Genomic DNA, 57671 nt, shown 5'->3' with positions numbered 1-57671 from the left:
TTCCGCCTGTGCCCTGCACCCGACCATGGATGTGGCAAGCGAGATGAAGCGCGGTCGGTTTTCCAGATAGGCTTCCAGAAGGTGATCGGTCGACGCCACGGCCTTAAGGTTCCTTGACACAGCATACGCCAGCGCCCCCGTGGCGGGGGTACGTGGTTTCCTGTAGACCGATTTAAGAATGATTATCAATAAAAGAACCGCGCCGTGATGTTTCGATACGTAACATGGAATTGCAGGATATATATGCGAACGCGTCTTATTTTCTCCTATTGCCCGTTGGCAACCGGCGTGCCAAGCCGGGGCACATGGCTGTTCCGACCCTGAAAACCCTGCGCCCGGTCCTTGTGTGCCTGCATCGGTATGTGGGGCTGCTGCTGTCCGGTGTGCTGTTCATCGCGGGGTTGAGCGGCAGTATCAGCGTGTTCCGGGGGGAAATTGACGCGGCCCTCAACCCCGACCTGTTCCGCGCGACCACAACTGACCGGCCCCTGCCGCTTTCCGCCGTCCTGTCGCGCGTGCAGGCGCAGCGGCCTGCGGCGCGGGTGACCGCCGTGCTGTATCGTCCCCCGGCGGGACGCGCGGTCGAGGTCTATGCGGCCGAGGCGGCGCCGGGAGCTGCGGAACCGGTTGAAAACCAGATGTTCCTTGATCCCGCTACAGGGCGGATACAGGGCATGCGCCCGTCGGAGGGATGTTGCATCAACCGCCGTGCGCTCATGTCCTTTATCTACCGCATCCACTATTCCCTTGATCTGGGCCGGATCGGCCTGTGGATCATGGGGCTGTCGGCTGTCTTGTGGTCGATTGACTGCGTGGTGGGCCTGATCCTGACATTTCCGCTGCACCAGCCTGTCTGGCGGGCCGGCTTCTGGCGGCGATGGGGTAAAACGTGGACCATTTCCCCTGCCCGTTCATCCATACGCATCGTGTTCGACCTGCACCGCGCCGTCTCGCTATGGCTGTGGGTCGTGCTGCTGGGCATTGCCATAAGTGGGGTAGCGCTGGCGCTGGAAGATCAGGTGTTCAACCCCGTGGTGCGGGCCATCCTGCCAGTGGCCCCGCCGGTGACGGATGGGCCGTCCCCGCCCCGTCCGGTCACGGTTGCGCAGGCCGAACGTCTGGCGGCGGATTTTGTACACGCCCATGGCCGGGCTGAAAAACCGGCCGCCGTGCTGCTGGATCCCGATGGGGGGACTGCCCTGTTCTATCTGTTCAGCAATGATGGGACGGAGCCTGCGGGCCTTGGTAGCCCGATGGTGACCATCGACCTCGCAACCGGGCAGGTCACTGATGGCACTATCCCCGGTCAGGGCAGGCTGGGCAATCTGGTGATGCAGGTGCAGCCGCAATGGCATAGTGGTGAAATTGCCGGGCTGGCCGGTCGTATCGTCATCTGCCTGTCAGGCATTGTGGTCTGCATGCTGACGGTGACGGGTGTCATGATCTGGTGGCGCAAGCGGCGCGCGCACGGTGCGCGCCCCGCCCGCGGGCAGTCATGATTTTTTGCCTTCGTCGGTTTTCCTGACCATCGCGGGCATAAGCAGGCGGGGCTGGCGCGCCCATGCCGCAAGGTCGGTGGCCGACATGGGACGGGCGAACAGGTAGCCCTGCAGCACATCGCAATGCAGGCTTTCCAGCAGGTCGTACTGGGCTTCCGTTTCCACCCCTTCGGTCACGACCGTCATGCCCAGCCGGTTGCCAATGCCAATCACGGCGGTGGTGACGGCCTGCGCATTCGGGTCGGTTTCAAGGTTCATGATGAAGCTGCGGTCGATCTTGATTTCCGTCAGCGGCAGGCGTGTCAGCCGTGACAGGCTGGAAAAGCCGGTGCCAAAGTCGTCCATGGACAGGCCGACCCCCAGTTTGCGAATGGAGGACAGCACGTTCATCGTCTCCTCGCTTTCCTCCATCATCACGCTTTCGGTTATTTCCACCGTCAGGCGTTCAGGCGCCAGCCCGTATTTTTCCAGCAGTCCCGCGATCATCGGCACAAGGCCACGGTTGTGGAAATGGGCTGCCGACAGGTTGACCGACACGACGGGTATATGCACGCCCTCGCGTTCCCACAGGGTAAGCTGGCGGCAGGCTTCTTCCAGTGACCAGCGGCCGATCGCCTCGATCTGTCCCGTTTCCTCCGCCACGGCAATGAAGCGGGAAGGAAAGATGTTGCCAAGGGTGGGATGGTTCCACCGCGCCAGCGCTTCCACGCCATAGATCTCACCCGTGCGGGCCTCGACCTGTGGCTGGTAATGCAGGTTGAGCAGGCCCTTGGACAGGGAATCACGCAGCGCGCTGCCCAGTACCAGCCGGTCCTGCGCATCCTTGCTGTCAATCGTGTTGACCAGGCGGTAGCCGCCGCGCGCTTCCTTCTTGGCCTGCCGCATGGCCACTTCGGCATGGCTGATAAGGGACTCCCCATCCGGCCCGTTTTCGGGGAAGGTCGCGATGCCGGTGCTGAAGGACGCGGAAATCTGGTTTCCCGCCACATCCAGCGGGCGTTCCATGGCCTTGATGATGGTCTTGGTAAAATCGACCGCCATGTCCGGTGTCGCGTTGGGTATGACGATGACAAAATCATCCCCGCCTGCGCGTGAGAGGACGTAATTGCTGCGACACAGCGTTTTCAGCCGTTCGGCAATGACCTTCAGGAACGTATCCCCCTGCACATGGCCCAGCGCGTCATTGATGTCACGGAAGCGGTCAAGGTCCAGCAGCAGTACGGCGAAGCGGTTGTCGCCCGGCTGGCTTATCATGGACTTCAGCACCTTGTGCAGCGACGTGCGGTTGAGGAAGCCGGTCAGCGGGTCATAATTCGCCAGCTGGGAGATATGCTGCCGTGCCTCATACTGCTCGATCACGACGCCGCAGAACGGCACGGCCCCCGACACGATACGTTTGGGCCATTCCGCGACCTTGTGCTGGTTGCGCGAATACAGCGCCAGGATACCGGCGATTTTTCCGTTGGACGCCTTGATGGCCGAAGCCCAGCAGTCATGCAGCCCAAGCGAGATACCGACCGAGCGATAGCTTTCCCACACCACGGAACTGGCTTCATCCAGGTCATTGGCCAGCGCCGCGATATCGGCTTCCGTCAGCGTCATGTGTTCCAGCGCCGTGGCGAAACGGCGCGGCAGGCCCGACCCGGACAGGATCTGCAGGGTATTGTCCGCGGTCAGCAGCATCAGCACGGCGACGGAATTGGGCACGAAATCCTCCACGCCCTGACACACCAGGTCGGCCACATCCTGGATCATCATGTCGCCCGACAGGGAACGGAAGACCGTATTCTGCAGGTCCAGCAGTTTCTTGCGGTGGCTTTCTTCGGTCACACCCTTCATGAAAGCCATGTAATACCGTTTCTTGTCCGCACCGATCAGCGCGGTGGAAATTGACATCTCGGCCGAGACGTAGTCCCCGTTCTTGCTTTCAAACGTGATCTCGCGCGATGTGCCGACAATGCGGTTCATGCCCGTTTCACGGTTATGCGCGATGAAGCCGTCGTGTCTGTCGCGGTATTCCATGGGCACAAGGCATTTGACATTGCGCCCCATGACTTCAGCCGCAGTATAGTCCCACAGTTTTTCCGCTGCCTGGTTGAAAAAGACGATGCAGTTCCTGTCATCAATGATAATGACGCCATCACGCGCCTGCTGCAGCATGTCCATGCAGATATCGGAATTGACGTTTTCGTCCGTCACCGGAAAAACTTCCTTGCCCATATTTTCTTCCCTTTTTATTTTAAATCTGTATAATGTGGTGATATTATATTTCTGTTTTACTTATTCGCCTGTCCTGTACCCATTGCCCCAGTTCGGTGGCGGTCAGGGGGTGGGAAAAAAGAAGGCCCTGCATCACGTCGCAATGCAGCTGTTCAAGCAGGGTCTTCTGGGCTTCGGTTTCGACGCCCGCGCTTATCACCGTCATGCCCAGCATGTTGCCCATGCCGACCACAGCCGTTGTCAGGGCCTGCGCGTTGGCGTTGTGTTCAAGGTCCGTGATGAAACTGTGGTCGATCCTGATTTCGCTCAGCGGCAGGCGTGCAAGGCGCGACAGGCTGGAAAACCCCGTGCAAAAATCATCCATGGACAGGCCGACGCCAAGCGTGCGGATGGCGCGCAGGGCCGCCATCGTATCCCCATTTTCATCCATCGCGACATTTTCGGTCATTTCCACCGTCAGGCGCTGCGGCGCAAGCTGGTAGGTTTCCAGCATGCGGACAATCATTTCCGGCAGCTGGCGCTTGCGCAGCAGTCCGGCGGACAGGCTGACCGCCACAGTAGGCACATGGATGGCGTCATGGTCCCATGCAACGATCTGCCGACACGCTTTCTCCAGCGCCCAGATGCCGATGGTGTCGATCTGGCCGGTATCTTCCGCAACCGCCATGAAACGGGCGGGAAAGATGTCACCCAGATGTGGATGGTGCCATCGCGCCAGTGCCTCCACACCATAAAGCTGCCCTGAGCGCGCCATGACCTGCGGCTGGTAACGCAGGTGCAGCAGGCCGCGGTCCAGCGTTTCACGCAGGGGGACGCCCGGTAGCAGCCGGTCGCGGGCGGTACCCTGCAGCACCGGTGTCGCGATACGGTACGTGCCGCGTGCGTCTTTCTTGACCCGCCGCATGGCGGTTTCCGCCAGCCCGATCAGGGATTCACTGTCTGGTCCCATATCGGGAAACATGCTGATGCCCACGCTGAAGGAGGGCACGATATAATTGTCATTTATTTCAACAGGCTGCGTCAGCCCCTGCAACATGTTTGCCGCGAATGCGACAGCGGTGTCGTGCTGCGTGTCGGGCAGTACGATGATGAATTCATCAGCACTGGACCGGCTGAGGATATAGCCGACGGGGCTGAGCGCGCGCATGCGGGCGGCCAGTGCCTGCAGGAACAGGTCGCCGTTGGCATGCCCCAGGGCTTCATTGATGTCGCGGAACCGGTCGATATTGAGCAGCAGTACAGCAAACTGGTTATCCCCCGGTTGTCCCACCAGTTTTTCAAGGACACCCTGCACGGCCGAGCGGTTGAGGAAGCCGGTCAGCGGATCATAGCTGGCCAGTCGCGCGATATGCTGGCGGGCCTCATGCTGTTCGATCACCACACCGCAGAATGGCAGGCAGCCGTTTACGATCCTGTCCGGCCCATCGGTCCCCTGACGGGGGTTGCGTGAAAACAGGGCGAAAATACCCTTTACCGTCCCCTCTGGCGATATGATGGCCGAGGCACGGCAGTGATGCAGCCCAAGCGAGCGACCCAGCGAGGAATAGCTTTTCCATACCATAGTCCCCGCCTGTGCCGGGTCGTGGGCCAGGGTCGCGATATCGCTGTCCGACAGAGTGATGTTTTCCAGTGCCGCGGCATACCGCCGGGGGAAACTGGCGCCCGACAGGATACGCAGGCGGTGGCCCTTTTCCACCAGCATCAGCACGGCGACGGTGTCGGGTACGAAAGTCTCCGTTTCGCGGCAGATCAGGTCGGCAATGTCATGCACCGTCATATCGGTAGAAAGGGCGCGGAAGACCGTGTTCTGCAGGGCCTGCAGGTTTCTGCGATGGCTTTCTTCGGGCATGCCCTTGATGGTGGCCAGGTAGTATTTGCGCCCATCGGGCTGCAGTGTGATCATGGACAGGGCCAGCTCGCCCGCCACGTAATCCCCTGCCCGGTTTTCAAACCTGATCTCACGCGATGTGCCGATAATGGTATTGATGCCGGTGCGGCGATTGCGGTCGACAAAGGCGTCGTGTTCGTCACGCATGCCAGCGGGCAGGAGCATGCTGACATTATGCCCGATTACCTCGGGCTGGCTGTAGCCCCACAGCTTTTCGGCCGCCGCGTTGAAAAAGACGATCCGGTTATGTTCATCGATCACCACAACGCCATCACTGGCACCATGCATGACCTGTAACGCACCCGTTCCGGAAAGGGAATGATTGCGGTGGGAGAAGTACGATGTGTTCTGCTTCATGTCCATGACTGTCTGCTGACGATACCGGGACGTCTTATTTTTTTATGGTAATACAGATTTCTTTTTTGTCCCTGGATTGGTAATGGCGGATGTACAGGTTGGTAAAATCGTTATCGCCTGCAATATATTGGCTGTTGTCTTCAGTCAGGCCACAGACATTGCCCCGCAGCCTGACCACCGCCCATGCATTGCAGTCCAGCGTGGTCGGTGCGCCGCTCAGCAGGCCGATCAGGGTAATGTCCGTGCCGACATCGTACGTGACGGTCAGGCGGGTGACATCCCTGAACACGATGGATACGGCAGTGCTGTCGGCTTCGTCATTCAGGGTAAGGTCAACCAGAAGCAGTCCGGGATCGGCTGATTTCGGGCCGAAGACCAGCCTGCCCCCACCTGTTGCCGCCGTGATGCGCACCCACAGGACATGGAGCGCGCCTGTGCTTTCGAATTCCATCGTGCCGCCGCGCAGGACGTAGTCACGCTGGCAGGTCCGGGCAATATCAATCAGCGATTTACGCAGTAATGCGCCGGTGCTTATGACAGGTCGTTCCGAAATACCTGGATTACCGCCAAACATGGAGGCGTCGCGCGCGACTTCCATGAGGGTGTGCCGCAGGACAAAAAAACCACCACGAATTTCCTGATCCAACTGCGTGCCGGGCAGGTCATGCAGTCTGTCTGTTCGGCGGCCCATAAAACCTGAATCCCACTTCGCAAAAGTCTGAGTGTTTTGATAAGTGGTATTCCAAATACTATTTACTACTCATTAACGCAACATATTTCGACACATATGAATAAACGCGTTTTTAATTGAATGCTGGGAATATATTCCTTAACACTGCACTATGTTGTATAAAAAGAAAGCGGACTTATGCCGTGTCGCCATATAGTACCTGTTCAGTCTGCCTCTTTTTTGACTACATAGCCGATTGAAATTTAATTCTGATTTGATGATAGAATGCTGATCGGTTATGCGCGTGTTAGTACGGATGAATGTACCCTTGACGTTCAAGTGTGGCATTTACATGACACGGGCTGTGAAGTGATCTACGAAGATTCCCTTCTGGAGGATGAGAAGGTGCGGCCAGCGCTGCGCCGTCTCCTGCAGGAAGTGGAAAAAGGCGATATCGTAACCGTGTATCGGCTCGACCGCCTTGCGCGTTCGACACAGCACCTGCTGGAAATCGCGGAATGCCTGCGGCAGAAGGATGTCGGCCTTCGGTCCATCAGTGAACCGTGGCTGGATACAACGTTACCCGAAGGCCGCATTGTCATGACGGTATTCGCGGGGATCGCTGATTTTGAACGGGCCCTGATCCGTGAACGCACGGCGATCGGCCGTCAGAATGCCCGTCAGCGCGGCATACATATGGGACGCCCCGCCAAGCTGGGACCGGCGGAAAATGTACGGATATATGAAATGGTCACGCGGGATGGCCTGTCCGTTGCGGAGGTTGCCGAGCGGTTCAACGTACACAAGGCGACCATTTACCGCATAATTTCCAAATGCCGAAGCAAGAAAAGATGAATTTTATATTCATGTTTTATTGAGCGGATGGCATGCGCAGTAGATCAATTGCCATCAAAAATCTGCGCATGATCGCAATGGGGCTGGTTGTCCTGCCCGACGCCGACTGGAATCCGGTCCACATGCAAGCAGGCGGCCTGGTCGCACGGGCAAATAGCCCTTTGCAAAAATTCATCCGTTGAGGTCTCGTGGAAACTATAAAGTGTTTTTGGTGCAGCTTTTTTCCAGAAAGCTTCAGGTAATGCCGCCTTTTTGAAAAAAGACGACACCCGGAAACTTTTATTTTCATTGCTCTGCCCTCTCGGTCTGCCGTGTGCCTGCAGGCCCGGTCCGTAAGGTCAGGGAATATAACGCTCGGCCCGTAGGCGTTCGAACAGGTCGAAGAAGGAATCTGGTGTGTACTGATAACCGGTGAAGCCCAGCCTGCGGCTCAGGCTCATATCGGTCACGCATTCGACGGGGCGGCCGAGGTCGGCATCAGTATGCCATGGCGACGCAAGCTGGCCCAGTGCAGCCTCCCGCAGGCCATGGCGCTGCGCGATATCGGCCCACTGCGCGCCCCGGTTCGCCAGCATGTGTTCCAGCGACGTAGCATGGCCGGGATAGGGGGCTGCATCGATACCGAACCAGGCGGCCAGTTCCCCCCACAGCCATTTCCAGCGGAATACGTCGCCATTGACGACATTGAACGCCCTGTTGCGCCCGGCGGGGCTGGTGGCCGCCCACACGATCTGGCTTGCAAGCTGGCGGGCGTCGGTTACGTCCGTCAGGCTTTCCCACTGCACGGGCGACCCGGGAAAGACGAAGGGCAGCCCCGTCTCGCGGCACAGCGTGGCATAGGCCGCCAGCGTCGTGCCCATGTTCATGAGATTGCCGATCGCATACCCGATGACCGTATGCGGACGGTGGACCGTCCATGCAATGCCCAGCCGGTCCGCGGCTTCGAACAGGACATCTTCCTGACTGTAGTAGAAATTCTCCGCCGCCAGCCGTGGCATGGTTTCTCGGAATGGGGTCTGTGGCGGATTGCCCTGTGCATAGGCCTCGAACGGGCCCAGGTAGTGTTTCAGTCCTGTAACAAGGCTGGCATGGGCCAGCGCGTGTGGTCGTGGCAGGGCGGCAAACACGTTGTGCAGCATCGCGCTGTTGGCGACACAGTTTTCACGCTCGCTTTCACGGCGGGTCCATGTGGTGAAAAACACATGCGTCGGCACAATCCCCGCCAGCGCCGCGCGCAGGCTGTCGGGGTCCAGCGCGTCGGCCGCGACGGGAATGATGGTACCGGGCAGGTTTGCCGTCCGCCGCGCAAGACCGTAGACACTCCAGCCCTCCGCGATCAGGCGGTTGGCAAGGTTCTGGCCGACGATACCGGTCGCGCCGATGATAAGCGCCCTGTGGGACATTATGTTCCTCCATGGATGGGGTTGTGGGCTTCACACGGTGTTGGGAAACACCATAAAAGACAATCCGGCACCTTTCTGTGCCCTGGTTACCTGAACGTTCCCGTGAGCCTGCCCATGGATATCGCCCCCCTGCCCGACGTCTACCGCCATGCGCCCTTTGCACAGGACTGCGCACCGCGTCGTCTGCTGCGCCTGTTTTCGGGCAAATGGACCACCATGATCGTGCATACGCTGCACCTTACGGGCGGCACGTCGCGGCCGGGGCAGTTGCAACGCGCCCTGCCCGGCCTGTCGAAAAAGATGATGACCCAGACCCTGCGTGACCTTGAACGGATGGGGCTGGTGGAACGCGAGATCATGCAGGTCATGCCGCCGGTGGTCGAATACCGGCTGACACAACTGGGGCAGCGGTTTGTCGAACCACTGGAGATGCTCTACCGCTGGGGGGCGCAGCACGCGGCGCTGCTGGATCAGGTGGACCGCAACATGGCAACGGCGGATGACGTGCGCAACGCATCCTGACGGGGCATTCACGCCGCCAGCAGGCCGTGGGGGTCAAGGACGAATTTTTTCGCAGCCCCCTGGTCGAAATCACGGTATCCCTGCGGCGCGTCCTCCAGCGGGATGACCGTTGCATTGACAATATCCGCAATGGGCAGCCGCCCGTGCAGGATGGCGTTCATAAGACGTGCGTTGTAGCGCAGCACCGGCGTCTGGCCGGTATGGAATTCAAGGCTTTTGGCCCATCCCTGGCCGAAGCGCAGGATCAGGTTGCCCGTCTTTGCCGCTTCATCCGCCCCGCCAGGGTCTTCGGTGACATACAGCCCCGGTATCCCGACCGATCCTGCCGGCCGGGTTACCTCCATGGCCTGATTCAGCACGATGGCGGGTTTGGCCCCGCCGCCATATCCCTTTGCCTCGAAGCCGACCGCGTCAATGAAGCTGTCGACCTCCGGCGTGCCGGCAATCTGGGCCACCATTTCCCCCAGCCGGTCATGCTGGCGCAGGTCGACCGGTTCGAACCCCACCTTGCGGGCATGGGTCAGACGTTCTTCATTCAGGTCGCCCACCATGACTACCGCAGCCCCCAGAATGCGTGCGGATGCCGCCGCTGCCATGCCAACCGGCCCCGCGCCCGCGACATACACGACCGACCCCACGCCCACCCGCGCCGTCACGGCCCCATGGAAGCCGGTGGGCAGGATATCGGTCAGCATGGTCAGGTCGCGGATACGCTCCATCGCCATTGACCGGTCCGCAAAGCGCAGCAGGTTGAAATCGGCATAGGGCACCATGACATATTTCGCCTGCCCCCCGATCCAGCCACCCATGTCAACATAACCATACGCGCCGCCCGCCCGGCCGGGATTGACCGTCAGGCACACCCCAGTGTCCCCTTCACGGCAGCACCGGCACCGTCCGCAGGCGACGTTGAAGGGGACCGAGACCAGATCTCCCTTGCGGACCATTTCGACATCGCTGCCGCATTCAATGACCTCACCGGTAATCTCATGACCCAGCACCATGCCCCTGGGTGCCGTGGTGCGGCCGCGCACCATATGCTGGTCCGATCCGCATATGTTGGTTGAAACCACCTTCAGGATGACGCCATGTGTGATCCGGCGGCCCGCTGGCGTTTCCATTTTCGGGTCGGCGATATCCTGCACTTCCACATGTTCTGGCCCAAGATAGACCACACCGCGATTTGTGCTCATTGTTCTGCTCCCTGTCTGCGGGATATGACGCGTAATGTTGCGACTATTTATGGATGTGCAAATAATCGCGTGTCCTGCGTTCATATATGTCCGGGTTCAGGTAACGCTGGTCCTGCTGGCGGGTTTTGTATCTTTACAGGTTCCATATTTACGGATCGGTATAATCCGCTGGCCGCAGCATGGCAGCCGATGACAAATAAAGAATTTTTTGGTGAATATTTTTTTAAAAGCTTCAGGGAACGCCGCCTTTTTTCAAAAAGGCGGTGCCCAGAAACTTTGATCTGTTTTTATTATTGGCCCATGCCGGGCGATAGCAGCGGTCGGATCAGGTTGTCATCCGGGTCGGGGCCGTGGCTGTGCGGCGCCGGCACGTCGCCTACGGGGGGCGCATTATGCAGGCCCGAATACTGCAACGGATCAACCCCGAACAGTTTATTGGACGCAGGCAGGCTGGCCGCATCCCATCCCCCGCCACAGGCACGGATCATGCCAACCTGCGCCTGCAGGTAACGGGTCTGGACTTCCGCCTGCTGTATGCGCGCATCCAGTGTGCTGACTTGTGCGATCAGCACGTCCAGATAGGTGGCAAGGCCGCCCTTGTACAGGTTCATGGTAATATCCTGTGTCTGGCTGGCGGCGCCGACGGCTGCGCGCAGGCGGCCGTTTTCCCCATCCAGCCGGTTGGTGCGCGACAGCCCGTCCTCCACATCGCGAAACGCGTTGAGGATGGTGACACGGTAATGGTCGCGTGTTTCACGGTAGGCGGACCAGCTCTGCTGCAGCTGCGCGCGGCGCAGGCCCCCTTCGAATACCGGCATGGTCACGGTCGCGCCATAGGACCACATGGAGTTGGCAAGGTTGGCGAGGTTGAAGCCGTTATCATCAAACCCCCCGTTCATCTGGAACGATACATGCGGATAGAATGCGGCGCGTGCGATGCCGATGGCGCGGTTGGCCTGCGCCATCTGGCGTTCGGCAATGGCCACGTCGGGCCTGCGCTGCAACAGGTCCGACGGCATGGGGGCGCGCAGCCCGAAACGCGTGGCATTCAGGTGTGCATCCGCTGTGATATGGAATGAAGACGGGGCGACGTTGACCAGAACGGCCACCGCATGTTCCATCACCTCGCGCTGGGCCTGAATGTCCAGCAGGCGGGCCTGTGTGGTGTAAAGCTGGTTCTGCGCGCGCGCCACATCCAGTTGTGACGCCGCCTGGTCCACCAGCCGTGTCTGGGTCACGCGCAGGGATTCCTGATAATACCGGATCGACTGGGTATAGATCGCCGCCTGCGCATCCAGCCCGCGCAGGGTGAAATAATCGCTGGCCAGTTCGGCCTGCAGACTCAGTCGGGCTGCGGCATACTGTGCGGCCTGTTCCTGCGCATAGTCTTTCTGCAGGCGTACCCGGTTGCGGATGGAGGACCAGAAATCCGGCTCCCACGATGCCATGCCGCCATAGAATTCATCTGAATCCGTAATCGGCCCCTTGTAGCGGAACAGCCGTTCGGCCGAGCTTTTGTTGTTGCTGCCGCCAAAGGCCACGCCAAAATGCGGCAGCAGGTCGGCCCGGGCCTCGCTTACGATCGCACGTGCCTGCAGAAAACGCTCGCTGGCCGCCTGCAGGTCTCCGTTATGGGCCATGGCGGTGGTTTCAAGGTCATCAAGCTGCGGGTCGGCAAAGCTTTCCCACCACTGCGCGGGAATGGTGTCGTCCATGGGGTGGGCCACGCCAAACGGGGCCTGTCCCTGCCATGTGGCGGGAATGACGTAATGCGGCGCATGGTAGGTGGGGGCAAGGTCGCATCCCGCCAGCGACAGCAGCGATATGGCGCATGCGCCCCCCATGCATGCCGAACGGTGGATGGTGCGGGCCATCATTCATCGTCCTTTTCATCGATGTCGTTGCTGTACCCGGTCACGGGCCGGACCACGTGCACGCTCTCGCCTTCCAGCAGGTCGGCGGGCGGGTTGTCGATAATCCGGTCATCGGGCGCGACACCCGACAGCACCTGCGTCGCCCCATCGCCCATGCGCCCTACGGTTATGGTGTGGAAATGCGCGTGGTTCTGCGCGTCCACCACGGCCACCTGCATGCCGTGTTCCTGAAACACCAGCGCGCCGGTGGGGATGGTCTGGTGGGCGGTCTGTTCAGGTGCCGTCAGGGTGACGGCGGCGAAGGTTCCGGGCCACAGGGCGTGATCGGTGTTGTCGATGATGAACTCACTCACGCTGGTGCGGGTGTCAGGGTCGTAGCCACCCGATACGGTCAGGAATTTCGCCTCGAACCGGCGATCGGGAAACTGTGGCACCTGCACGCTGGCCTGCAGGCCGGGCTGCAGGATGTAGGACATGTTTTCGGGGATCGAGACAAACAGCCGCATCTGGTGCGTATCCGCCACGCTGAACAGTTCGCTGGCCGCACCCGACGCGTTCAGGTTTCCGCCGCCTTCATGCACGTAGTCGCCCACGTTGATGTCACGCTCCGTCACCACGCCGTCAAACGGGGCGACAATGACCTTGAAGCGTTCAAGGGCTGCGTAGCGGTCAAGGTTGTGGCGCGCGGCCTCCAGATCGGCTGCGGCCGATTTCTCGTTCGCGTCCTGCACGGATACCGACTGGCCCGATACCGCCTGTGACTTGCCCATCAGGCGCCACCGCTGGGCAGTGACCACCGCAAGGTCGTATTTCGCCTGCGAGGATTGCAGGTCCGCCTGTGCCTGCGCAAACTGGGCATCAAGGCCCGGGGTGTTGATTTCCGCCAGCACGTCGCCTGTGGCCACCCGTGCGCCGTAGTCTTTGTACCACATGCGCACGTAGCCCGATGCCTGTGGGTAGATGGGGGCCTGGTACCAGGCCTCGATCGTGCCGGGCAGGTCCAGGCTGACATGGCGGGCCTCCTTGCGTGGCGAGATGACCATGACATCAGGCACGGAAGCGATGGCGGCTTCCCGCCGCAGGGCCGCCGCATGCTGCACGCGCCCGACCAGCAGGTACCCGCACCACCCCACGACGACGGCGGCACCGGCCAGCATGATGATTTTTCTGTTGTTCTGGGTGGACATCAGTTCATTTCCCCCCGGACGCGGGACGGACGGTTATGCAGGATTGCGTAAACACACGGCACGAACAGCAGCGTGGACACGGTGGCCACCAGCAGCCCGCCAATGACGGCGCGGCCCAGCGGCGCATTCTGGGAATTGCTCATGGCCATGGGCACCATGCCGATCACCATGGCCAGCGCGGTCATCAGCACCGGGCGGATACGGCCATAACCGGCCTCCAGTGCCGCCCGTAGCGCATCGCCATGCTCCTCGATCCGTTCACGGGCGAAGGACACCACAAGGATGGAATTGGCAGTCGCCGTGCCCATGCACATGATGGCCCCCGTCAGTGCCGGGACCGACAGCCGCGTATGCGTCAGGAACAGCGCCCACGCGATACCGGCCAGCGCACCCGGAAGGGCCGTGATGATGATGAAAGGGTCCAGCCATGACTGGAAATTGACCACGATCAGCAGGTAGATCAGCAGCACCGACACCACCAGCCCGAACACCAGTTCGACATAGGCATGGCGCATGGTCTCGGTCTGGCCACGCACCACGACGGCTGCGGTGGAAGGCACCTTGCCCCGCGTCTGGTCCAGCACGTGCTGCACGCCGGTCGTGACTTGCCCCAGATCCGCGCCCTCGGCAGAGACATAGATGTCAACTTCAGGCATGGAGTTGAAGTGCGAGACCTGCCCCGGCGTGCCCGTGGCGCTGACATTGCTGATACCGCCCAGCAACTGCATGTGTCGCCCCTGCGGGTCGCCATCGCCCTTGTCCACCGGAATGGTCATGAGGTTGTTGAAATGCGTCAGCTGGTCCTGTGACACATAGACATTCAACGGAAACGTGATGCCCGTGGCCGGGTCCAGCCAGTATTGCGGGTCCACCGTCTGGCTGCCCGAAAGCGTCATGAGTTCGTTGTTGGCAAGGTCGGCTTCGGTCATGCCGGTGGCCTGACCGAAGGTGCGGTTGCCCTGCACGAACAGGGTCGGCGTCTTCATGGTCTGCTGGATCACCACGTCAGCTGCACCGGGAACTGCGCGCAGGCGGTTCACCAGCAGGCGGGCATAGTCATAGTTGTCGCGCAGGTCCGGCCCCGAAATCTGGATGTCGATGGGCGCGGGTGATCCGAAATTCAGGATCTTGGCCGTAAGGTCGGCAGGCTGGAAAGTGAACACCGTGCCAGGGAAACGGGCCGACAGGTCATGGCGCAGGATGGTGCGGTCATCCCAGACGGGTGTTTCCTCATCCTTCAGCGCAATGGTGATGTCGCAGTCCTGCGTGCCGATGGTTGGCGTGGGAATGAAGGCCTGGTTATGGGCGCCTTCGGGCAGGCCGCAGTTTTCGATCATGCTGTCCACCTTGCCGGGGAACAGGGCGTTGATCCGGTCTTCCACCAGCGATGCTTCGCGCCCCGCCACCTCGATACGGGTGCCCAGTGGTGCGCGCATGTGCATCTGGATCGTGCCCGATTTTGTTTCGGGGAAGAAATCCCGCCCCGCGATCAGGTACAGCCCCAGCGAACAGACCGAAATGCCAAGAAACACGCCCACGAACCGCTTGCGCCCCGCGATCGCGCGCTTCAGCACACCCGCATAGCTTTCGCGGAAAGTGTTGAACCCGCGTTCAAACGCCTGCTGGAAGCGTTCGGGCAGCCGCCTGGGGTATTGCAGGTTGTGGACCTGTGGCTCGCAATGGTGGGAATCCCCGTGTCCTGCCACGCTGTGACCGGCCAGCAGGTATTTGGCCATGGTCGGCACCAGCGTGCGCGACAGGATGAAGGATGCGATCATGGCGAAGATGATGGCTTCCGCCATGGGCATGAACAGCCAGCCCGCAACCCCGCTCAGCCCGAACAGCGGCAGCCATACAATGCAGATGCAGGTGGTGGCGACAAAGGTGGGAATGACGATCTGGTTGGCCGCGTCGATGATCGCGGGTTCCAGCGTCTTGCCCATTTCCAGATGCGCGTCGATGTTCTCGATCATCACCGTAGCGTCATCCACCAGAATGCCCACCGCCAGCGCCAGACCGCCCAGCGTCATGACATTGATTGTCTGCCCCGCCCAGTGCAGGCCGATGATGGCGCACAGGATGGCCAGCGGGATGGAGGTGGCGATGATGACCGTGGGCCGCCACGACCCCAGGAACAGGAGCACCACCATGCCGGTCAGGGCGGCGGCCGTCAGCATTTCGCGCACGACGTCGAAAATGGAATCCTTCACGAAGATCGAGGCATCCCCCAGTATGCTGACCTTCACATCCGGCGGCAGGAGCTTCTGGATACGCGGCAGCAGCGCCTTGGCCCCTGCCACGACATCCAGCGTCGAGGCATCGCCGCTTTTCATCACGACGATTTCCACCCCCTGCTTGCCCTTCACCAGCACAAGGTTGGTCTGCGGGTGGCCGCCACGATAGACCTCCGCCACGTCATGGACATAGATTACGGCATTGCCCACGCGCTTGACCGGGATATCGCCCAGTTCCTTCATGGATCGCGGGGTGGCGTTGGTCTGCACCATCCAGTCGGTGGCCGAGATTTTCTGGTCACCTGCCGGCAGCACGATATTCTGTCCGCGCAGGGCGTTCTGCACGTCCATGGCCGACAGGTGATGCGCCTGCAATTGCTGCTGGTTCAGCGCTACCATGACAAAGCTGTCCATCCCGCCATAGGCCTGTGGCACCACGGCACCGGGCACGGTCACCAGCAGCGGGCGCACGCGGATCATGGCCAGTTTGAACAGGTCGGATGGTGTCTGTTTGTCGGACGTGACCTGAAGGGTCAGCACCGGCACGGATGATGCGTCAAGGCTCATTACCATCGGCGAGGGAATGTTTTCGGGCAGCTGCTTTATGACCGTCTGGGATATGGCGGTCACCTCGGCTTCCGCCTTGCCGATATCGGTGCCGGGCTGGAAGTATATGTTGACGATACCGCGCCCGTAATACGAACTGCTTTCCATATGTTCGATGCCCTCGACAGTCGAGGTCACCATCAGTTCGTAATTATAGATGATACGGCCCGCAAATTCCTCCGGCAGCATGCCGCCATAGGTCCAGACAACGGATACGACCGGTATTTTTATATTTGGGAACACATCGGTCGGCGTACGCAATACCGACATGATGCCAAAGACCACGATAAGGATCGATAGCACCACAAAGGTATAGGGCCGACGTAGTGCCGTCACTACGATGGCGTTCATGGAATGGATAATTCCCTGTAGCACGAAGAACCGTGCCGGTATCGTGGGTATGCGCCACGGTACCGGCATGCGGTTTTATTGTATGAATGGGCTGGCCGCCTTCCGCGCGGTGGCGTGCAGGCCCCTAGGGTTTACAGGTCATGGTGGTGGACATGGGACGATGCTCCGGCATGATCGGTAACAGGCGGGGCTGCATGGGGGCATGCGGCATCTGGCTGAAATGACAGATACAGCGTTTTTTTACAAAGTATGAACAGATAAGATTTAAAATAATCTTCATTACCGAAAATATACATTATTATTTACAATAATTTATGAAGTATAATTTATAACTTCTGAAAATGAATGAATAAAAAATACGTCATCAGGGAACTATTGGCCGATGCAGTAAATTTCCCGCATGCATGCATTTTAAAATAAAAATTATGGCATTCATGCCCCGTGTCATGTAACGGGGCGAACAGGACAGAAACCGGCCTGAAAAACATCAGGAAATTTCTGGTGAAGTGTTTTTTCTGGAAAAATTAGAAAGAATGCTGCCTTTTCAGGAGAAGGCGACACCCGAAAATTCCTATCCTTATTTATCAGTTGGTTATTTTGAAAAAGGCTGAAAGGGTCTGTCCGGTCCCTGCAACCTGACCGGCCCGCGCGGCGTTTACCATTTTCCCTTCCAACAGGTGACCCATGCCGCCTGCCCACCCCACTATCGTGGCGATTCCGGTACGTAACGAGGCTGCGCGTATCGGTCCCTGCCTGCGCGCCCTTGCGGCACAGCAGGGGGGCTGCCTGTCCCATGTTGTCCTGCTGCTTAACAACTGCACGGATGATACGCGCGGCGTGGTGCGTGCGCTGGTCCCGTCCCTGCCCTTTGGCGTGATTGTGGCGCAGCGGACCTATCCCCCGCCGGTGGCGCATGCGGGCACGGCCCGGCGTGCGGCCATGCAGGTTGCCGCGGGCCTTGCGGGGCCGGATGGTATTGTGTTGACCACCGATGCGGATGGCCGTGTCGCGCCCGACTGGCTGGCCAATACCCTGCGCGCCCTTGATACGGGCGTTGATGCGGTTTGTGGCCGTGCCCTGATCGACCCGGAGGAGTCACGCCTTATCCCCGTGCACCTGCATGAAGATGACCGGGCAGAAACCGATTATGCCACCATGCTGGACCGCATCCATGATCTGGTTGATCCTGACCCGCATGATCCATGGCCGCGCCATACGGAACATTCCGGTGCCAGCATTGCGGTAACGGTGGCGGCCTGGCGGCGCGCGGGAGGCGTCCCTGCCATACCGTTGGGCGAGGACCGGGGTTTCCTGCGTGCCCTGCGACGTGTGGATGCCACCATCCGCCACGCGCCTGATGTTACGGTCTGTGTTTCGGGCCGCATTGCCGGGCGGGCGCGTGGAGGCATGGCTGATACCATGGCGCGGCGCATGGTGCGGCAGGATGACATGCTGGATGACAGCCTTGAGCCGCCACGGGCCTGCCTGCGCCGTGCTCGGGCGCGTGCAGTACTGCGCCGCCTGCGTGCCCTGCCCCCGGCAACCGGCCCGTGGCATGGCGCGGTGGCTGATCTTGCGGCCCTGCTGTGCCTGCCTGCCGCGACCGTGGCCCATATGGCCCGGGCACGGTTTGGCGGCATGGCGTGGGACAGGCTGGAGGCATCAAGCCCGGCACTCGTGCGCGTACCCGTCCGCCGTGCCGACCTGCTCATGCATATGGACGCGGCGCGGCGAATCGTGCACGACCTTCTGGTAGCGTCCGGTATCATGCCCGCCCCTGTACCGGCAGTGACATCCGTGGTGCACTGAATGGGGCGTATCGCCAGATGGAACGGATAGAAGGTTCGGGGATCTTTTTTCAAAAAGACAGTGTTCTTCGAAGCTTTTGAAAAAAGCTTCACCAAAAACTTTTCCAAAATCAGTCCGGTGTGTGGTTTGCAGGTTCCGGCGTCTCCGGTCCGTTAATTACGTCCAGCCGGTAATGCGCGTACCGCCGGGCATGGGTCACGTGCAGGTCGGCGGCGCGGCAGGTATTGATGAACAGGCGGGCGGCCTCGTTACCCGTGCATGGTGTATCGGTCGGTCCCGTCCAGTTGACCAGCACGACGGGCGCGCCCGCCTGCCGTACGCGCAGGCAGTGCGCGGCAAGGCTGCGGATATCGCGGCGGGAGAGGAAATACAGTAGCTCCGAAATCACGATCAGGTCACATGCATGGGCGGGCAGTGGCGGGAATGCATCCGGCAACTGCCCGCGATGAAATGACACCCCCGGCAGCCCGGCACAACGGTGGCGCGCGCGGATCAGGGCGGCTTCGGCCACGTCCACCGCCAGCAGCCGGTCGCATTGCCGCGCCAGCCGCGCCGTCATCATGCCGATGGAACAGCCCAGTTCCAGCGCATGATGGAAACGCTGGCCTGACAGCACCGCCAGCGTCCGGCGGTACTTATCATGTTCATAGGTCCGCGTCGCCACACCCCATGGGTCGGGGCGACGTTTGTGCAGACGTTCGAATACGGTCCGGGACCAGCTTGTGGCATTCATGAATGGATAAAAACCTCAAAATCCGTTACCAGCGCCGCAAGCAGGGTGTCCGGCAGACGGAAACCATCGGGGTCGTCGGTAATCAGGCCGCCGTACTGGCTTTCATGCCTGCTGATCGCGCGGGCCTTGGCGGCGAGATGGGCGGTAATGTCCAGCCGCATGCCACGCGGTGGGGCGTGATCCAGATCCCTGTCGGGCGGTAGCAGCCAGCCCCATACGGGATAGGCCAACAGCGTCAGCCCGCACAGCCGCCGCACGGCCACGCCCATTTTCCACGCCGCTTCATGATCGCAATGCGGGTCTGCGCGCCATGGGGCGAAAACCGTGGTGCAGCCATGCGTGGCGGCCAGATGGGCCAGACGTGCCGCCATCTGGTCAAACACTGCCCCCTCATGCGGGGCGGCGGCATCGGGCAGGCCAAGGAAGACAAGCCGATCGGGCGCAAGGCCCAGGCACGCAACGGCGTTGCGTGCTTCGCACTGGCGTTTTGCTCGCAGGCGCACAGCAGGCCACTGGCGCGAATGCGGGTGAGACGCCGCGCCGTCGGTCATGATGACGACAAGGGGCGGCTGCCCCGCTGCACAGCACGCGGCGATCAGCCCGCCACAGCCCAGGCTTTCATCATCGGGATGGGGGGCAAGGATCAGGGCCGTGCCGGGCGCAATGGCCGCAAGGGGGGTAACGGGCAGGTCGCGCAGGGCCGCGTGCAGGTCGGCCGCCTTCATGCATGGACGTCCGGCTGCGGCAGGTTGCGCCGGGTGAACCACGCTGCTGCCTCGCACAATGTCTCGTCCGGGGCTGGCTGGCGCAGGTAGGTGGACAGATCGCGGATGATTCGTTCCACCACGTTATCACGCACGAAGGCTGACAGCCCCAGCCCGCGTTCGACCAGTTCGATCACCTCCAGTCCCGCGCGTTCCACCGCAAGCCGGGCCAGGTTGACGGTGCCGGAAATATCGCCTGAATCAAAACGGTCCTGACTGCTGGCCACCAGGGCCGCGCGGCGTGTCCATAACAGCGCGGTTTCTCCCGCGATCAGCGCCAGGCCGATACGCGCCTGCTGTGCCGGGCTGCCCGCCCGGTCGCGGGCGGCAAGCTGGCTGCGCAGCAGGGCGGTCAGGCGTTCGATCCCGCCCAGTGCCACGGCCATGCCGCGCCATGCCCCGGCTGAAAATTCAGGCTGGCGCAGGTAATCCCCCGCCTGCCCCACCAGGCCCGCGGGTAGCACGGTCATGCCGGTAAAGTCGCATTGTCCCGTGCCCGCCCCGCGCATGCCGGTCAGTCCACCACTGGCATTATGGATGGCGCGGTCTTTCCCCAGCGCCACCAGCAGCATGCGCGTGGTATCCTGCCCCGTTCCGTCCTGCCCTGCCCGTGCCGTGACCAGGGCACGGGTGACCTGCCGCGCGCCGGACGCAAAGGCCTTGCCCCCATGCAGCGTAATGCCACGCGGCGTCTGTTCCATGCGCAGCGGTGTCACGTCATCGGTGACCCACAGGCCATACAGCGCGCCTTCATGCACCTCCGCCCCGACATGGGCCAGTTGTTCGGGTGTGCCGTACAGCGCGATCAGGCGGATGGCATTGACATGGCCTTCCACCACGCGGCCAAGCGCAAGGCTGCCCTGCCCCACCAGCCGCAGCATGTGCAGCAGGCCCGCTGCACCATGCGGTTCGGTGCCAAAGCCCCGGCCGCCCAGCGTCTGTGGCAGGGGGGCGGCCAGTACGCCCAGCTGGCGCAGGCGGTCGAGCCCGCCAGTGGGAAATGCGGCCTGTGCGTCGTTGACCGTTGCTTCCTCCTCCAGTTCCGCGCGACAGGCGGTCAGGGCATCGAAGGGAAAGGTCATGGCGGCAATGCCTTTATGTATCAGGAGACAATTCGAAACCAACCTGTTGATAAAAAAAGATAAAAACTTTTTGGTGCTGCCTTTTGTCAAAAAAGGCAGGGTCTTTTCGAAACTTTATGGAAAAGCTTCACCAAAAACTTCTTTTAGCTTTCAGGTGTAGTCATGCGCTGACTTTTCAAACAGTCTCCAGGCGGAAAAGGAACAGGCCGGACAGAACCCATGTGCTGTCCACCTGCAGGCACAAACAGTGCCGATGGGCTGTTGGTTCCCTGTGTAATGTTACAATCGGGCCGGTCCGTCTGTCCTGCGTGTGGCGCATGGGCCTGCGCTTTTCACGGTCTGTTTCATGTGTCAGTGTTTTCAGGACGTAGGGCGCAGGATGCTACCGTCCTGTCCCCAGCCAGATCCAGACGGAGGGCCGTTTCAATGAAGCTGTATTACACGCCCGGCGCGTGCTCGCTTGCCGCGCATATCATCCTTAATGAAACCGGGCTGCCCCACAGTCTTGAGCAGGTGGACCTGAAGACCAAGCAGACCGCCAGTGGTCAGGATTATCTGAAAATCAACCCGCGCGGGGCCGTGCCCGCGCTGGAAATCGCACCGGGCACGGTGCTGACGCAGAATGTGGCGGTGCTGACCTATATCGGCCAGCAGTCGGATCATGCTGCCTTTCACCCTGCCCCTGATTCGATCGAATTCTTCCGCCTGCTGGAAGCCATCGGGTTCTGCGAGGACGTGCATGGCGCATTTGGTGCGCTGTTTGCTCCTGAATTGCCCGATGTCATGCGCGAGCGGCTGCTGGCGAATGTTACGCGTCGCCTGAAGCAGGTCGAAGCACTGCTGGAAGCCGGTGGCAACGGGCACCTGCTGCCCGCAGGCTTCACGCAGGCGGATGCGTTGATGGCCGTGATCCTGAGCTGGGCTGGACCACTGGGGATCGACCTTTCGGCCTATCCCCGTGCCAGTGCCCTGCGCGATGCGGTGTTGGCCCATCCTGCGGCACAGAAGGCCCGGCGGGAGGAAGGGCTGGACTGAACCATACACGCGGATGGCCCGGACACCATCGGTACCCGGGCCATGTGGTATTGGAAACAGGTCGTTGCGGTCAGCCGGGCTGGATTTCGATCTTGCGTTCGCTCGGCTTGGCCGGTTCACGGCGCGGCAGGGTGACCTGCAACACCCCGTCCTTGATGCGGGCGCTGATCCGGTCTTCATCCACGCCTTCGGGCAGGCTGAAATGTTCGGAAAAAGCACCAAAGCTGCGGGTGGCGACGTGCTGTTTCTGCTCAGACGTTACAGGACTTTTCTTCTCGCCCGAGATGCTCAGTACGCCGTTACTGGCATTCAGCGTGATATCCTTTTCCGAACAGCCGGGTACTTCGATATAGATATGGTAGCCGGTTGCGTCTTCGGTAATGTCCGTGGACCCGATCCGGCCCGAGCCGAAGGTGTCGGGTGCGCGGTAGTCATCGATCAGCCGACCCACCTGACGCTGCAGCACGGCGAACGGATCGGTTGCCCGCGTCGTGGCCGTACGAACCGGGGTTGCGACAAATGTCGGTCGTGCAATCATGGTCATTGCTCCTCAATACATACTATTGAGCGGTCTGTTCTGGGTCATTCCCGCCCTGCACCATGAATGCTGGGGCCAATATCCGGACCTTACAGTGATACAGATCAATCCTGCCATGCGGTCCATTCCATGCAGGGCTGCTCTTTACTTTATCGAAACAAAACGATTCTGGATTTATGCCAGTACGCGGCAGAATTTTCGCAATGCAGGGCAGTATTGCAGCAATAAACCACCTCCGCTGCTTCTGCATGCCGCAGAAAGGCTATATCTTGAGTGATCCGTTATAACATGCGGCAACCCGTATCGGGTTTAACCAGAATGGAAAATATGCATGTCAGTTGAAAACACGCTTCGTGATGCCATCCAGAAGAAGTCTGTTGTGGGTTTCACGTTCGATGGCAAGACCTGTACCGGTTCTCCCCATGCGCTGGGTGAGCGCGATGGCATGCCGCATGTCCTGATCTATCGTGGCGAGGACGCACATGAAAAGCGCGTGCCCCCCACGGGTGAATGGAGCGTACTGCCGCTGTCCGACATCACCGGCATCCGCCTGCTGTCCGCTGAACCCTTCCACGTCGGCCATCCCGATGCGAAGACGAAGGCAGACCTGCATAAGGTCAGCGTAAGCGTCGGCTGAACCGGCCGGATACCCCGCCCGTTTGTGGCGGGGTACTGGATAAAAGTTTGGGGCTGGCATAGGTAAGCATTGTTTGCGACGGTTCACGCGGGCAGTTTAACCCATTGAGCGAGGATTTTCAGGAGTTTTGCAGGTGAGCGGATGTTGAAGCGCCACTCGCACTCGGCCAGGAAGAGATGGAAGTCTTTACGTGGTATTCCATTGTATCGCCGCAGATGCCGCTTCGTCTGGCTCCAGAAATTCTCGATGCCGTTGATATGGTTTCTGCCCAGAGCAGGATGCCTGCTGTGATCAATGCGTTCGTGATGGAATTCCGAGACATCCAGCTTGTCGTAAGCGTGCCAGGAATCGCTGTAAACAATTGAATCGGGTTGTACTTTCTTTCGAATGATCGACATCAATGTCTGATGTCCGGCATTGGGGATCATGACGGCATGGACACGGCCATGCCGTTTCAGCAGGCCGAAGACGGCCACGTTCCCGGCAGCGCCCCGACCTCGTTTTCTTTTGCGATGCCCACCGAAATAGCTCTCATCGACTTCGATTTCACCCGAGACCGGCGCCTCATGAGCAATCTGTTCTGCGATAATCTCTCGTAATTTTCGGTAATACAGGGTCGCTGTATTACGATTGACGCCTACAAGTTCGGCGGCGCTCCGGGCGGGCGTGCCCGCAACGAAGTGCTCCAGAAGGCGCTTTTGGATGCTGACAGGCAGCCGACTGCGACGACGTGCTTTCATGTGACATATCAAGCCTTTATTCGCTTACCTATGCCAGCCCCTAATATTATTCGATCGCACAATCTATTAAGCCAGCATACCCGACATTATAAATCATGCTGCGGCACGTATCCGGACTACCGCTCGGCCGCTGCCATGTACGTTCAGGTTACGGTTCTCTCGGTACAATGCACCGTCCTTGCCCATCCGGCAGGGGCCGTTATCATGTGACCCGATACGTCATGCATATTTTATCCCGGGACGGGAATACCGGATGCTCGTTGCATATTTACAACAACAACTGCAGCCTTTATGTATATACAAGTAGATGCAAATTTATTGAAAAAGGCTGTTTCCATGGCTGCTTCTTCCACGCCCACCCGGTCAATACGCGTGTCCTCACGTCCCGAGGTTGCCGCCCTGCCCGTCTATAATGCCGGCCTGTCGGAAGATGAGGTGCGCCAGAAATATAATGCATCACATATTTCAAAACTGGGCAGCAACGAAAATCCTTACGGTCCCTCACCTACGGCCCTGAAACAGTGGGACTGCCTGATACAGCGGATGTTCCGCTACCCCGATGCAACGGCATCCACATTGCGACAGGCGCTGGTGCAGGTAACGGACGTGCCTGCGGACCATATCATGCTGGGCAATGGGTCTGAACAGATCATACGCCTGATCAGCGAGGCCTATCTTTCCCCCCGTGAACGGGTCGTGACCGTCCTGCCTTCCTTCGGGCTGCATGTGATATGGCCTGAAATGATGGGCGCGCGGGTCGACGCGGTTCCCATTACCGCCGAAGGCCAGTTTGACCTGCCCGCCATGAAGCAGGCGGTTCAGGCCGCTCCGCTGAAAATCCTCATGTTTTCCAATCCATCCAATCCGGTCGGCTGCATGATGGAGGCACAGGACATGCTGGAACTGGTGGAATGCTGCCCACCGGACACGCTGATCGTGATTGACGAGGCCTATTATGAATACGCCCTGGGCAGCAAGAACTATCCCGACGCCACGAAAATCCTGCCCCGGCAGGCACGGCCATGGCTGGTGTTGCGCACGTTTTCAAAGGCCTATGCCCTGGCCGGGCTGCGGATCGGCTATGCGCTCGCATCCGATACCGGTGTCATCACCACCCTGAACAGGGTGCGTGACCCGTTCAACACCAACATGGCGGCACAGGACATGGCGCTGGCGTCCCTGCAGGACAGGACGCATATGCAGACCAGTGTCGCAACAACCGTGGCTGAACGCGAACGCTTCATGCACGAACTGACGCAACTGGGCTATACTCCCGTGCCATCCCATACCAACTTCATATTCCTTGATGTCGGGCGGAACGCCTCGGTCCTGGCGGAAAGCCTGCTGCGGCATGGTGTCATCATCAAGCCCTGGCGTGAAAAGGGGTTTGAGACACATTTACGCGTCAGCGTCGGCCTGCCCACGGACAATGACCGCTTCCTCCGCGCCCTCGCCCTTGAAACCGGACAGACCGATGACAGCCATTGAAACCTTTATCACGCGGCTCCGCCCCCGGCTGGACAACAGGATTTCAACCAACGCGACGGTCCGGCAACATCACGCCCATGGTGAAGGCTGGCAGTCTCCCGATCCGGCCACCCAGCCCGATGTGGTTGTGTTCGCCCGGACAACGGAAGAGGTCGCGGCCATCGTCTCCGTCTGTCATGACCTGTACCTGCCGGTCATTCCCTTCGGCGGCGGGACATCACTGGAAGGACAGCTGACCGCGACGAAAGGTGGTGTCAGCCTTGACCTGTCGCAGATGAACGCTGTCCTCGACATCCGCCCGCAGGATCTGAGCTGCCGGGTACAGGCAGGGGTGACACGCCAGCGGCTGAATGGGCTGCTGCGCAGTGACGGGCTGTTTTTTGCCGTGGATCCCGGTGGGGAAGCAACATTGGGTGGCATGTGCGCCACCCGCGCATCCGGCACCGGTGCCGTTCGCTATGGCACGATGCGCGAAAACGTGCTGGGGCTGACCGCCGTCATGGCAGATGGCAAAATCATCCAGACGGGGGGAAATGTCCGCAAATCCGCGACCGGGTATGACCTGACCGGCCTGCTGATCGGATCGGAAGGAACGTTGGGCATCATTACGGAAATTCAGGCCCGCCTGCATGCGCTGCCCGAAACCGTTCTGGGCGCGACCTGTCAGTTCGGCACGCTGGCGGATGCGGTGAATACCGCCACGTCCATCATTCAGGCCGGCCTGCCCATCGGGCGGCTGGAACTGCTGGATGACGTGCAGATGGATGCCTGTATCAGGTATTCGTCACTGGAGGGATACGAACCCCTGCCGACCCTGTTCTTTGAACTGCATGCATCCCCCGCATCGGTAACGGAACAGGCGGACCTGCTACGCGAAATCACCGAATACCATCATGGCCTGTCATTCCGTGCGTCCGCCAGCTCCGAGGAGCGCACGCAGTTGTGGAAAGCGCGCCATGACGCCTTCTGGGCCTGCCTGGCCTACCGACAGGGGCACAAGGGCATGACCACCGACGCGGTCGTGCCGATTTCCGCCATGACGGACATGATCACGCTGGCCAAACAGGACATTGAGGAATCCGGGCTGGTTGCCCCCATTGTCGGCCACGTGGGGGACGGCAATTTCCATACCGTCATCCTGATCCCGCCCGAACAGGACGGATGGGCGCGCGCGCAGGCGCTGGATCATAAGATCATCCAGCGCGCCCTTGACCTTGGAGGGGCCATAAGCGGGGAACATGGCGTTGGCCTTGCCAAGCAGATGTTCATGCATAACCAGCATGGTGATGACGCCATTACAGTCATGCGCACCATCAAGCAGGCGCTGGACCCGCGCAATATTCTTAACCCCGGCATACTGCTACCTGCCCCCACCATCCCATGACACCCCGCGTATTTTCCATCCAGACGCTGCCCGTCAGCGCCTGGAAAAATGGACAGGGCATAACACGTACCCTCATGGACGCACCCGGCTGGCGGGTCAGTATCGCAACCATTGACCGGTCATGCCCTTTTTCCACCTATTCCGGCATGCAGCGTCAGCAGGCATTGCTGTCCGGTGACGGGCTGGAACAGATCACACCCACGCATGAAAGCCTGCAACTGGAACGCGCGGGGCCCGTGCTATCGTTTTCCGGCGCTGTCCCCCTTACCTGCCGGTTGAAGGGCGGTGCGGTGACCGTGCTGAACGTCATGTTTGTACCCGACAGGTTTCCCCATGCCGGAATCCGGTCAGTCACGACGGCATTTATTCCGGATTCGATACAGGATACGATTATTGTTCCCGTACGTGGTTCGTGGCGCGTAACATGCATCAATAATGTCGTCCGCCACGTGACGACAGGCAACATCATGCGCGGCAGAATACAGTATATCGCGCCAATAGCCGACCACGACACGTTGTGTTACGTTGCTTCATCATGTATGTAAGACCATGTTATGATGACGCCTGATCATTCCTTCTTCCATCCGGCATCCCCGCAGGCTGCCATAGACCATGAATTGAGTGCTGTAATATGGCTATAGGTATTGCTGAAACTCAGGCAATCACACGCTATGAACAGGTCAAGCAGTATATCACGGCACGCATAAGAAGGGGAGAATGGAAAGTCGGTCAGCGCCTGCCGTCGGAAAGTGAACTGGTGGAGATCACTGGCGTATCGCGCATGACGGTACACCGTGCCCTGCGTGAACTGATGACGGAAGGACTGGTCACGCGCGCACAAGGTGTTGGCACGTTTGTCGCCCGCCCAGCCCCGCGCGCCGAACTGCTGCAGTTACATGATATTGCCGATGACATTATTGCCAGCGGCCATACCCACCGCTCCCGCGTCATCACGCTGGACACAGCGCGGGCCGATGTTGACCTGGCCATGTCATTCGACCAGCGTCCGGGCAGCAAGCTGTTCCATTCCGTGATCGTGCATTACGAGGATGATACGCCACTGCAGGTGGAGGAACGTTATGTCTCTCCGCATTTCGCGCCGGATTACCTGAATCAGGACTTTTCCGTCGCGCATCCGCACCGGCACCTGTACCATATTGCCGGTCCGGACGAGATCGAACACGTCATTTTCGCCATCACGCCGTCACAGGAACTCCAGCACCTGCTGGAACTGGAAACGCCGGAAGCCTGCCTGCAACTGGTCCGGCGCACATGGGTGCAGGACAGGATCGTGATGAAAGGCATCTTTACCTATCCCGGCAGCCGATACAGCCTGGGTGGCCGCCAGTATATGTAAGGATCATCAGGCCCGGCGCAGCAACTGCTTCCGCTGGGTCGCCAGTTCCTGCATATTACGAATTCCGGCCAGTCCCATGATATCACGCACTTCGCCCGACAGGCCGGTTGTCAGGGCGTCCATGCCCCTGCGTCCCCCTGCCGCCAGCGCCCATGCCCATGGACGACCCAGTGCCACACCGGATGCGCCCAATGCCAGCGCGATAACAATATCGCCCCCCTGCCGCACGCCGCTATCCAGCACGACCTCACATCGATCCCCGACAGCTTGCACAATTTCCGGCAATACGGACAGTGTTGCGGGCGACGGGTCCATCTGCCGCCCACCGTGATTGGAGACAATCAATGCGTCCGCCCCGTTTTCCACGCACTGACGGGCATCGGTCGCATCCATCACCCCCTTGACGATCAGCCTGCCACCCCATTCCTTACGCAGCCATGCCAGATCCTGCCATGTCAGGGAGGGGTCAATTTCAGCGGCGGCGTTGCGTGCTTCCTCCAGCAGGTTCTGGCCCATGCCGTACGGGGCAAGATTGCCGATGCGGGCTTTTCCCGCCATCAGCATGCGCAGGCTCCATCCCGGCCTGCTGGCCATGGAAAGCAGTTGGGCCACCGAAGGCCGCGTCATGCGCCGGAACCCGTTGCGGACATCACGCGCCCGCATGGGCGTAATGGCGGTATCAACCGTCAGGATAATGCCATCAATCCCGCACGCCTGGGCGCGGCGCAACATGTCACGCGTCAGTTCACGGTCCCTGAAGACATAGATCTGCGCCAGAAGATCCACGCCCGGCACGCGGGCAAGTGTTTCCATGGCAGCGATGGAGAAGGTGGAAACGGCAAACGGAATACCCGCCCGCGCTGCCGCCTGCGCCGCCATGACATCCCCGCCTGCATGCATCATGCCTGCGAAACCGACCGGCCCCAGCATGAACGGCGCACCACGGGACTTGCCCAGCCATGTAGACCCGATATCCACCTGCGATACATCACGTAGGCAACGCGGGATAATTTTCCAGTCAAGAAATGCCTGGCGGTTCGCGCGTATGGTGACTTCGCCATGCGCGCCTCCGTTCACATAATCCCGAAACAGGCGCGGCAGGCGACGGTTGGCCATCTGATACAAGTCATCAACGCCTGAAAATTCCATTGCCCGCTTTCTCCACCACCTGTTGCGTCATTACCAAGAATACCCCCCAATCTATTACTTTATAATAATAAAGATACGGAAAGGGGTATATTGTCCCTATCCAACCTGCGGCAGGGCTACATGCTGGCCAATGGTTGTCACCAGACTGCCATCCGCCAGCAGTTCCGCCGCCTTTTCGATATCAGGCGTAAACAGGCGATCCTGTTCAAAGAACGGCACCTTTGCACGCAGGACCTGGGCTGCCGCAACCAGAGGCTTCGACGAAGACAGGGGGGCAAGGAAATCCAGTCCCTGCACCGCCGCCAGATACTCCACCGCCAGGATGACACGGACATTATCGACAATATCCGTCACCCGGCGGGCGGCGAAGGTCGCCATGCTGACGTGATCTTCCTGATTGGCGGAAGTCGGCAGGCTGTCCACGCTGGCGGGATGGGCCAGCGTCTTGTTTTCCGACGCAAGGGCTGCTGCCGTGACCTGTGCAATCATGAAGCCTGAATTCAGGCCACTGTCATTGACCAGGAACGGCGGCAGGCCGCTCATCTGCGCATCGACCAGCAGGGCAAGGCGCCGTTCGGCAATCGCCCCGATTTCCGATACCGCGATCGCCATCAGATCGGATGCGATCGCCACGGGTTCAGCATGGAAATTACCGCCGGAAATCATTTCATCCGTATCGGCAAAATGAATGGGATTATCCGAAACCGCGTTCGCTTCCAGCAGCAGGATACCCGCCGCGTGACGCAGGCTATCCAGACATGCGCCCATGACCTGAGGCTGGCAGCGCAGGCAGTACGGGTCCTGCACGCGCTCATCTTCCTCGACATGGGACGCGCGAATGGCCGATCCCTGCATCAGCGTACGATAGACACTGGCACATTCGATCTGACCACGCTGGCCGCGCAGCTCATGCAAGCGCGGGTCGAATGGCGCGTCCGTTCCACGCGCGGCGTCAAGGGTCAGCCCCCCCGTCGCAAGGGCGCATTGCAGCAGGCGTTCGGCATCGAACAGCGCCGCCAGTGCCAGCGCGGTGGAAACCTGCGTGCCGTTCAGCAGCGCCAGACCTTCTTTCGGGCCCAGTTCCAGTGGCGATAGCCCGGCCAGACGCATCGCCTCGGCCCCGGCGTATCTTTCGCCATTAAAAAAGGCTTCGCCCTCTCCGATCGCCACCGCGCTCATATGCGCAAGCGGTGCCAGATCGCCGGATGCGCCCACCGACCCCTTGTACGGGATAACCGGCACGATACCGCGTTCCAGCATAGTGACCAGCAATTCGACCACTTCCGCCCGGACGCCCGAAAAGCCACGGGCCAGGCCGTTTGCCTTCAGCAGCATGATCAGGCGCACGATACGCGCAGGCATCGGTTCCCCGATCCCCGCCGCATGGCTGAGGACAAGGTTACGCTGCAGGTCACGCAGCTTGTCATCAGGGATACGCGTCTTGGCCAGTTTGCCAAAGCCGGTATTGACACCATAAACCGGTTCACCCCGTTCCACGATCCGGGTCACGGAAGCCGCGGCTTCATGCAAGTGCGCCACAACGCCCGGCGCCAGCGTGACATCCGATCCGTCAAAATAGAACTGACGCATCTGTGCCAGTGTCAGGTGACCGGGCTTAAGCACCAGCTTGTCTGTTACTGTCATAATTTCAGTTCTTTCGCGTAATCATGGGCAGGTCGAGCCCTTTTTCATTGGCACAGGAAACGGCAATGTCGTAGCCCGCATCCGCATGGCGCATCACACCGGTGGCCGGGTCATTCCACAGCACGCGTTCAAGGCGACGGGTCGCGCCCTCGCTCCCGTCCGCCACGATCACCATCCCGGCATGCTGGGAGAAGCCCATGCCCACGCCACCGCCATGGTGCAGGGAAACCCACGTCGCACCTGACGCCGTATTAAGCAGCGCATTCAGCAGCGGCCAGTCCGAAACGGCGTCACTTCCGTCCCGCATGGCTTCGGTTTCACGGTTGGGGCTGGCGACCGAACCGCTGTCCAGATGGTCACGACCGATCACGATCGGTCCCTTCAGTTCACCCTTGGCCACCATTTCATTGAATGCGAGGCCCAGGCGGTGCCGGTCCCCAAGGCCAACCCAGCAGATACGCGACGGCAGACCCTGAAACTGGATTTTCTCACGCGCCATATCCAGCCAGTTATGCAGATGATGGTCGTCAGGCAGCAGTTCCTTCACCTTCTGGTCCGTGCGATAGATATCTTCGGGATCACCGGACAGTGCTGCCCAGCGGAACGGGCCGATCCCACGACAGAACAGCGGGCGGATATAGGCAGGCACGAAACCGGGAAAGGCAAAGGCGTCCGCACAACCGGCCTCATATGCCATCTGGCGGATATTGTTGCCGTAATCGAAGGTCGGGATACCCAGTTTATGGAACGCCACCATGGCTTCGACATGCAGGCGCATTGAGTCCTTTGCCGCCTTTTCCACGGCAGCCGGATCGGTAATGCGCATTTTTTCCGCCTGTTCCAGCGTCCAGCCCGCAGGCAGGTAGCCGTTAAGCGGATCATGCGCCGATGTCTGGTCCGTCACCGCATCGGGATGGATGCCACGGCGCACCAGTTCAGGGAATACTTCAGCCGCGTTCCCCAGCAGGCCAACCGAAACGGGCTTGCCGCTGCGGTTGGCCTCGGCAATCAGTTCCAGCGCCTCGTCAAGGTTGTCCACGCGACGGTCCAGATAGCCGGTCTCCAGCCGTTTCTGGATACGACCGGGCTGGCATTCCACCGCCAGCATGGACGCCCCCGCCATGACCGCGGCCAGTGGCTGCGCCCCGCTCATGCCGCCAAGGCCACCTGTCAGGATCCAGCGGCCCTGCAGGTTGCCGCCGTAGTACTGGCGCCCCATTTCCACAAAGGTTTCGTACGTGCCCTGCACGATCCCCTGCGAGCCGATGTAAATCCATGAGCCGGCCGTCATCTGGCCGTACATCATGAGACCAAGCCGGTCGAGTTCGTTGAATTTATCCCAGTTTGCCCAATGCGGAACGATGTTGGAATTGGCGATCAGCACCCGCGGCGCATCGGCATGGGTACGGAAGATGCCCGCAGGCTTGCCCGATTGCACCAGCAGCGTCTGGTCATCTTCCAGCCCACGCAGACATTCAACGATCCGGTCGTAACAGGACCAGTTGCGGGCAGCCCTGCCGATACCCCCATATACAACCAGTTCGGACGGGTTTTCTGCCACTTCGGGGTCAAGGTTGTTCATCAGCATGCGCAAGGCTCCTTCAGTCTGCCAGCTACGCGCTGTCAACTGGGAACCGTGGGGGGCACGGATAACGCGGTCATTTGCCATGCGATCATTAAAGGGAGGAGAGGTCTCGGTCATAGCGTCGGATCACCTTGCATGCACTTGTATATATCAATAGTTAGCACATATCGATTTTGCCCTGTCAATCCATACCCGAAATGATATGATGGTTTTCTGTGCTGACAGATGCGGTGGTAACCGTGTTCAAGGGCGCGGACTGCCCTTAACTTCAGCATCGCATATATTTTTTTGTTTTGTTGAGACAGAATAAGTTATGCAAGCAAATGCTATGCGTCACTTACGATAGGTACAAAACCCCTGCGCGGCAGGGAACGCCATATCGTTACGGAGTATATTCCCTGATGGCAGAGACGGTTCCGACAAAAATCGAATCCGCGACCATATACCGTATTCCACTGGACCAGCGCCACGGACGGCCCCGCGACCTGTTTACGATATGGTTCGGTTCCAACCTGATGATGCTGACGGTTGTGACCGGGGCGCTTGCGACAGGTGTCTTTGGCCTGCCTTTCCTGCCTGCCCTTGCTGCCATCATCACCGGCAACATGGTCGGCGCCATTTTCATGGCGCTGCATGCCGCGCAGGGTCCGCGACTGGGCGTACCGCAGATGGTTCAGACACGCGGCCAGTTCGGCATTGTCGGCGCCGTGCCGATCACGGCCCTGATCGTCATCATGTATGTAGGTTTTGCCGCATCCAACCTGGTACTGGGTGGCGAAGGGCTGCAATTTATCGTGCCGCATCTCAACCGTCTGGGGGGGATCCTGATCATTCAGGCCCTGTCCGTCATTCCCGCCATTTATGGTTATCACATGATCCATACGGCTGCGCGGATCATGACATGGGTATGCGGGGTCGCCATCCTGCTGTGCCTGTGCCTGGTCGGCTGGGAACATGGCGCCGACCTGCTGCATGCCAGCCACGCCCATATCAGCACGCGTGGCATACTGGGCACGATTTCAACCGCTGCCCTGTGGCAGATTGCCTATGCCCCTTACGTATCCGATTCATCGCGTTACCTGCCCCCCGGTCCCGAGGGGGAACGCAAGGCGTTCCATGCCAGTTTCTGGGGCGCCGTGCTGGGATCCGTACTGCCGATGACACTGGGGGCCATGATCGGCCTGCTGGCCAGCGGCCATAATATTGTCGCGACCCTGGGGCAGATGCTGCATGGTGCGGCCGTGCCGGTACTGTGTGCCCTGTCGCTGAGCATTGCCGTCGCCAACGCGATGAATGTCTATTGCGGCGCCCTGTCCACCCTGACGATCATCCAGACCTTTGTTTCCACGCGCAGGCACCAGAAGGCGCTGCGCCTTGCCATCACATCCGTGCTGCTGACGATCGCACTGCTTATGGCCGTATTCATGGCCCGCAGCTTCATGGCGCTGTACAGCGAATTCCTTGAACTGCTGATGTCGGTCATGATTCCGTGGACTGCAATCAACCTGACGGATTACTACCTGATCCATCGGGGCGAGTATGATGTCGAATCCTTTTTCCACCCCACGGGCGGACGTTATGGCCGCTACAACAAACCGGCCTTCATCTGTTATTTCGTCGGTATCCTGATCCAGATTCCCTTCCTGTCCAATGCCCTGTTCACCGGCCCCATGGCCCGACTGGTACATGGGGTGGACCTGTCATGGATTGTGGGGCTGGTGGTCACCACGCCACTGTACTGGTGGGCCGCCGACCGGCAGGCACGCTCGGCACCAGCTGGCCTGGCCGCCACAGCGGATTGAAGTCGTCCCTCAATCCGCGCCTGTTCCCTGCCTGTCTATCGCTGCCGGTCTGACAAGATCATATCGGCAGCTTTTTCAGCAATCATGATACAGGGCGCATTGGTATTGCCGCTAACCAGTGTCGGCATGATCGAGGCATCGGCAATCCGTAGTCCCGTCATTCCCCTCACCTTCAGGTCCGGGGTCACGACCGCGTCCGCATCCGTTCCCATCCGGCATGTGCCGGCCGGATGGAAAACAGTGCTCGCGCCGCGCCTGATATAGGCCATCAGTTCATCATCGGTTACGATATCCTGGCCAGGCGCCATTTCGCGCCCACGAATGCCATCAAAGATCGGAGCCGCCAGGATCTTGCGCGCCAGACAGATACCTTCCTTCAGAACCTGTCCATCACGGGGATCTTGCAGAAAGCGGAAATCGATCTGGATATCCTGCATGCCATTCTGGCCCAGACGGATCTCGCCCCGGCTACGCGGACGCAGCACGCAGGTATGGATGGCAAAGCCATGTCCCATTTCAAACAGGCGTCCGCGATGACTACGGAATCCTGGCACGAAATGAAACTGGACATCCGGCACGCCATCCGCCAGGGGCGTACGGGCGAAGCCGCCCGCCTCCACGTAATTGGTTGTCAGCCACCCCTTGCGCCACAGGGCATATTTATGTGGGGAAGACAGGACGGCCGGAAGTGATCGCCATGAAAAGCCGAGGCTGCGCGCCTCATCCGAACGCACCGTAACAAGACCGTCCACATGGTCCTGCAGGTTCTGTCCTACCCCCTGCAATTCGTGAATGACGGATATCCCCGCCCCCACCAGGTCATTTCCCCGTCCGATCCCCGACGCCATGAGGATGACAGGGGAGCCGATGGCTCCTGCGGACAGCACCGTTTCCCGTTGGGCAAACAGGCCAAACTGTTGTTCACCATGGACCACATTGACCCCCAGCACCGTGTTTTGCCGGGTAATCAGAGATTTGACCGTCATGCCCGTCAGGATATGCAGGTTGGGCCGATTACGGACCGGATGCACGAACGCGCGGTAGGCGCTCAGCCGTTTTCCATCGCGCTGCGTGACATTGTAAATGCCCACGCCTTCAAATGTATTTCCATTGAAATCGGGATTTTCTTTCTGCCCGACCTGTTCGGCCGCTTTGATAAACATGCGTGACAGGGGATTGGCCTCACGCGGGGTAGTGACATCCAGTTCCCCCCCCGTCCCATGAAAACGGGGATCAAGGCCGAGACAGTCATGTTCTGATTTCATGAAATATTTCAGGACCGAGTCATAGTCCCACCCCGTACATCCCTGTGCCGCCCAGCCATCATAATCTGACCGCTCACCACGGATATAGATCATGCTGTTCATTATGCTGGAACCACCCAGGCCCCGCCCGCGCGGCACGTGGATGCGGCGATTATCCAGATCAGCCTGTGGCACCGAGAAAAACTGGTAGGCCAGTTTACAGCTTTTATACAGGGTCAGGGTACCAGCGGGGATCTGGATACGGGGCGTGTTATCACTGCCCCCCTCTTCAATCAGGCAGACCTGGTTACGCGGATCGGCGCTCAACCGATTGGCCAGCACGCAACCAGAGGAGCCACCCCCGACAATGATATAGTCAAATTCACGAGGAAAGGACGCCTGCCGCATCGATTTACATACCTTGTCACAATCATGATAAGAAGCTGCCTGGAAAAAGCTTCACCAAAACCTTGCTTATGATTGCAGGGCGCTTCCTGACCTGTTTTTTCAAACAGCCTTTGATATCATGTATGTATTTCAGTTCATTGAAATCGTAATGTTTGCCCAATACAGGGCAACAACAAAAAACGTACCGGCTGGATAGTCAAAACCTATCCAGCCCCACAAAAAAGGGGTCATGCCTGCAGGCATGACCCCTTTATGAAATGCAACGGATCAGAAACCGGTGCTGAATGTTCCCAGACACGCAAAGTTCGGCGCCGTGTAGTACTGCGCGGTGCCCGCGACCGGTCCGGTGTTATACACCCCGGACAGGTAGTGATGATCCGCCAGGTTGATGACGTTCAGCCGCAGTGAAGGCGCCTTGAGGAAGCCGATATCCGGCGCACGGGCACCGATCATCATGTCAACCTGCTTATGGCCGGCAATCTGTTCATCGTTCATGAACGTGCCGTATTCCTTGTCCACATATTTCAGTGAAACGCTGCCAAAGAAACGACCATCGTCATATTGCAGGCCAGCCGCCGCCATCCAGCGGGGTGCGGAGGTCGCCATCTTGCCTGCCGTGTGATAGGTCACGCCGTCCATTGTAATGTTGGAATCCTGACGGGCATACAGATATTCAACCGACCCGTAAGGCGTGATGTGATGCCAGGGGTGCAGCGCCAGTTCACCATCGAAACCGCGCGTCGTCATGCTGCCCGCATCCTGATAATACGGCACGTTACCGATGTACTCGTTAATCTGATGGTGCGAGAAGTTGTAATTGAACAGGGTCAGTGACGCCGTGATCCAATTGTCATGGTATCGTGCACCCACTTCTTCCGACACACTGTATTCATCATGCAGGTTCTTGTTCGCAGTCTGATACGTCCCGCCATCCCACGGGCTGTTATACTGGTTGTAGAAAGCGGAACCCAGCGGCAGGCGGTAACTGGTCGTCACGTTGCCGAAGACCATGATCTTCGGATTGAACTTGTAGCTGATGGACATGCGCGGCAGGGGCTGTGCCGAATAATAATTGGCGTTGTATTGCGGGCCGGGCTGGTTCAGCGTGCCGTTTCGTGCCGCCATGACTTCCTTGAAACCAACATCCAGCGTCAGCTTCCTGTTCAGGAAATGCATGGTATCACCAATATACAGCGCATTCGTCTGGGTAATGGTGTGATAGGACCATTCATTCAGCGTGGTGCCATCCTGCTGACGCAGGTAGCCCGTTGAATTGCCGGACGCATCCAGCCCGCTAAGCGGTTCATCAACATGCATGTCGGTATAGCCATACCAGTACCCGAAAACGAGATCATGGTTGGCCACCTTGTAATGCAGGGTGGAGTTGAATCCTGTATAGCCTTCCACGCCAATCCAGTTCTGGATTGCCGCGGTCTGACCATCCTCGGAATAGTTATTCCCGGCCAGCGGTGAAGAATTGGCCGATGTTCCGTTATAATACGGCCCGGTTGTCGGAACTGTTGTCACACCAAAGGGATAGTTTCCGCTGCCGTGGTAATAATAGGGCGTTACGTCCAGTGTCAGATTACGCGCCAGCTTGAAGTGCGAAGGTGCGCTCAGAAAATAATCGGTCCAGCTGGTAGCGTAGGATTTGTAATAATTCGCCTCGCCAAAGCTATACTTGCCCTGCATGTCATTAGGGTTGTTCTTCAGCCCGTATTTGTTCCAGTCGCTCAGGGTCGGGGTGCTGTACCATGCCGTATGTTCATTGTTGTAGGAACCGGACAGGGAAATGTAATTCCCGTCACCCCATTCCTTGATCAGCTTGTAGTCCACATGCCAGCGGTTGTTCCGCCCGGGACCACGCCACGCGCGACTGGTCAGGTCGGAAAAGGACGCAAATGCCCGCAGGCCGGTATTGGCGATATCCCCGCTGTCATACCGGATGAACTGGCGGTTCATCTGGTGCGTGCCGTAACTGACATCGAATTCGCCGCCACGGGTATGCTTGGGGCCACGCATCTTGACGGCCATGGTACCACCAGATGACGTGGTGGTGGGGGTTTCGATGCTGGGGGCGCCCTGCTGCAGCTGGACGTTGTCCATGTTCTCGCTATCGACCCATTCGGACGAATTGGGGGTATAGTCATCCGGATCGTTCATTGGCGCCCCTTCGAAGGTGAAGCCAATTTCCTGCTGGTTCAGACCGCGGACATTGATATCGGATTCATCACTGACACCAAACGGGTCACCCATGGACACGTTTGCACCCGGCGACATGGCCACCAGTGCCAGCGCGTTGGATGCAGGCGCCTGCTTGGCAATATAATCATGGGACACGGTACTGACCGATTTTGCCGCCGTTTCGTTACGGATCAAGCCCCCATATGAACGCGTACGCGTAACATGCAACTGTTCACCCGCACCGGTGGCATTGATGCCCGTATTGACCGTCGAGTCCCCTGCCCTGACCGCCGTCGTCTTGCCACCGGATGCGGCCGTCGACTTTGCATTGACAGAATTTTTTTGCACGGTATCGCCCGCATGGGCCATGTGCAGACGCAGTCCATTAGTCAGGAATGTTGATGACAGTATCATACATACAGTCAAGCCAGTCGAACGTCTGCGCATACTGCCCCCTTTAGAAATCACGACAGGAAAAATATCTGCTTGTACCAGCAACATGCGCCATGCATGTGTCTGCTGACTTTTCCGACCTAGGGCCGGACACATAACCGCATGTATGTACAAGCAGAGATATCATTGGTGCATTATTATGTTTCCGTAATGGTAACGCAACAGAATTCCTGCATCCCAAACGTATCGATATGGGCTGTCCATACATTTATCGGGACACGTTGCATTTTAGCAATTATCCTGACTGTTATATAATCATTCGTTGAAATATTTGCCACAAACGCTCAGGGCTGCTGTCGTACCAACAACAGCAGCCCTGATAAAAAACTCTGATGTATAAATGTTTTACGGAATGACGGCGATAACATCCACCTCGATCAGCCATTCCGGACGAGCCAGCGCCACAACTACCAGCCCCGTGAAAACGGGGAAGACCCCCTTCATACGCCGCCCCAGAACACGATATGTTGCTTCCCGGTAACGGATATCGGTCAGGTACACCGTAACCTTGCAGATATGGGACAGTTCAGAACCGGCTTCCTTCAGCAGCAGTTCGATATTGTCCATTACCTTTTCAGCCTGGCCCACCGGATCGCCGACCGCAACATTTTCACGCGTATCAAGATCCTGCGGCACCTGACCGCGTACATAAACCGTCTGCCCCGCGACGACAGCCTGGCACAGGTCATTGTCCAGGTTCTGTTCGGGATAGGTATCACGCGTGTTGAAACAGCGGATCCGCTTATGTGTTATCTGGCCTGTCATTATTTGTTCCCTCCCTTGCCCTGCTGCAGCACACCTTCGCTCAGCCCGGCTGAACGCTGCACGAATTCCAGTGCGCCGTTCCAGTCAAAGTTACGATAGACCGCAGCCAGATGCGCAAACGGCGGGGCCTGCGCAAACAGCTGGAATGTCAGACGATGGCCGGCATAATCGGAATTGAGCATGTCACGGGCATAGGCCAGCAGCTTGCGCCGGTCCTCGGCCTGCCATGTTTCATTGATGGAATAGAATTTTTCCATCCATGGCGCGGTTTCGGGATCCCGGAATGTCGCGACGTCCGGCGTGACACAGATCTGCCCACCACACAGTTCGCGCGTCAGGTGCATCATTTCATGCAGCTTGGAACATGCAAGCACACGCCCGGCCATAAGCAGCGACTGGTTGGGCATGAGCAGGCCACCGGGGCTTTCTTCCGCCATGGCAATGGACGCCGTCAGGTGGGCATTGATCCCTTCACGGTAACAGGCAAGGGTCGCCAGTTTCTCCTGCACCGCCTGCTGGCGGTCCAGTCCGGTCTGGCGCACGTTGAACATGGCGGCGCCGATCATCATGTCGGCCAGCTTCTGGTTACGCTGCACAAAGGCAAACGCGCTGTAGCGATGCAGTGTCGCGCGGATGAAGGTTGCAGCCTTGGTGTGCCGGTAGAACAGCACGTTTTCCCACGGGATCAGCACGTCATCGAAAATGACAAGGGCTTCGACCTCGTCATACCGGTTGGACAGCGGATAATCCTCGATCGGCGCGCGCCCGGCAAATCCGGTGCGACAGATGAATTTCAGGTTGGGCGAGGAAAAATCACAGATGAACCCGACCGCGTAATCAGACAGTTCGGCATCACCCCAGTTGGCAATGGTGGGCTTGGTGAATGCCTGGTTGGCGTAAGCCGCCGCCGTTTCATACTTGGCGCCACGGACAATGATGCCCGCATCCGTTTCGCGCACGACATGCAGCAGCATGTCCGGATCCTGGTCCTGCGGCCGCTTGGAACGGTCCCCCTTGGGGTCCGTATTGGCCGAGACATGGAACGGGTCCGCATACATCGCCTTATGCACGTGATGACGGATATTTTCCGCGAACTGGGGATTGACCTCGTTCAGGATATCCTGCCCGTCATACAGGGACCACATCTCGCCAATCGTCTCGTCACCGACACGCGTGACGATGCCTCCTACTTCATCCAGCACGGTGTCAGTGGCGATACGCTTCGCCTTCCAGTCTTCCTGCGTATGGGGCAACTGCAGGGCCAGCGGGGCTTCGTTTCCCTTGTCATCCGTATAGACAAGTCGGTCACGGAAAGCCGCTTCATGCTGCATGTCATACATCCGCGCACGGATGGAAACGATGGGCCTGAACATCGGATGCGTCGTGACATCCTTCACCCGTTCGCCATTCATCCATATCCGCCTGCCATCACGGATGGAGTCCAGATACTGCTGTCCTGTACGGATCATGAATTATCTTCCTGCTCAAGAATTATGAAGAACGGGTTCCGGCCGGTGAAATGCCCGACGGAAATGCAGCAGCGTCATTGCGGGCTGCAGATAGGTATGCTGGACGCCACCAATAATCACCCCGTGCGTCCCGACATCGACGGACTGTTCGAGGGTGCAGTCAAAGGATGCCAGCGCCCCGTCAAGCAGCCATCCCCCTGCCTGCCCCGGCTTCCAGGCCGCACAGCCGAAATCGAATGCTGGGAAGACCCCGGCCCGGCCAGCGAAGTTTTCCGCCACCCCGACATGGTCGTGCGACAGCATATTGATGACGAAACAGCCATTTTCGATAATGGCGGCAAAAGCCGGACTGCGCCGGTTGATGCACGCCATCATCATTGGCGGATCAGCGGACGCGGATGTGACGGAACTGACGGTAATGCCCAACCGCCCGGCGGGGCCGTCCGTGGTGATCACGGCCACGGGAGCTGCAACATGCCCCATGGCCGCGACAAACTGTTCACGTTCGGATGATCCCTGCCCATGTTGTGATACCGATGTCTGGGTGGACATGGCACGTCTCCCGAAAACCAGTGCTTATGACCATGGGATATTCGAACGGAGATTCATTCCGCTAAAGAAATATATATCGAAGATGCACCTCAGAAAAACCGAAGCAATAATGATTGATCAAAGGTTATTGCAATGCTCTATTCATCTCCCGGCACACCATATGAAGGGGCCTGGGCGGGATGCAGCGCACGCTGGACATAATCATACATCTGGGGTTTCCATACAGCCCACAGTTCCGTCAGACGCGCGACCGGATTTTCGCCCCAGTCCACCCGCAGATCCGCAAGCGGCCACTGTTCACGGTCAACCACCAGCATGCCAGCGGAATAGACAGGTCCGGCTTCGCCGCCCGCATCCGCACCAGCCTGCAATGCCAGCAGTATCCGCTCCCCCAGTTCAAGGGATGGGTCGCCCTTTTCAAACGCAGCAACAATTGCTGCCGGCACATCCGCATTGGCCAGCAGGTTGCCGGCGGATACGATATTCTTGCCAAAGGCTTCGGCATGGGTGCCCAGCGTGCTGTCGCCAGACCATGCGGCCCCGTGGCCACTGCTGTCGATAAAGGTCATCTGCCGGTATGGTGCATGGGTTGCGACGCGGGCCATGACAACCTGGCATTCAGCGGGTGTCAGTCCGCGTTCCAGCAGGTCGAGAGCCATTGGCCCCAGTCGCGGGTCAGTTACATTCTGCGACGTGACCGCCCCCACGCCCGCGCGGGCATAGGCGCAGCGGGCCGCCACGGCGGGCGACGACGATACGACCGCCACCCCGAACTGCCCGGTGCGCGCGCAATGCGCAACGATGGAAAATGTCATGATCCTGCCTTTCCTGTTTTATCCTGTTTCATCCGATCCGGCGCCACCTGCCGCCATGCGGTCCTTGGTCCCGTCGTGACAGACACAGCAGCCGGAGCCACCCCATGCGTTTCACACTGAAACAGATCGAATATTTTGTCGCGGCTGCCGAAACGGGGTCGATTACTGCAGCATCCAGGCGGGTTCATATCTCCCAGCCATCCATTTCCGCCGCCATCGCCCAGCTTGAGGCCGTGTTCGGGATTACCCTGTTCATCCGCCACCATGCCGCCGGGCTGTCCCTGACACAGGAAGGCCACAGCTTCCTGCGTGAATCCCGTAACCTGCTGCTTCATGCCACCGAACTGGACATGACCGCATCCGGCCTGTCGGGGCAGGTCAGTGGCCTGATTGAAGTGGGCTGCATGGCAACGCTGTATTCCCTGATCGTGCCGGACCTGCTGCAGGAATTCGAAACCCGCCACCCCGATGCCCAACTGCGCATTATCGCCGGCCATCACAGTGAACTGATTGAAAAGCTGCGCAATGGCGAAATCTGCGCCATGCTGGCCTATGACCTGAACATGCCGCAGGATCTTGATTTTTTCCCGCTGGCCGCCCTGCCTCCCTTTGCCTTTGTATCGGCACAGCACCGTCTGGCCCGCAGGCGGCATATCGTCCTGTCGGAACTGGAACACGAACCCTTCCTGTTGCTGGACCTGCCGCTGTCACGGGATTATTTCCTGTCCCTGTTTTCCCATGCGGGCATCGTGCCCAGCATAATGGGACGGTTCCAGAGCATTGATGTCATCCGTTCGCTGGTTGCGCGCGGCGAAGGCTACAGTCTGGCCAATGCGCGCCCGCGCAACAAGGCAGCGCTGGATGGCAGGCCGCTGGCCTATCTTGCGCTCAAGGACACACCCCAGCCGCTGCTGTATGGTACGGCCACGATCGCAAACATACGGCAGACGGCGCGGGCGACGGCCTTCCTGCAGGTGTGCCGTGAACTGCTTGCGGGAAAGCCCCTGCCGGGCAGCGACTAGGGCCAGCCGCCTTACGCCACGCACAACGTATCAACAATACGGGCCAGAAAGGCGTCGCCCGCAGCCAGTTCATCACGGGTAATGTATTCATCCGCCTTATGGGCACGGTCAATTGATCCGGGGCCGCATATCACGGTGGGCAATGTCAGTTCCTGCTGGAACAGTCCCGCTTCCGTCCCGAAGCCGATGGTGGTCACCGCATTATGCTGGCTGGCCTGCAGGGCAATATTACGGATGGCGGTATCCGGTTCGGGCACAAGGCCGGGATATTCATTGATGATTTCGAAATCGATTGTCCCACCGGGATAATCGGCCACCACAACCGCTGCGCGTTCGCGCAACTGCTTCAGCCATATATCAGCCGACTGTCCGGGCAGCAGACGCATTTCGAACTGCAGTTCGCACCGATCGGGGACGATATTCAGTGCAACCCCGCCATTTATCAACCCGACCTGTGCCGTGTTGAATGGCACCTCAAATGACGGGTCCTGTGTCGGGGCATCCATCATCTTCACCTGGATGCGGGCGACTTCCTGTGCCATGCGTGCTGCGATCTGGATGGCGTTGCACCCCAGCATGGGATTGGCGGAATGCGCCGCGCGGCCGTGGCATATGATGCGTGCGGCCACTTTTCCCTTATGGGCTACGGCTACCTGCAGACCGGTTGGCTCTCCCACGATACAGCCCTGCGCCGTGATTGCGTGTTCACGCAGAAACGCCAGAAGGGAACGCACGCCCACGCAGCCGATTTCCTCATCACAGGAAATGGCGAAATGCAGGGGGCGCCGCAATTCTCTGTTAGCCGCATATCGTGCCGCAGTCAGCATACAGGCCAGAAAACCCTTCATGTCACTGCTGCCGCGCGCAAACAGCTTTCCGTCGCGATCCGTCAGGCTGAATGGGTCGCACGTCCATGCCTGCCCCTGCACCGGCACAACATCACTGTGACCGGACAGGACAATACCCTGTCCAGTGTCTGGTCCGATCGTGGCAAACAGGCCATAACGATCCGTCTCCTCATGCCGCACGACCGTAAGGGTGGCGTTCACCGCACGGAACTGCTGCGCATACCATTCGATCAGGTCAAGATTACTTTCCCTGCTCAGGGTTGGCCATGCAACCAGATGCGCAAGGGCTGCAACGGTCGGATTACTGTCATGCAGCAGGGATGTCATGTTCGCTCCATCATCAGGGCCATGCACGTTATCGTAAGACAGTCCGGGGGCATCGCCTGCTCGGAAGTTTCTATGCCAAAGAGAGAAACTTCCGATGGGCTGCATCCATGTAAGGCAACGGGCCTGACAATGGCACCATGCCTCTGCCCGCATTGTTCTCAAACCGGCGGAAGCGGCACAACCAACCAATTGAAAACAATATGCTATTCACTGATTCATTCTGTCAGCAGGTCTGGCTTGCCTGTTGCCGCCGGTTCGTGAACCGACGTGTCGTCAGCGGCCATGGCATACCCTTACATTCAAGAAACAATATGCTCTAATCACACCATATTTCCATCTCAGGAACAGATCCATGCCCCTCGACCTTGCCATCATCAATGCTGACATTCACGGCCATGCCCCACCCGTCAATGCAGTCGGCATCATGGACGGACATATCGTGGCGATCGGCACATCATCCGACATCATGGAGCAATGTGTCCCGACAACCGTCATCCGTGATCTGGGCGGCATGTTCCTGATGCCGGGCTTTATTGATGTCCACATGCATATTGCCATGGCCGCTGACTATCTTTCCGCCATCGGGCTGCGGGATGTACGGACCATGAAGGCCCTGCTGGAAAGGGTGGCGGTATGGGCGGCGGCACATCCCGACACGCCATGGATCCGCGGTCTGGAATGGAGCTATGGCTATCCCGACCTGCCCGATGGCGAATTCGATGCGCGCATGATTGACAGCATCCTGCCAGACCGTCCGGTAATCCTGACATCGGGCATGGCGCATGCAGCATGGGCGAATTCGCGTGCCATGGAAATTGCCGGGATTACCCGCGATACCCCCGACCCGGAAAATGGTGAAATCGTCCGCCGCGCCGATGGCACGCCATCGGGCTGGCTGAAGGAAGACGCTGTCAGCCTTGTCACCAGCCATATCCCGCCCATGACCCGACCGGAAATGGATCACGCGCTGGGTCTGGTGCTGGATACGGCATCCCGGCTGGGCATCACCCGTATGCAGAGTGCCGCGTATGACGAAGCCTACCTGCCGCTGCTGTCGGCGCGGGATGCGGCAGGCACGCTGCCGGTCCGCATCGGGATGATGACGGAAATAGAACCCGATCCCGGCCTGACGCCGCAGCGCCTGCGCGAAGCACTGGACCTGCGTGCACGTTATGACAATGCCATGGTGCGCCTGGACGGCATCAAGTTCTTCCTTGATGGCGTGCTGGAATCCCATACCGGCTACATGCCCGAAGGATATGCGGACCAGCCTGATGCACGCGGTACCCTGCTATGGGACCGCACGGCCTATATTGATGCGGTTCGGACCGGCGTGGAAAACGGGTTGGACATATGGACCCATGCCATCGGGCCGGGCGCGATCCATCTGGCCCTTGATGCGGCAGAAATCGCAGGCAACAGCCCGAACCGTGCGCGTATCCGCGTGGAACATGCCGAACTGCCGTATCCCGATGATATTACCCGCTTTGCCAGCACTTCCACCATTGCCAGCATGCAGCCCGTCATGATTGCGCCAGCCGATGAATGGATGGGCATGGAAGGGGTATGGAAAAAACGTGTGGGGGACAATCGCGCGCAACTGGCATTCCCGCTGCGCGCGCTGCTGGATGCGGATAGCATGCTGGCGTTCGGGACGGACTGGCCGATTGTATCCCTTGATCCCCTGCGCGGGCTGCGCAAGGCCGTCCTGCGCCGTCCCATCGGGGCACCTGCATCAGAAGCATGGATCCCGACACAGGCAATCAGCTTGCCCGAAGCATTCGACAGCTATACCAGCAAGGCAGCGGTGGCCGCCGGACGGGAACGGTATGAAGGTCGTATTGCACTGGGCTACCGCGCGGATATTGCCGTGCTGTCGGGCAACCCCTTCGGGATGGATCCGGACAGCCTGCCGGACCTGAAATGCATGCTGACGGTCACGGCAGGCCGTATTGTGCACGATCTTATCTGACGATAGGGCGCGCGGGGGCATCCGACTGTCGGCATATCAGCCAGTAAACCAGGCCGGGCAGCAGGATTCCCACCACCCATGACAGGTCAACCCCATCCATCTGCCGTGCCATCAGGCCGGAATACAGATCATTTGAAATAAAGGGTACCTGCACAACAATACCCATGATGTAACAGAAAATGGCCGGTCGGTTGAAACGCCCGTATATGCCGCCATCATGCTGGAAAAAGGACCGGATATCATAATCGCCATGCCGGATCAGGTAATAATCAACCAGATTGATTGCCGTCCACGGGGACAGGACCGCCAGCAGGAATTCAATGAAGCTGTTCAGGATATGCAGTATGTCGCCGCTCAGCATGATGGTCAGCAGTACGGACAGCAGCAGCAGTCCACCCGCCAGCAGCCCGCGACTGCGCGCCGAAGGCCGCCATGTCGGCCACATGGTATAAAACAGGGTCATGCAGGACAGGGCCGCGCAATAGATCTGCATCGTGCATGAAACCGTGATCGAAATCAGGACAATGCCAAGCAGGACATAGGCCGGCAGCGCATAATGCACCTGGATCGCGGTATAGAAATTCCCAGCCCATGCGGTACTACCGATATAGGCCCCCAGAAAGGTAGGGACCGCAGTTCCAATGATGCTGCCCGTCATGCACGACCAGAATGCATCGCGTTCGGGTGTATCGGCTGGCAGATAACGCGAATAATCCGATACATACGGTGCATACGCTACCTGCCACAGCACCCCGATCGAGACAGCCGCCACAAAATCATGCATGCCGGGAACCGCCATCAACGGCTGGACCGGCAGGGCATGCAGGTAAAACAGGAAAAAAGACGCAAGGGCAAAGAACGCCGTAGCTGCCACATAGGTAAAGCCAACCACAAAACGTTCAATCCACCCATGTCCGACAATACACAGCGACAGGATGGCCGCAGCCAGGACATAGACGGGTAACTGGTGTGGTGGACCGCCCAGGGCCTGCTGCACCTGTTCACGTCCGATGGCCAGCAATGTCGCCGTAAACCCCACATACATGACAATGACGACAACAATGACCAGCAGCGCCCCATAGGCTCCGAACTGACCACGTGTCTGCTGCATCTGCGGAATACCCAGATGCGGCCCCTGCGCGGCGTGCAGGGCCATGAACATGCCCCCCACCCCATTGCCGACCAGAATGGCAAGGGCCGCCCAGAACAGCGAAAGATGACAGACCTGGCAGTAGATCAGGCCTGTCAGGATCGCGAGTATGTTCTGGTTCGCCCCCAGCCAGACCAGACACAGCCCACGCGTATTTCCCCGGCGCCGGTCTGCCGGTATGGGGAAAATCGTATCTTCCTCAACGGCCAGAACCGAATTGCGCAATGGTGCGTCAATGTCCATATACGGCAACTCCTTCAATAACAGGGGATCACTGTTATCAGATTGGTTCCGAAATGATATTTCTAATTTCCGGGATCAATTGCATCAAGGAAGCGGCTGACCACATCCTGCCTTGGTGGCACGGATTCACTGCCGCACATGACAGCAACCGCCAGCCCCGTCAGGGATGAAAGCGGCGTATGGCCACCAGCCCCATCAGCGCACAGATCCATTACCAGCGTAGGGCAGCAGAACAGGCCACACCGGATCGTCGCACGCCAGTCGGCTGGCAGTTGCCCCATGGCGCGCATATGCTTCAGCAGCGGACGCCACAGCAGCACCGCCTTGGAATCCAGAAAGGCGCGCCGCAGGTCGTTCATTTCCCACCCCGACGTGACATCCAGTATGCCGTCAGGCGTCATGCTGGCATGGGTCACCATATCAGCGGGCAGGTCATGGGGATGATACAACCAGTCTGCATGGGCGAAGATGTTATGGAAGGTTGCCTTGACCTCCGCCATGATGGCAGGAATATCCTGCCCGGCAAAGGCCGGGTCAAAGAAGGTCAGGCTCCTGCCCGCCCCTTCCCACCACACATTGGCATTATGCGCATCCCCATGTGCCGTAACCCCGCCAAAACGGGCCAGCATGCGTGGGGAAAGCAGCCGCATGCTGCGTTCCAGCACGGTCCGTAGCGTATCGGCATACATCACCCCGTTGATGCGCCACTTCATGTCAAGTAGCGCGTGATCGGCAACACTTACACCCGGAAACGCAAATGTACGGCCCGATGCGAAAAAACGTGCTGCCCGCGCCCCAAGCTGCCTGTCATCGGTTGTCAGGCGATGGTGGAATAGCTGGTGAAAGGGTTCGGTTGCGCATTCGGCTTCGGATATCGGGTGGAAGGTTTCGCGGTAAATGCGTGCCGTCAGCGCATCAAGCTCACGCTGCGCCGCAACGACTGGTCTGATATCCGCATCCGTCGCGTCATATGTACGGCACAGATCCGCCAGTCGTGGCGTTGACCGTTTTGTATAAAGCAGTATCTGCCGACCGACTGCGCGCGACACATAAACTGGCATGTCGATCGGGTAACCAGCGTCGCGCAGGACTTCCCCACGATAGAATTCCTGAAGGGTACTTTCCTCATTTTCCTCATGATGGAACTTGAAGAAGTATTCTTCTCCCGTTGGGATCGTGAGGAAGCCGTTTACGGAATTCAGGCTGTATCCATCATTCCCCAGCGTGATGTTGCTGACCCGTAGACCGAATTCTTCCCGTATCAGGTCGGAAAGGATCGTGCATGTCCGCGTTACGTCTTTCGCACGGAAGGCCTGTAGCGCCTGTGCGGATGCTGAGTCATTCATGAATACAGCCTTTGTTCACAACGGACGGTTTACTGGCTTTTGGATAGAGGACGGGCGGAAGATACCGCGCGCGCATGGCCGGAAAACCCTTCATACGATGCAAAGCGGTGCGTATGGGCTGCCATTTCCTTGTATCCGCGCGCGGATACACGGGCGAACGACATCCGTTTCATATAATCATGCACGGAAAGCGGCGAATGCGTGCGCGCGGCCCGGTTGGTTGGCAGCACGGCATTGGGACCAATGACATAATTACCAAGGCTGACGGGTGTGTGGTTGCCCAGCAGTACCTCGCCCGCGTTACGGATACGCCCAAGGTCAGCCATCGGATCCTGTGTCAGGATTTCAAGATGTTCAGGGGCATAGGCATTGGTGAATTCCACTGCCGCATCAAAATCGCACGTCAACACGATGCCGCCATACGCCCCGCACAGGACGGTGGATGAAAATTCGGCGCGTTTGGCGTCCATCTGCTGCCAGTGACCGGGCAGGGCTTCCTTCACGCCCTGCGCAACGCGCGGACTGTCCGTCACCAGCCAGGCGGAGGAATCCGGCCCATGTTCGGATTCAATAACCAGATCCAGCGCAGCCAGTTCGGGATCGACACTGTCATCGGCCAGGATGATCGCCTCACTGGGGCCTGCGGGCACGCCAGGATCAATGATATGGGAAAGCAGCTTCTTTGCCGCGACGACATACGGGCTGCCCGGTCCCACGATCTTCATGCAGGCCGGGACGGTTTCCGTGCCATAGGCCACGGCGGCCACACCCTGCGCACCACCACATTTGTAAACTTCAGTCACGCCAATCAGGCGCGCGGCGACAAGCGTGCCTGCATCCACGCGCCCATCCGGCGCAGGCGGCGTGATGATGACCAGACGCGGCACACCGGCCACAATGCCCGGAATGGCGGTCATGTTCACGACGCTGGGAAACGCACCCTTGCCACGCGGCACGTAGCAGGCCACCGATTCAATGGCGACATTCCGGTCTCCTGCCCATACGCCGGGCTGGACCTCGATCATCCAGCTATCCTCGGGCTTCTGGGCCTCATGGAATTTGCGGATATTGCCAATTGCATATTCAATTGAACGGATCAGTTCGGGATCCATTTCGCGGAAGGCGGTTTCAAACTCCTCCTCCGTGGCGCGGATGCTCATGTCCGGAACGGTCACGCCGTCATAGGCCTGCGCAAAACGGCGCAGGGCTGCGTCACCTTCGGTCCGGACAGCCTCGATAATCGGCTTGACGCGTTCCAGATACGGGCCAAGGTCGGCTTCCGTACGGTCAAGAAGGTGGGCGGGAATATTTTTAGCATTCCGCAAATCGACAAAATTGACAGTCTTGTTCATCTGGTCGCTTCCACTCAGGCAACGCATTATAGGCGAGTGACAACCGTAGCCGGGCAAAAAACCATATCTGTCCCCTACCACGCACTACAGATCTGTCTGGCCCTGTTCATCCGATTCATATCAACTTCAAAACGAATGAGCAACGATAATATCATACATATATATACAACCTTCAGATGGTAGCCAGAAAACCCCCATCCACATACAGGATCTGACCGTTTACATAGGCTGCAGCATCCGAGCACAGGAACTGCACAATGCCCCCCAGTTCCGCAGGTTCGCCAAACCGTCCCAGCGGAATGCGCGGCATCATTGTCTCACGCCATTTTTCATCACGAAAAAAGGGTTCCGTCATTTCCGTACGGAAATATCCCGGCCCCACCGCATTGACCCGGATACCCTTTGGCCCCCATTCCGTGGCCAGCCCGCGCGTCACACCCAGCAGACCGGATTTTGAGGCACCGTATGGCACCGCCCCCGGAATACCAACCGCGGACGCCAGTGAGCACAGGTTGACGATTGCCCCACCCGCCCGCATCCCGCGCGCCGCATGCAATGCACAGAAAAACGCCCCGCGCAGGTTGGTATCGACAATCCTGTCCCACAATGCGTCATCCGCATCCATGGCGGGACGCAGTTCTTCCATGCCGGCATTGTTCACCAATGCATCGATATGGAGACCTCTTGCGCAGAGGTCATGAAAAGCCCGTTCAATATTGTCAGTACTGGCGACATCCACGATAAAATGGTCCATTTCCAGACCATCATCCCGCGCGATGTCGCAGGTCTCACGCAAGGGTGCTACAGAACGGCCACAGATAAACACCTGCGCGCCCTGCCCTGCCAGATGCAATGCCACCGCCCGGCCAATGCCACGACCGCCCCCCGTCACGACAATGACGCGACCACGGACACAGAACGGGTTTTTCATTATGCTTCCTCCGCAACGGGATGGGGAAAGATCAGTGTCTTCAGCCCTGTACGCTGTTGTGCCAGCAGCTCCCCATAGACATCCGGTATCTGCTCCACCCCCTGTATCATGGTGACGAAAGCCTTCAGACGTTCGCGCAGGTCTGGCAACAGGGCGATGGCCTGCGGCATTTCATCGGCAAAGGCGCTGACGCCGCGCACCTCCAGTTCACGCTCGACAATAAGGTTCAGGTCGAGATTGAGCTTTGTCGCGGTCAGTCCGGCCAGAACCAGTCGCCCCCCAGGCGCGGCGTGGTCCAGCAGATGTCCCGCCACCGCAACCGATCCCGTGGTGTCCAGCATGAAGCGTGGTGCCTGACCATCGACAAGGGGGCCGATGGCATCCAGCGCCACGGGCGACACGCCACAGGTTTCCTGCAACAGGCGCACGCGTTGCGGATCGCGTTCGACCAGGTAAACCCGGCCATCATGCCGTTCAGACAGCACCAGTGCGGCAAGGCCGCCAATAGTCCCCCCACCACAGACCACGACCGGCATACCCGAATCGGGGGCAAGCCGGTTTATGGCATGAACCGCCACGGACAGGGGTTCCGCCAGGGCCGCCAGCCAGAACGGCATGTCCGGGGGAATGCGGTGCAACTGACGGGCCGGAAGTGTCACTTCCCCTGCAAACCCGCCATCACAGACCTCGCCCACAAATCCCAGACTGGCACACAGGTTGCTCCGCCCCTGCTGGCAGGCGTGGCATGTCCCACACCCTACCCTGGAATCCGCTACCACGCGGTCCCTGGACCGGAAGCCGGTCACGCCGGGGCCGACTGCCATGACTTCGCCGGAAAACTCATGTCCCGGCGTGACAGGGGTACGGGTCATCCACTGACCCGTGCGGAAGTTATGCAGATCCGAGCCACATATCCCGGCGGCCATGACCCGTATGCGCACCTGATCCGGACCCGGTTCTGCCGGTGCCTGGACCGTTTCGATGCGGATATCCTCAATTCCGTATAAACGTGCTGCCTGCATCTGCCACCTCTTTAGCGTGGTATTCTGCTGGTCACCGAACCTGCGGTGTCCAGTCCAGAACGGTGTCAAGAAATCCTGCCATGGCTGTGGAAAGCTTGCGAAAGGCTGTTTCATCCAGCGGCCATGGGGCTTCTTCGCGCTGGAGGTAGGTACTCTGGGCAATTTCCATCTGCACGGCATGAAAACCCCGGTCCGGCTGCCCATAATGCCGGGTGGTGTACCCCCCGCGGAAACGGCCGTTCACGACATGGGTGTAGCCGGACAGGCTTTCTGCATGGGCCTTGATCCGGTCCTGAAGCAGTCCGTCGCAGGATGTACCGCTATTGGTGCCGATATTCAGGTCAGGTAGACGGCCTTCAAACAGCCGGGGAATATGGGTCTGGATGGAATGTCCGTCCCATAACACTGCCCAGCCATGCTGCGACTTCAGCCGTTCGAGTTCCTGACCGACCGCATCATGATAAGGTTTCCAGAACGCGGCGGTCCTGTCGTGAATCTCGTTCTGGTCCGGTTCCTGCCCGGCCTGATAGATCGGCGTGCCGTCAAATGTCAGGCTGGGGACAAGCCCGGTACTGGGCCGCCCCGGATACAGGATGGCGTCATCCGCGCCACGATTAAGGTCCACCACATAACGCGAATAACGTGCACGGATGACCCCTATGCCGCGTTCACGCGCGTGGGCTGTATAAAGCTGGTCAATATACCAGTCCGTATCAGGCAGCTGCTGGCCATACGGGGTCATGCGCGCTGCCATGCCGGGGGGCAGGTCCGTGCCCGAATGTGGCAGGGTCAGCAGGACGGGCACATGGCCGGGCTGGAAATCGAATACCGGGAAATCCGAAAGAAGATTGGTCATCGTATGATCGTAACCTTTCATTCAGCTGCCAGCATCGCCAGGGCGCGATGGAAATTACGCGTAATGCCGTCATGATCGGGATGGCGACCGTCCTGCACAACCCACTGCCCCGCACACATCACATCACGCACAGGCAGCGTGGGACAGGCAAAAATGGCTGAATCGAGAATCCTGTCCCCCTGCAGTTCCGGCAGGGACAGTTTTTCCGGGTCCAGCACGCACAGATCAGCCCGCGCCCCTACGACCAGCCCAGATGGCGGCAGGCCACAGGCCTGACGGCCGCCTTCGAATGCCGCACGGTACAGGTAGCCACCAACCGAACCCATCTCTCCCTCCGGCAGGCAGACACAGCGCTGCTGGCGGTCAAGACGTGCACCGTATTCAAGCAGGCGCAGTTCCTCGCCGGGGCTGATCAGTATGTTGCTGTCGCTGCCAATACCGAAACGTCCACCCTGCGCCACACAATCCGGGAAGGGAAAAAGTCCGTCCCCCAGATTGGCTTCCGTAATCGGGCACAGGCCAGCCACGGCGCCACTCCGGGCGATCAATGTCGTTTCGGTTGCTGACAAGTGCGTGGCGTGCACAAGGCACCAGCGCGCATCGACCGTCACATGATCAAACAGGTATTCCACAGGCCGCGCACCGGTTGCCTGCAGGCATTCCGCAACTTCGGCCTGCTGTTCGGCCACGTGGATATGGATCGGTGCGCCAGCCGCCATCTGGTTGACTGCCTCCCCCACCTCACGAATGTCAACGGCGCGGACGGAATGAAGCCCGACCCCGACAATGGGGGGCATGGCATGGTCGCCTGCCTGCCGCACTCGACTGACGATATCTGCCAGGGTCTGTAGCGTGTTGGCGAAACGCTGCTGCTGGGGCAGCGTCGTCTGCGCTCCGAAACCCGACCGGGCATATAATGTCGGCAACAGGGTCAGGCCCATGCCCACGTTTCGCGCGGCCTGCACGATACGCAGCGACATTTCCGCACGGTCGGCATACGGCGTGCCACCCCTGCCATGATGCAGGTAATGGAATTCGGCAACCTGCGTATAACCGCGTTCCAGCATTTCCATATACAGGAATGTAGCAATATCCTGCATCTGTTCCGGCGTCACATTGTCAGCCAGACGGTACATGGCCCTGCGCCATGTCCAGAATGTATCGGACGGGTTGCTGCGCCCTTCCGCAAGGCCGGCCATAGCGCGCTGGAATGCATGGGAATGCAGGCTGTATTGTGGGGGAATGACAATATCCGCGCATAATACGGAAGGATCGGGAGAAGAATCTGGCACTATGGCGGAAAAGCAGCCATCCATTCCCACTTCAATCCGCACATTGCTGCGCCACCCGGTGGGCAGCATGGCCTGTCTTGCAAAAATCGTGACCATTTCCACTCTCATGCCTGATAGGCAGGTAATCCTGCGTTTTGTTATGGATTGATAACAGATTTGACTTATTTGTATATACTTATCTACAGAACGTGGAGAACGAAGGAAAACGTACGATGTGGGACAGACTCTGGATCAACCTGAATATCGCGACGATGATGCCCGCCCATGAAGCATCGGATGATCCGTACGGGTGCAGTCATGATGCCGCCATTGCCACAAACGGCAGCCGGATTGTCTGGATTGGTGCGCGCGCGGACCTGCCCGCTGCACCCGATACGCTGGCCCACACGGTCATTGATGGCCATGGCCACTGGATGACGCCGGGCCTGATTGATGCACATACTCACATCATTTATGCGGGTGATCGCAGTACCGAGTTTGAAAAACGGCTGAATGGCGTTTCCTATACTGAAATTGCCCGGCAGGGTGGTGGCATCCTGTCCACCGTCACCAACACACGCGCGGCGAGTGAGGAGACCCTCCTCTCCCTTGCCATGGAACGCGCGCAGCGCATGATCCGCGCGGGCACCACCACGATCGAAGTCAAGTCAGGTTACGGTCTGACGCTTGAAGATGAACTCAAGCAGTTGCGCGTTGCCCGACGACTGGGCGAGGCCCTGCCCATATATGTACATACAACATTCCTTGGCGCCCATGCCTTCCCCCCCGAATATGCGGACAGGCAGGACGATTACGTCTCCTTCCTGATTGATGTCGTGCTGCCACGCGCAGCAGCCGAAGGGCTGGTCGATAGCGTCGATGCCTTTTGTGAAAACATTGCTTTCAGTCCCGCGCAGGTCCGCAGGCTGTTTGACAGGGCCATGGAATTGCAATTGCCCGTACGCATCCATGCCGACCAGTTATCCGATACCGGTGGCGGCAGCTTGGCCGCGCAGTACCTCGCCCTGTCCGCAGACCATGTGGAATATGTCAGTGAAGCCAGCGTGATGGACATGGCGCAGGCCGGAACGGTCGCCATGCTGCTGCCCGGCGCGTTCTACTTCATTCGTGAAAAGCATGCGCCCCCGGTCGCCCTGTTCCGCAAACACGGGGTGCCCATGGGACTGGCGAGCGACTGCAATCCCGGCACATCCCCCGTGACTAGTCTGACAGCCGTGATGAACATGGCCTGCACCCTGTTCCGCATGACACCGGCGGAAGTTCTGGCTGCAGTTACCCGCATCGGCGCGCAGGGCCTGAACCTGCAGGACAGCAGGGGCAGGCTGGCGACCGGCATGGTGGCGGACATGGCAACATGGAACGTCAGCGGCCCGCATGAACTGTCATACTGGATCGGGGGGCTGACCCCCGTTACCCGGGTTTTCCATGGTGTGCCGGACGCGACATAGAAATGCCGGATATGTGATACCCCCGCACGAACGGGCGCATTCCCTTCCAGTGCTTGCGCTTGGCGATTTTATCCGTAGGTTCTGCTCCGCATGAAAGCGTATAATGCCGGGTCAGGGGCAAAACGGGTGGATGAAGTTTGATCGTGTAAAATCGTTGGATGCAATCCTGGCGACGGCCAAAAAGAAATCACTGAACTGGTCGCTTGGGGCTTTCCAACTCACGATGCAGGGAATCGGCGGTATCATCGGAACCGGGATATTCGTGCTGACTTCCGAAGCCGCGCAGAAAGCGGGTCCGGGCATGATGTTAAGCTTCATCCTTGCCGGTTTCATCTGCATGTGCGCGGCGATCTGTTATTCCGAACTGGCGTCTATGGTGCCCACTGCCGGATCGGCCTACACCTACACCTATACCTATGCCGTTATGGGTGAGCGACTGGCGTGGATGGTGGGCTGGGCGCTGACTCTAGGTTGTGTCTGCATTCACGGATTCCCTTTGGGTTGAAGTTCTGATTCAAGGCTGTCGAGGGAGGACGAGCCTTGAGCAGACGAACACTGACAGACGAGCAATGGAACCGGATCGAAGGCCATCTTCCCGGCCGGATCGGAACGCCTGGGCGGAGTGGAGTCGACAACCGGTTGTTCGTGGATGCGATCTTGTGGATGGCCAGCAATGCGGCGCGCTGGCGTGACCTGCCAGAGGTGTTCGGTAAATGGACCGCTGTCCATGCTCGTTTTCGACGCTGGTCACACTCTGGTGTCTGGGAAAGGCTTTTCCATGCCCTGGCCGACACTCCGGACTTCGAATACGTCCTGATCGACAGCACCATTTCGAAAGTCCATGCCGATGCGGCCGGCGCAAAAGGGGGGCTGAAACTGCCGCCATCGGTCGTTCACGTGGTGGGTTGACGACCAAACTGCATGCAGTCGTCGATGCGATCGGCCTACCGCTCCGGATTCATCCGACACCGGGGCAATGGGGCGACCGGCCACAGGCCGAGGCGCTCCTGTCCGGCTTGCAGGGTGTGGGCCATGTCATTGCCGATGCCGCTTACGACGCTGACCCACTACGCATTTTCATAGCTGATGACCTCGGGGCAATCGCACAAATCAAAGCCAACCCCAGCCGCGCCATCATGCCTCCGATCAACTGGAGCCTCTACAAGGAACGCCATCAGATCGAATGCTTCTTCAACAAACTCAAACGTTTCCGCAGGATTGCCTTGCGATGCGAGAAAACTCTCCCTGCATTCATGGGGTTCGTCCACCTCGCATGCGCCATGATCTGGCTACGTTGAATGCAGACAGAACCTAGCACTACAGTTGCATTTTGTGTTGAGTTCTGAATCTATGGGTAACCATGATT

The 57671-nt window shown here is 59.2% G+C and carries 49 protein-coding genes (2 of these 49 running past the window's edge); 17 read left to right on the top strand and 32 right to left on the bottom strand.

Features of this window, described 5'->3' with window-relative positions:
* On the bottom strand, nt 1-99 hold the start of the coding sequence (locus tag ACE2AA_RS04255; protein ID WP_141259988.1) for a sigma-70 family RNA polymerase sigma factor. 411 nt of this gene lie to the left of the window's left edge; 99 of the gene's 510 nt are visible here — the first part of the coding sequence; the start codon lies at nt 97-99; its stop codon lies off the left edge, out of view.
* Nucleotides 100-305: 206 nt separating this feature from the next.
* Here ACE2AA_RS04255 and ACE2AA_RS04250 point away from each other — a divergent pair, with 206 nt between their 5' ends.
* Nucleotides 306-1499 carry a PepSY-associated TM helix domain-containing protein gene (locus ACE2AA_RS04250; RefSeq protein WP_395371356.1) on the top strand — a complete coding sequence of 398 codons (1194 nt, stop codon included), beginning with the start codon at nt 306-308 and terminating at the stop codon, nt 1497-1499.
* Here the strand turns inward: ACE2AA_RS04250 and ACE2AA_RS04245 are convergent.
* From ACE2AA_RS04245 to ACE2AA_RS04235, 3 genes are read right to left on the bottom strand one after another with little or no spacing between them, the layout of a single operon-like run.
* Complete coding sequence (locus tag ACE2AA_RS04245) at nt 1494-3719, bottom strand: EAL domain-containing protein (RefSeq protein ID WP_141259990.1); 2226 nt, start codon at nt 3717-3719, stop codon at nt 1494-1496. The genes ACE2AA_RS04250 and ACE2AA_RS04245 overlap by 6 nt on opposite strands.
* A 43-nt stretch (nt 3720-3762) precedes the next feature.
* Nucleotides 3763-5964, bottom strand: coding sequence for an EAL domain-containing protein (locus ACE2AA_RS04240; RefSeq protein ID WP_395371355.1), 2202 nt, complete (start codon nt 5962-5964; stop codon nt 3763-3765).
* A 34-nt stretch (nt 5965-5998) separates the two neighbouring features.
* Nucleotides 5999-6655 carry a hypothetical protein gene (locus tag ACE2AA_RS04235; protein WP_395371353.1) on the bottom strand — a complete coding sequence of 219 codons (657 nt, stop codon included), beginning with the start codon at nt 6653-6655 and terminating at the stop codon, nt 5999-6001.
* Nucleotides 6656-6919: 264 nt separating this feature from the next.
* Between ACE2AA_RS04235 and ACE2AA_RS04230 the strand changes: the two genes are divergently transcribed.
* On the top strand, nt 6920-7489 hold the full coding sequence (locus tag ACE2AA_RS04230) for a recombinase family protein (protein WP_141259993.1): 570 nt from the start codon (nt 6920-6922) through the stop codon (nt 7487-7489).
* 44 nt (nt 7490-7533) lie between these two features.
* On the opposite strand, the gene ACE2AA_RS04225 is transcribed toward ACE2AA_RS04230, so the two are convergent.
* Nucleotides 7534-7758 carry a hypothetical protein gene (locus tag ACE2AA_RS04225; protein WP_395371351.1) on the bottom strand — a complete coding sequence of 75 codons (225 nt, stop codon included), beginning with the start codon at nt 7756-7758 and terminating at the stop codon, nt 7534-7536.
* A gap of 69 nt (nt 7759-7827) precedes the next feature.
* Nucleotides 7828-8892 carry an SDR family oxidoreductase gene (locus tag ACE2AA_RS04220; protein WP_395371349.1) on the bottom strand — a complete coding sequence of 355 codons (1065 nt, stop codon included), beginning with the start codon at nt 8890-8892 and terminating at the stop codon, nt 7828-7830.
* 114 nt (nt 8893-9006) lie between these two features.
* Between ACE2AA_RS04220 and ACE2AA_RS04215 the strand changes: the two genes are divergently transcribed.
* Complete coding sequence (locus tag ACE2AA_RS04215) at nt 9007-9414, top strand: helix-turn-helix domain-containing protein (protein ID WP_193557628.1); 408 nt, start codon at nt 9007-9009, stop codon at nt 9412-9414.
* Nucleotides 9415-9422: 8 nt separating this feature from the next.
* On the opposite strand, the gene fdhA is transcribed toward ACE2AA_RS04215, so the two are convergent.
* From fdhA to ACE2AA_RS04195, 4 genes are all read right to left on the bottom strand, one after another.
* On the bottom strand, nt 9423-10607 hold the full coding sequence (gene fdhA / locus ACE2AA_RS04210) for a formaldehyde dehydrogenase, glutathione-independent (protein WP_141259997.1): 1185 nt from the start codon (nt 10605-10607) through the stop codon (nt 9423-9425).
* A 290-nt stretch (nt 10608-10897) separates the two neighbouring features.
* Nucleotides 10898-12484 carry an efflux transporter outer membrane subunit gene (locus tag ACE2AA_RS04205; RefSeq protein ID WP_395371347.1) on the bottom strand — a complete coding sequence of 529 codons (1587 nt, stop codon included), beginning with the start codon at nt 12482-12484 and terminating at the stop codon, nt 10898-10900.
* A complete protein-coding gene (locus ACE2AA_RS04200; protein WP_395371346.1) occupies nt 12481-13668 on the bottom strand; it encodes an efflux RND transporter periplasmic adaptor subunit in 1188 nt (395 codons plus the stop codon). The genes ACE2AA_RS04205 and ACE2AA_RS04200 overlap by 4 nt, the downstream gene beginning before the upstream one ends.
* Complete coding sequence (locus ACE2AA_RS04195; RefSeq protein WP_395371344.1) at nt 13668-16859, bottom strand: efflux RND transporter permease subunit; 3192 nt, start codon at nt 16857-16859, stop codon at nt 13668-13670. Before ACE2AA_RS04195 ends, ACE2AA_RS04200 begins: the two co-directional genes overlap by 1 nt.
* A 684-nt stretch (nt 16860-17543) precedes the next feature.
* Here ACE2AA_RS04195 and ACE2AA_RS04190 point away from each other — a divergent pair.
* Nucleotides 17544-18668, top strand: a complete 1125-nt coding sequence (locus ACE2AA_RS04190; protein WP_395371342.1) for a glycosyltransferase — start codon at nt 17544-17546, stop codon at nt 18666-18668.
* 109 nt (nt 18669-18777) lie between these two features.
* Here the strand turns inward: ACE2AA_RS04190 and ACE2AA_RS04185 are convergent, their stop codons facing one another.
* From ACE2AA_RS04185 to ACE2AA_RS04175, 3 genes are read right to left on the bottom strand one after another with little or no spacing between them, the layout of a single operon-like run.
* Entirely contained in the window at nt 18778-19401 is a 624-nt protein-coding gene (locus ACE2AA_RS04185) for a class I SAM-dependent methyltransferase (protein WP_395371341.1), read from the bottom strand.
* Nucleotides 19398-20126 carry a PIG-L deacetylase family protein gene (locus ACE2AA_RS04180; protein WP_395371340.1) on the bottom strand — a complete coding sequence of 243 codons (729 nt, stop codon included), beginning with the start codon at nt 20124-20126 and terminating at the stop codon, nt 19398-19400. Before ACE2AA_RS04180 ends, ACE2AA_RS04185 begins: the two co-directional genes overlap by 4 nt.
* Nucleotides 20123-21247, bottom strand: coding sequence for an acyl-CoA dehydrogenase family protein (locus ACE2AA_RS04175; RefSeq protein ID WP_395371339.1), 1125 nt, complete (start codon nt 21245-21247; stop codon nt 20123-20125). Before ACE2AA_RS04175 ends, ACE2AA_RS04180 begins: the two co-directional genes overlap by 4 nt.
* Nucleotides 21248-21673: 426 nt before the next feature.
* On the opposite strand from ACE2AA_RS04175, the gene ACE2AA_RS04170 reads away from it, so the two are divergent.
* Nucleotides 21674-22282 carry a glutathione S-transferase N-terminal domain-containing protein gene (locus ACE2AA_RS04170; RefSeq protein WP_395371338.1) on the top strand — a complete coding sequence of 203 codons (609 nt, stop codon included), beginning with the start codon at nt 21674-21676 and terminating at the stop codon, nt 22280-22282.
* A gap of 70 nt (nt 22283-22352) precedes the next feature.
* Here ACE2AA_RS04170 and ACE2AA_RS04165 read toward each other — a convergent pair whose 3' ends face one another.
* Complete coding sequence (locus ACE2AA_RS04165) at nt 22353-22820, bottom strand: Hsp20/alpha crystallin family protein (protein ID WP_395371336.1); 468 nt, start codon at nt 22818-22820, stop codon at nt 22353-22355.
* A gap of 331 nt (nt 22821-23151) precedes the next feature.
* Here ACE2AA_RS04165 and ACE2AA_RS04160 point away from each other — a divergent pair, with 331 nt between their 5' ends.
* Nucleotides 23152-23457: a hypothetical protein gene (locus ACE2AA_RS04160; protein ID WP_141260007.1), complete on the top strand. Its 306-nt coding sequence runs from the start codon at nt 23152-23154 to the stop codon at nt 23455-23457.
* Nucleotides 23458-23540: 83 nt separating this feature from the next.
* Here ACE2AA_RS04160 and ACE2AA_RS04155 read toward each other — a convergent pair whose 3' ends face one another.
* Entirely contained in the window at nt 23541-24197 is a 657-nt protein-coding gene (locus ACE2AA_RS04155; protein ID WP_395371334.1) for an IS1595 family transposase, read from the bottom strand.
* Between the two features lie 336 nt (nt 24198-24533).
* On the opposite strand from ACE2AA_RS04155, the gene hisC reads away from it, so the two are divergent.
* From hisC to hutC, 4 genes are all read left to right on the top strand, one after another.
* Nucleotides 24534-25685 carry a histidinol-phosphate transaminase gene (hisC, locus tag ACE2AA_RS04150; protein ID WP_395371332.1) on the top strand — a complete coding sequence of 384 codons (1152 nt, stop codon included), beginning with the start codon at nt 24534-24536 and terminating at the stop codon, nt 25683-25685.
* Nucleotides 25672-27069 carry an FAD-binding oxidoreductase gene (locus tag ACE2AA_RS04145; RefSeq protein ID WP_395371331.1) on the top strand — a complete coding sequence of 466 codons (1398 nt, stop codon included), beginning with the start codon at nt 25672-25674 and terminating at the stop codon, nt 27067-27069. Before hisC ends, ACE2AA_RS04145 begins: the two co-directional genes overlap by 14 nt.
* Nucleotides 27066-27614, top strand: a complete 549-nt coding sequence (locus ACE2AA_RS04140; RefSeq protein ID WP_395371329.1) for a HutD family protein — start codon at nt 27066-27068, stop codon at nt 27612-27614. The genes ACE2AA_RS04145 and ACE2AA_RS04140 overlap by 4 nt, the downstream gene beginning before the upstream one ends.
* Before the next feature lie 86 nt (nt 27615-27700).
* Entirely contained in the window at nt 27701-28426 is a 726-nt protein-coding gene (gene hutC, locus ACE2AA_RS04135) for a histidine utilization repressor (RefSeq protein ID WP_141299290.1), read from the top strand.
* 6 nt (nt 28427-28432) lie between these two features.
* On the opposite strand, the gene ACE2AA_RS04130 is transcribed toward hutC, so the two are convergent.
* The 3 genes from ACE2AA_RS04130 to hutU all read right to left on the bottom strand — a co-directional run bounded on the left by ACE2AA_RS04130 (nt 28433) and on the right by hutU (nt 32921).
* Complete coding sequence (locus ACE2AA_RS04130; RefSeq protein WP_395371328.1) at nt 28433-29542, bottom strand: alpha-hydroxy acid oxidase; 1110 nt, start codon at nt 29540-29542, stop codon at nt 28433-28435.
* A 129-nt stretch (nt 29543-29671) separates the two neighbouring features.
* Nucleotides 29672-31219, bottom strand: coding sequence for a histidine ammonia-lyase (gene hutH / locus ACE2AA_RS04125; RefSeq protein WP_141260013.1), 1548 nt, complete (start codon nt 31217-31219; stop codon nt 29672-29674).
* A gap of 4 nt (nt 31220-31223) precedes the next feature.
* On the bottom strand, nt 31224-32921 hold the full coding sequence (hutU, locus tag ACE2AA_RS04120) for a urocanate hydratase (RefSeq protein WP_193557627.1): 1698 nt from the start codon (nt 32919-32921) through the stop codon (nt 31224-31226).
* 284 nt (nt 32922-33205) lie between these two features.
* Here hutU and ACE2AA_RS04115 point away from each other — a divergent pair, with 284 nt between their 5' ends.
* Nucleotides 33206-34606, top strand: a complete 1401-nt coding sequence (locus ACE2AA_RS04115) for a purine-cytosine permease family protein (protein ID WP_395371326.1) — start codon at nt 33206-33208, stop codon at nt 34604-34606.
* 35 nt (nt 34607-34641) lie between these two features.
* Here ACE2AA_RS04115 and ACE2AA_RS04110 read toward each other — a convergent pair whose 3' ends face one another.
* From ACE2AA_RS04110 to ACE2AA_RS04085, 6 genes are all read right to left on the bottom strand, one after another.
* A complete protein-coding gene (locus ACE2AA_RS04110; protein ID WP_395371325.1) occupies nt 34642-36258 on the bottom strand; it encodes a GMC family oxidoreductase in 1617 nt (538 codons plus the stop codon).
* A 267-nt stretch (nt 36259-36525) separates the two neighbouring features.
* A complete protein-coding gene (locus ACE2AA_RS04105) occupies nt 36526-38790 on the bottom strand; it encodes a TonB-dependent receptor (RefSeq protein ID WP_227002362.1) in 2265 nt (754 codons plus the stop codon).
* Nucleotides 38791-39240: 450 nt separating this feature from the next.
* A complete protein-coding gene (locus tag ACE2AA_RS04100) occupies nt 39241-39648 on the bottom strand; it encodes a RidA family protein (RefSeq protein ID WP_193558316.1) in 408 nt (135 codons plus the stop codon).
* An 11-nt stretch (nt 39649-39659) separates the two neighbouring features.
* On the bottom strand, nt 39660-41129 hold the full coding sequence (locus tag ACE2AA_RS04095; RefSeq protein WP_141299304.1) for a 4-hydroxyphenylacetate 3-hydroxylase family protein: 1470 nt from the start codon (nt 41127-41129) through the stop codon (nt 39660-39662).
* A gap of 15 nt (nt 41130-41144) precedes the next feature.
* The gene (locus tag ACE2AA_RS04090) at nt 41145-41681 is read right to left on the bottom strand and encodes a flavin reductase family protein (RefSeq protein ID WP_395371323.1); all 537 of its coding nucleotides are present in this window, start codon (nt 41679-41681) and stop codon (nt 41145-41147) included.
* A 137-nt stretch (nt 41682-41818) separates the two neighbouring features.
* On the bottom strand, nt 41819-42496 hold the full coding sequence (locus tag ACE2AA_RS04085; protein WP_395371321.1) for a DUF1028 domain-containing protein: 678 nt from the start codon (nt 42494-42496) through the stop codon (nt 41819-41821).
* A gap of 104 nt (nt 42497-42600) precedes the next feature.
* Here ACE2AA_RS04085 and ACE2AA_RS04080 point away from each other — a divergent pair, with 104 nt between their 5' ends.
* Complete coding sequence (locus ACE2AA_RS04080) at nt 42601-43518, top strand: LysR substrate-binding domain-containing protein (RefSeq protein ID WP_141260021.1); 918 nt, start codon at nt 42601-42603, stop codon at nt 43516-43518.
* An 11-nt stretch (nt 43519-43529) separates the two neighbouring features.
* On the opposite strand, the gene argE is transcribed toward ACE2AA_RS04080, so the two are convergent.
* A complete protein-coding gene (gene argE, locus ACE2AA_RS04075) occupies nt 43530-44693 on the bottom strand; it encodes an acetylornithine deacetylase (RefSeq protein ID WP_395371320.1) in 1164 nt (387 codons plus the stop codon).
* A gap of 352 nt (nt 44694-45045) precedes the next feature.
* Between argE and ACE2AA_RS04070 the strand changes: the two genes are divergently transcribed.
* On the top strand, nt 45046-46665 hold the full coding sequence (locus tag ACE2AA_RS04070; protein WP_395371318.1) for an amidohydrolase: 1620 nt from the start codon (nt 45046-45048) through the stop codon (nt 46663-46665).
* Here ACE2AA_RS04070 and ACE2AA_RS04065 read toward each other — a convergent pair.
* From ACE2AA_RS04065 to ACE2AA_RS04035, 7 genes are all read right to left on the bottom strand, one after another.
* Nucleotides 46658-48058: a purine-cytosine permease family protein gene (locus ACE2AA_RS04065; RefSeq protein WP_395371316.1), complete on the bottom strand. Its 1401-nt coding sequence runs from the start codon at nt 48056-48058 to the stop codon at nt 46658-46660. The two genes, ACE2AA_RS04070 and ACE2AA_RS04065, sit on opposite strands and share 8 nt — an antisense overlap.
* 62 nt (nt 48059-48120) lie before the next feature.
* Nucleotides 48121-49404: a hypothetical protein gene (locus ACE2AA_RS04060; RefSeq protein WP_395371314.1), complete on the bottom strand. Its 1284-nt coding sequence runs from the start codon at nt 49402-49404 to the stop codon at nt 48121-48123.
* 29 nt (nt 49405-49433) lie between these two features.
* Nucleotides 49434-50756 (bottom strand): histidinol dehydrogenase, encoded by a 1323-nt coding sequence (gene hisD, locus ACE2AA_RS04055; protein WP_141299320.1) that lies wholly within the window; start codon nt 50754-50756, stop codon nt 49434-49436.
* A 172-nt stretch (nt 50757-50928) separates the two neighbouring features.
* Nucleotides 50929-51687 (bottom strand): SDR family NAD(P)-dependent oxidoreductase, encoded by a 759-nt coding sequence (locus ACE2AA_RS04050; protein ID WP_395371313.1) that lies wholly within the window; start codon nt 51685-51687, stop codon nt 50929-50931.
* Nucleotides 51687-52709, bottom strand: a complete 1023-nt coding sequence (locus ACE2AA_RS04045; RefSeq protein ID WP_141260028.1) for a zinc-binding dehydrogenase — start codon at nt 52707-52709, stop codon at nt 51687-51689. Before ACE2AA_RS04045 ends, ACE2AA_RS04050 begins: the two co-directional genes overlap by 1 nt.
* 31 nt (nt 52710-52740) lie before the next feature.
* A complete protein-coding gene (gene hutG, locus ACE2AA_RS04040) occupies nt 52741-53565 on the bottom strand; it encodes an N-formylglutamate deformylase (RefSeq protein WP_141299326.1) in 825 nt (274 codons plus the stop codon).
* A gap of 17 nt (nt 53566-53582) precedes the next feature.
* On the bottom strand, nt 53583-54953 hold the full coding sequence (locus ACE2AA_RS04035; protein WP_395371310.1) for a formimidoylglutamate deiminase: 1371 nt from the start codon (nt 54951-54953) through the stop codon (nt 53583-53585).
* A 116-nt stretch (nt 54954-55069) separates the two neighbouring features.
* On the opposite strand from ACE2AA_RS04035, the gene hutI reads away from it, so the two are divergent.
* From hutI to ACE2AA_RS04015, 4 genes are all read left to right on the top strand, one after another.
* Nucleotides 55070-56305: an imidazolonepropionase gene (hutI, locus tag ACE2AA_RS04030; RefSeq protein WP_395371308.1), complete on the top strand. Its 1236-nt coding sequence runs from the start codon at nt 55070-55072 to the stop codon at nt 56303-56305.
* 130 nt (nt 56306-56435) lie between these two features.
* Entirely contained in the window at nt 56436-56810 is a 375-nt protein-coding gene (locus tag ACE2AA_RS04025) for an amino acid permease (RefSeq protein ID WP_395371307.1), read from the top strand.
* 35 nt (nt 56811-56845) lie between these two features.
* Nucleotides 56846-57603 (top strand): IS5 family transposase gene (locus ACE2AA_RS04020; protein WP_395369507.1). Its coding sequence is split into 2 segments (ribosomal slippage): nt 56846-57164 and nt 57164-57603, totalling 759 coding nucleotides; the frame shifts between segments, so codons are not numbered across the junction.
* Between the two features lie 62 nt (nt 57604-57665).
* On the top strand, nt 57666-57671 hold the start of the coding sequence (locus ACE2AA_RS04015; RefSeq protein WP_012812328.1) for an IS701-like element IS1452 family transposase. It continues 1245 nt past the right edge of the window; 6 of the gene's 1251 nt are visible here — the first part of the coding sequence; its start codon is at nt 57666-57668; the stop codon falls past the right edge of the window.

The sequence above is a fragment of the Komagataeibacter diospyri genome, assembly GCF_043995075.1.
GTDB lineage: Bacteria > Pseudomonadota > Alphaproteobacteria > Acetobacterales > Acetobacteraceae > Komagataeibacter > Komagataeibacter diospyri.
The sequence above is the reverse complement of the archived record's forward strand: the minus strand, read 5'-3'. Positions and strand labels throughout refer to the sequence as shown.

Bases quoted from the DNA above. Each gene is read 5' to 3' on its own strand.
- ACE2AA_RS04060 (WP_395371314.1), bottom strand. From the start codon at position 49,404: ATGAATGACTCAGCATCCGCACAGGCGCTACAGGCCTTCCGTGCGAAA.
- ACE2AA_RS04250 (WP_395371356.1), top strand. From the start codon at position 306: ATGGCTGTTCCGACCCTGAAAACCCTGCGCCCGGTCCTTGTGTGCCTG.
- ACE2AA_RS04025 (WP_395371307.1), top strand. From the start codon at position 56,436: ATGAAGTTTGATCGTGTAAAATCGTTGGATGCAATCCTGGCGACGGCC.
- ACE2AA_RS04170 (WP_395371338.1), top strand. From the start codon at position 21,674: ATGAAGCTGTATTACACGCCCGGCGCGTGCTCGCTTGCCGCGCATATC.
- ACE2AA_RS04165 (WP_395371336.1), bottom strand. From the start codon at position 22,820: ATGATTGCACGACCGACATTTGTCGCAACCCCGGTTCGTACGGCCACG.
- argE (WP_395371320.1), bottom strand. From the start codon at position 44,693: ATGACATCCCTGCTGCATGACAGTAATCCGACCGTTGCAGCCCTTGCG.
- ACE2AA_RS04050 (WP_395371313.1), bottom strand. From the start codon at position 51,687: ATGAAAAACCCGTTCTGTGTCCGTGGTCGCGTCATTGTCGTGACGGGG.
- ACE2AA_RS04175 (WP_395371339.1), bottom strand. From the start codon at position 21,247: ATGACCTTTCCCTTCGATGCCCTGACCGCCTGTCGCGCGGAACTGGAG.
- hutH (WP_141260013.1), bottom strand. From the start codon at position 31,219: ATGACAGTAACAGACAAGCTGGTGCTTAAGCCCGGTCACCTGACACTG.
- ACE2AA_RS04145 (WP_395371331.1), top strand. From the start codon at position 25,672: ATGACAGCCATTGAAACCTTTATCACGCGGCTCCGCCCCCGGCTGGAC.
- ACE2AA_RS04035 (WP_395371310.1), bottom strand. From the start codon at position 54,953: ATGGTCACGATTTTTGCAAGACAGGCCATGCTGCCCACCGGGTGGCGC.
- hisC (WP_395371332.1), top strand. From the start codon at position 24,534: ATGGCTGCTTCTTCCACGCCCACCCGGTCAATACGCGTGTCCTCACGT.
- ACE2AA_RS04195 (WP_395371344.1), bottom strand. From the start codon at position 16,859: ATGAACGCCATCGTAGTGACGGCACTACGTCGGCCCTATACCTTTGTG.
- ACE2AA_RS04190 (WP_395371342.1), top strand. From the start codon at position 17,544: ATGCCGCCTGCCCACCCCACTATCGTGGCGATTCCGGTACGTAACGAG.
- ACE2AA_RS04140 (WP_395371329.1), top strand. From the start codon at position 27,066: ATGACACCCCGCGTATTTTCCATCCAGACGCTGCCCGTCAGCGCCTGG.
- hutI (WP_395371308.1), top strand. From the start codon at position 55,070: ATGTGGGACAGACTCTGGATCAACCTGAATATCGCGACGATGATGCCC.
- ACE2AA_RS04180 (WP_395371340.1), bottom strand. From the start codon at position 20,126: ATGAAGGCGGCCGACCTGCACGCGGCCCTGCGCGACCTGCCCGTTACC.
- ACE2AA_RS04080 (WP_141260021.1), top strand. From the start codon at position 42,601: ATGCGTTTCACACTGAAACAGATCGAATATTTTGTCGCGGCTGCCGAA.
- hutU (WP_193557627.1), bottom strand. From the start codon at position 32,921: ATGACCGAGACCTCTCCTCCCTTTAATGATCGCATGGCAAATGACCGC.
- ACE2AA_RS04220 (WP_395371349.1), bottom strand. From the start codon at position 8,892: ATGTCCCACAGGGCGCTTATCATCGGCGCGACCGGTATCGTCGGCCAG.
- ACE2AA_RS04090 (WP_395371323.1), bottom strand. From the start codon at position 41,681: ATGTCCACCCAGACATCGGTATCACAACATGGGCAGGGATCATCCGAA.
- hutG (WP_141299326.1), bottom strand. From the start codon at position 53,565: ATGACCAATCTTCTTTCGGATTTCCCGGTATTCGATTTCCAGCCCGGC.
- ACE2AA_RS04155 (WP_395371334.1), bottom strand. From the start codon at position 24,197: ATGAAAGCACGTCGTCGCAGTCGGCTGCCTGTCAGCATCCAAAAGCGC.
- ACE2AA_RS04215 (WP_193557628.1), top strand. From the start codon at position 9,007: ATGGATATCGCCCCCCTGCCCGACGTCTACCGCCATGCGCCCTTTGCA.
- fdhA (WP_141259997.1), bottom strand. From the start codon at position 10,607: ATGAGCACAAATCGCGGTGTGGTCTATCTTGGGCCAGAACATGTGGAA.
- hisD (WP_141299320.1), bottom strand. From the start codon at position 50,756: ATGAACAAGACTGTCAATTTTGTCGATTTGCGGAATGCTAAAAATATT.
- ACE2AA_RS04110 (WP_395371325.1), bottom strand. From the start codon at position 36,258: ATGCGGCAGGCGTCCTTTCCTCGTGAATTTGACTATATCATTGTCGGG.
- ACE2AA_RS04160 (WP_141260007.1), top strand. From the start codon at position 23,152: ATGTCAGTTGAAAACACGCTTCGTGATGCCATCCAGAAGAAGTCTGTT.
- ACE2AA_RS04065 (WP_395371316.1), bottom strand. From the start codon at position 48,058: ATGGACATTGACGCACCATTGCGCAATTCGGTTCTGGCCGTTGAGGAA.
- ACE2AA_RS04130 (WP_395371328.1), bottom strand. From the start codon at position 29,542: ATGGCCAACCGTCGCCTGCCGCGCCTGTTTCGGGATTATGTGAACGGA.
- ACE2AA_RS04115 (WP_395371326.1), top strand. From the start codon at position 33,206: ATGGCAGAGACGGTTCCGACAAAAATCGAATCCGCGACCATATACCGT.
- ACE2AA_RS04235 (WP_395371353.1), bottom strand. From the start codon at position 6,655: ATGGGCCGCCGAACAGACAGACTGCATGACCTGCCCGGCACGCAGTTG.
- ACE2AA_RS04200 (WP_395371346.1), bottom strand. From the start codon at position 13,668: ATGTCCACCCAGAACAACAGAAAAATCATCATGCTGGCCGGTGCCGCC.
- hutC (WP_141299290.1), top strand. From the start codon at position 27,701: ATGGCTATAGGTATTGCTGAAACTCAGGCAATCACACGCTATGAACAG.
- ACE2AA_RS04185 (WP_395371341.1), bottom strand. From the start codon at position 19,401: ATGAATGCCACAAGCTGGTCCCGGACCGTATTCGAACGTCTGCACAAA.
- ACE2AA_RS04240 (WP_395371355.1), bottom strand. From the start codon at position 5,964: ATGAAGCAGAACACATCGTACTTCTCCCACCGCAATCATTCCCTTTCC.
- ACE2AA_RS04230 (WP_141259993.1), top strand. From the start codon at position 6,920: ATGCTGATCGGTTATGCGCGTGTTAGTACGGATGAATGTACCCTTGAC.
- ACE2AA_RS04070 (WP_395371318.1), top strand. From the start codon at position 45,046: ATGCCCCTCGACCTTGCCATCATCAATGCTGACATTCACGGCCATGCC.
- ACE2AA_RS04045 (WP_141260028.1), bottom strand. From the start codon at position 52,709: ATGCAGGCAGCACGTTTATACGGAATTGAGGATATCCGCATCGAAACG.
- ACE2AA_RS04095 (WP_141299304.1), bottom strand. From the start codon at position 41,129: ATGATCCGTACAGGACAGCAGTATCTGGACTCCATCCGTGATGGCAGG.
- ACE2AA_RS04085 (WP_395371321.1), bottom strand. From the start codon at position 42,496: ATGACATTTTCCATCGTTGCGCATTGCGCGCGCACCGGGCAGTTCGGG.
- ACE2AA_RS04205 (WP_395371347.1), bottom strand. From the start codon at position 12,484: ATGATGGCCCGCACCATCCACCGTTCGGCATGCATGGGGGGCGCATGC.
- ACE2AA_RS04245 (WP_141259990.1), bottom strand. From the start codon at position 3,719: ATGGGCAAGGAAGTTTTTCCGGTGACGGACGAAAACGTCAATTCCGAT.